Below are 57,592 nucleotides of genomic sequence, written 5' to 3' on the forward strand. Positions count from 1 at the left end.
CATTATACTGAAAAAGTACCGATTTATACGCGTGATGAAATTGGCGAACTCGGTTTAGCATTTAATAAAATGAGTAAAGATATCCGTACAAACATAGATGATGTTAAATCGAAAAATAATATACAAGAAAAACTTATTAATTCAATGATCGATGGTGTGCTAGGTATTAATGACAAGAATGAAATCATTATTTCTAACTCCAAAGCAGATACATTCTTAAAAGAAGTAAGAGAATTTGATCATGTTGATATATCTACACAAAGAAACGACACATTTAAAGAAAAGAATACGCAGTTTTTCGAATACGAATTGGGACATAAATATTATGTCGTTATATCAACGTATATCGATAGCATTCAAAATGATGGTTCATCAGGTATTGTTGTAATCATTCGTGATATGACCGATGAACACCATATGGACCAAATGAAAAAAGACTTTATCGCAAGTGTTTCACACGAATTAAGAACACCAATTTCTATGTTACAAGGTTATACTGAAGCAATTGTTGACGGTATTGTAACTGAGAAGAAAGACGTTGATGATTTCTTATATATTATTTTAGATGAGTCAAAGAGATTAAGTAGATTAATTAATGAATTATTAGAAGTTGCCAAAATGGACGCTGAAGGCATTAAAGTTCATTTAGATGACTTTAACATTTCTACATTAATGAACAAAATTGATACTAAATTCTTACCACAAGCGAGAGAAAATGCATTGAATTTATCCGTTAAACATATTGGGAGTCTTACGAATTGGTATGGTGATAGTGATCGAGTTGAGCAAATTTTAACGAATTTAATCGATAACGCGATAAGATACACACATCAAAATGATACTATTAATGTTGTCTTTGATGATACAAATGAAGAAGACTTTGTTATAACAGTTCAAGATAGTGGCGTAGGTATCGCTAAGGAACATTTAGATCAAATATTTGATCGTTTCTATAAAGTTGACGCTTCTCGCACAAGAGGTAAACACGGAACAGGACTTGGTCTCTTTATCGTTCAAAAAATTATAGATGCACATCATGGTACGATTAAAGTTGATAGTAAAGAGGGTGAAGGCACTCAATTTACAATAACTTTACCAAAAGTTTAAATTGTTGAGTTATTTAGATGAAAATACCTGACCAATGTGCTAATATATATTTTGTAATTAAAACTAAATAAAAAAATTCATCTTCGGGGTTTGGTGTAATTCCATACCGGCGGTTAAAGCCCGCGACCCAATATATGTATGTATATTGGCTGACTTAGTGAAATTCTAAGGCCGACAGTTAAAGTCTGGATGGGAGAAGATGGAGGAAAAAATCTAGTCTTGACTAGGTTTATTTTGCGATAATTTTTCCTCCTATTCTTACGAGATGAATAGGAGGAGTTTATATGTCTAACGATAACAAAACAAAACGCTTACTCACTGTAAGTATGCTCATCGCAATCAGCTTTATTTTAATGTTTTTGAAATTTCCATTGCCATTTTTACCACCATATTTAACAATGGATTTCAGTGATATTCCTGTACTTGTCGCAACATTTGCGTTCGGTCCAGTTTCAGGTATATTAGTCGCATTATTTAAAAACGTATTGAATTTCTTAATTGTGTCACACGAACCAATTGGAAATACGGCTAACTTTTTAGCGTCAATATGTCTCGTCATTCCAACTTATTATTTCTATCGCATGAAAAAATCAAAATTATTTATGGGATATGGATTAGCAGTTGGTACAATCTTAATGACAATTCTCATGAGTTTAATGAATTACTTTGTTCTATTACCTTTATACGGACAAATTATGAATCTTGCAGATATTGCAAATAATTTAAAATTAATCGTATCTGCCGGTATTATTCCATTTAATTTAATTAAAGGTATTGTCATTTCTGTCATATACATTTTAATATTTGATAAACTTAAGTCTATTATAAAATAAAGAAAGGCTAGGACCTCACGTCCTAGCCTTTCTCATATATATTATTCGAATTTAAGTGCGTCTCCGTCGAATGATTCATCTGCTATTTTAATTGAATCTGTCGGACAACCTTCGAAAGCATCTTCCATATCTTCTAATAATTCTTCTGGGACAGCTTCGATTCCCTTATTGTCGTCTAGTATTACGTAGGCGATTCCCTCATCATCATAATCGTATATATCAGGGGCAGCTGCTCCACATGCGCCACATGCTATACATGTATCCATATCTACTATTGTGTATTTAGCCAAAATTTTCGCCTCCTTTAAAAAACATGCTACACTTATTATACATACTTATTTTAGTGATAACACTTAGAGATTTCAACATTTTTATGTTATTTGAGGTGACTTATTTGAAACAGATTATACTGAAAACCCTTTCCATGAAGCATGACAACAAAACTGATAAAAGTATTTATAACATTTTAATCGGTAAAAAGACTCATCAAACATATTTTGATGCAACGATTGAACATTTGAAATTGTATTATGGTTGTTTGCCAAATTTAAAATTTGAACAATTCGAACAAATCATTAACGAATCAGTGGAACATATTAATGAACCTATCATAGGCGACTTTTTCTATAGTCAGGCCATTCAATCTGTTAATACAATCTTATTATTAACTCAGATGATAAGTCAAAAAAAGCATAACCATTTAACATATCAACCAATCATCAATGATAAAGAGATACAATTTAAAGCTAAAGAAATTTACGTACACATTAAAGAAGTAGGCGAAGATAAATTTATAGAAGAAATATATCAGCTATTTGAAGATATGAATACATACTTTCAAACAATATATATGCATTATTTATTAGCAGGTTTTCGAGAAACGCCTTATACAATTGAACAAATTTCAATGATTGAAGATATTGGTATAATGGATTTAAGAGAACATTTAGTAGAAGAATATCAATTTATCCAAGTTGCGATACAAAATAAAGAACGTTATCCAATATTATCTCAGATTAAATATCAACCTTTGTTAAACCAACAAACATTCACAACATATGAATTATTAAATCGTACTTATGATATGGATCAACTAGCGAATATTAAACGTGTTAAGACGCATACGATTCATGACCATATTATTGAAATGTATATTAAAGGTTATTTAAAGGATAAGAATTTATACGTTAGTGATGACCAATACGCAAGATTTGTAGAAGTGATTCAACAAACACCTAATCAAAATTTGAAATTTTATTATGAAGCGTTAAATGATTTTACGTATTTCGAAATCAAACTCATGTATGTTTGCTATGCAATGGAGGGATTAAATGCTACAACAAGAACTTAAAAAGTATTTTGGATATGATCATTTTAGAAGTGGGCAAGAGGAAACAGTCCAAAACATATTAGACGGCCATGATGTGTTGAGCATCCTTTCAACCGGCGCTGGAAAAAGTTTATGTTACCAATTGCCAGCATATATAACTGGTGGCAGAGTGCTCATAATTTCTCCACTTATTTCTTTAATGGATGATCAAGTTGTTCAGATGAAATTAAATGGCGAGAAGAATGCTGTTGCAATCCATTCTGCTATTGATCCAAATGAAAGGTCAGATATATTTAGAAATTTATCGAACTATCAATTTATATTTTGTAGCCCAGAATTTATATATGAAGAACATAATTTTAAACGCTTTAAATCTATTGGTTTTAAATATATTGTCTTAGATGAAGCACACTGTTTAAGTGAATGGGGATTTGATTTTAGACCGCATTATGCACTGATTTCAAAAGTCACACAATACTTTAAACAAGCACAAGTTATCGCACTGTCAGCAACATTGACAAATAAAATGATGGAAGATATAGAAGTGATTACAAAGCGCCATTTTAAAATACATAAAGAAGGACTCAATCGTTCAAATATTATGTATCATCATGTTAATTTTGATAGCGAAGAAGAAAAAGATCATTACCTATTAGACACCATAAAAGACTCAGGACCAACTATTATTTATGTGTCATCTAAGAAGAAATGTCATGAATTAGCAGAAATGATTTATAAAGAAGGCTTTTTAACAGGGATTTATCATGGGGATTTAAATTATCAAGAAAGAACAACTGTTCAAACACAGTTTATCAATAACGATATTAAAATCATTGTCGCTACAAGTGCTTTTGGAATGGGTATTAATAAACAAGATGTAAGAACAGTGATTCATTACCATTTACCTACGTCACCTTCTAAATATGTACAAGAAGTTGGCCGAGCAGGACGTGATGGTGAATCCTCTCAAGCAATTAGTTTATTTACTGCAAGTGATATTCATATTTTAAGCCATTTAGCTAATGAACATGGAATTGATATTGATATGCTTAATTTATTCGAACAAGGGTATCAACTAAATGAGGAGATATCTAAAAATATCCAGTATCTTCTTGAATTATATCCACTTAAACAATTAAAAGAGAAAATTCAAGCTGAGCAGAATCAAAAACAATATGCATTTAGTTTTATGAGAAATTATATTCAAATCGATACATGTAGACGTACGTATTTAATGAATTATTTTAATGAACATGTTACACAAGATAATCATTGTTGTGACAATTGTAAGAATGCAAATTTATTAAAATTACCAAATATAAAAGAAGTCAAATTCAAAACTTCTTATAAAAATAGATTAAATGCAATATTTTAATAGGATTGCTTTACTTGATAAGTTCAACAAGGATATAATAAAGTATAATTCAATATATACAAAAAGATAATGATGAGGTGAGTTTATTGTCTAAAGATAATTTTAAAGACGAATTCGAAAAAAGTCGTCAAAAGATAGAACGACCTGAAGACAAGACACAAGAAGTAGAAAACAACAACGAAGAGGTAAACGATAAAAGTCAGCCAAATCGAAAAGAAACAGACAACAAAAAAGAAGAAAAACAACAAAGTAAACAAGAACAACAATATCCACCAAGAGGCGCACTAAGAAGACAACGTAGAAAAGAAGAAGCTAATAAACAGAAAGCAAAAGAAGAACAACATAAACAAGAAACACCTAAAGCTTCAGAAACACCAAATAACGAGGATAAGTCTTCTAAAAAAGCTGGAGCAATTGGCGCTGCAGGTGCAGTTGGTGCCGGAGCTGCAGGTGCAAGTGCAGTTAACGCCAATAAAAACACTCAAAATAATAAACCAAAACAAAAAAGATCTTTAACAGACAAACCTGAAACTAAGGATCAACAACCTAAAGATCAAAATGATCATAAAAAAGCTACAGGTGCTGCCGCTGCTACTGGCGCAGGCGCTAGTGCCGCAAGTAATTCTGCAAATCAGAATAATGCTAAAGATCAAAACAAAAAAGACAAGTCAAAAGGTAAAAAAGGTGCAGCAGCCGCTGCCGGAGCTGGCGCAGTTGGTGCTGGTGTAGCAGCATCTGCTTCATCAAATAAAAACAATAAACAAGAATCGAACAACAAAGATAACAAAGACAACCAATCTAAAAACAAAAAAGGTGCAGCCGCAGCAGCGGGTGCCGGAGCAGTTGGCGCTGGCGCAGCAGGTGCTGCAGGAGGCGGTTCAGCCGGTGGAGGTACACCACCAAGTAATGGTAGCAGTGGACAAAACGGCGATGATGGCAACTCAAATAAATTCAAGAAAGCACTTGTTCCTATAATAGCTGCAATTCTTATACTTGGTGCACTTGCCTTATTCTTAGGTATGTACTTAAATGGCGCAAATAAAGATAATGGTAAAGAAATTGCTGAAAAAACAGAGCAAACAAATAGTGACGCTAAGAAAAAAGCTGATGAACAAGCTGAAAAAGATAGAGCTAAAAAAGAAGACGAAGATAAAGCAAATGACAAAGCTAAAGAATCAAATGAAGACTCTGACAAAAACAGCGACTCAAATAACGCTTCTGAAAATAGCTCAGACGAAAGTAATTCAGATTCAGACTCAAATGCAAATAGCAATGAAGATAGCCAAAGCAACCAAGATCAAAACAGTGACGATAGCGTAAATCAATATAGTGATAGCGCAAGTAATGAAGATGTACAAAATGCAGCTGATGATGCAGCTAACAACCAAACAAATCAAAATACACAAAGTAATCAAAACCAAAATCAGTCTCAAGAATCACATACTGTAACTGGTAAAGAAAACTTATACCGTATTGCGATTCAATATTATGGTAGTGGATCACCAGAAAATGTAGAAAAAATTAGACAAGCAAATGGTATTTCTGGCAATGAAATATCTCAAGGTCAGAATTTAGTAATACCATAGACATAAACAAAAGGGGATGGCTTTATGTATTTAACGAATATTATGATACCAAAGGAAAAATGTTATATCGCGAATCCGAAAGATACAATTCACTCAGCACTTGATAAATTAGAACATCATGGTATTGATGGGTTACCAGTAGTTGCTGATGGAAAGTATATTGGCATGATTACGAGATATAGTATTTTCAGACATTACTTCTTCAAAAAAGAAAATGTCTCAAGGGATGAATTTATTGAAAGTACTAAAATTGAAGAAATCTTAACGTTAGATTTACACTCATTAAATGCAAACCAAGTAGTAGAAGAATCACTACTTAACTTGCAAGACTTTCCAATATTAGCAGTTGTAAATAACGAAAAAGATTTTCTTGGTATCGTAACAAGATATGATGTAATGGAACAATTTAAATCAGCATTCGGCATGAAACAAAAAGGAATTCGTATTGCGATTACTTCTGTAGAAGCTGAAGGCCGAATTAAACGATTATCAAGTATCATTGCTAAATTCAAACTCAACACAATATCATTTGTAACATTTGATGAAACAGATAAAATGTATCGCAGAATGATCATCAAAGTTGAGAAAACAAACAACTTAGAAAAATTCATTAAGTATTTAGGCAAAAATGGATTCAAAGTACTTGATGTATCAGAAGAATAAATAAAGCAAGAACCTGAACATGTGATGTGTTCAGGTTCTTTTCATTTTAATGGTGTTGAATATGGTGAAGTGGCAGCTGTTATGAACACTTCTCACCAAAACTGCTAATAACGACCTCCTTATTTGCACTTCTAACCAAACTTGCTAATAACGCCTAGCCACGCTACAATCCCAATCTTTTCATATATTCAGTTTCATTTTATTTTACTAATCTCGCATTATTGATATAATGATTGAGGATATTATAAGGAGTGAAAGTACATGCAAGAATATGAAAGCTTAATAATCGGTGGTGGCCCTTGTGGATTGAGTGCAGCAATCGAACAGAAGAGAAAAGGTATTAATGCTGTCGTGATTGAAAAAGGTAATGTCGTAGATGCTATTTATCATTATCCTACTCATCAAACATTCTTTTCTTCTAGTGATAAACTTGGTATTGGTGATGTACCATTTATCGTTGAAGACTTAAAGCCTAAAAGAAATCAAGCACTCGTTTATTATAGAGAAGTCGTGAAACATCACCAACTTGATGTAAGAACTTTTGAAGAAGTATTAGCTGTTAAAAAGGTTGATAATAGATTTTTAGTATCAACAACTAAACAAACGTATAAAGTGAGATTCTTAACAATTGCTACTGGTTACTATGGTCAGCCAAACGAATTAGAAGTGCAAGGTCAAGAGTTAAGTAAAGTAATGCATTATTTCAAAGAAGCACATCCATACTTTAATCAAGACGTTGTGATTATTGGCGGGAAAAATTCAGCTGTCGATGCAGCAATTGAATTAGAAAAAGCTGGTGCAAATGTAACAGTATTATACCGTGGATCAGAATACTCTAAAAGTATTAAACCATGGATATTACCTAACTTTGAATCATTAGCAAAACACGAAAAAATCACGATGCATTTTAACAGTGAAGTAGAACGTATCGATGAAGACACACTTACATTTAATAAAGAAGGTAAGTCATATACAATTAAAAATGACTTCGTCTTTGCAATGATCGGTTATCACCCTGATTACAAATTCCTAGAATCTTGTGGTGTAGAAACAATTACAAATGAATTTGGAACTGCACCTTCATATAACAGAGATACAATGGAATCAAATGTTGAGAATTTATATATCGCTGGTGTTATAGCTGCTGGTAACGATGCTAACACGATATTTATCGAAAATGGTAAATTCCACGGTGGCACAATTGCACAAGATATTGAAAGAAAAAAGCAAACACCTTTAGAATCATAAAAACAACCATGTTATTGGACAATTAGCCAGTAACATGGTTATTTTTTTATGCGAAATATTCAACTAAATCTTCTTTAGATAAATGATTACTTAAACCAACAAGTAGTTTAAGACGTGCTTTTTGTCCATTTAATCCGTTTGATAAAATAATGCCCATTTGTTGAAGTTGGTATCCGCCACCTTCATATGCGTAAATACCGCCTACAATTCCATTGAATGAACGTGAAACCATTACAACTGGAATATCAGCATCGAGCAAGTTCTGAATTCCTTGTAATGCAGTTGGTGGCATGTTGCCTTGACCAAGGGCTTCTATAATTAGACCATCATATTGTTTTTCTACAAAGAAATCTAATAAATCGCTTGATAGATCCATATGAGCTTTTACAATACCTATTTTGATATTTGGATTGATGTTTGGATATTTTTTATATGGAAAAGGTTGATGATGGAATATGACATGCGTCTTTGTAACACTGCCAATTGGTCCGTAGTTTGGACTTTGGAAAGTACTTGTGTTTGACGTATGTGTTTTTGTTACATTTTTAGCTGTATGAATTTCATCATTAAATACAACCATAACCCCTTTATTTTGCGCATCATCTGTTGATGCTACTTTTAAAGCTGAAACATAATTGTATAGACCATCCGAACCTATTTCATTTGAAGATCTCATGGCACCTGTTAAAATAATAGGTAACTTCGTATCTATTGTTAAATCTAATAAATACGCCGTTTCTTCTAAAGTATCTGTTCCATGAGTAATCACAAACGCATCATATTCATCTTTATCAATTGATTCTGTAATAATATCTTTCAATTGATTAATATATTGATTATTCATATGTGGGGAAGGTACTTGGAATGGATTTATTTCTGTAATATCACCTAGAGATTGTATAAATGCTTGATGTCTATGCATCGGATGTTCAGTATTTGTTTCTACTTTACCTGTATCTTTATCTTCAGACATACTAATTGTTCCACCAGTATGTATAACTAATATTCTCTTCATTTCTTTCCTCCTATTCATATGATTATAATTTATGATAAAATATATAAGATTAAAGAACAAGAGAGGTTATACAAATGAAAAAAATAAATATAGCAATAGATGGTCCAGCAGCAGCTGGTAAAAGTACAATCGCTAAACTCGTAGCACAACATTTTAATATGATATATGTGGATACAGGCGCTATGTATAGAGCGATTACACTTTATTATATTGAGCAAGAATCAGAAGACTTTGACCATCTTGTTAAAGAAATTGATTTGAAAATCGTATTAGATAACGGGCAACGTGTTATTTTAAACGGTAAAGATGTTTCAGAAAGAATCAGAGAAAATGATGTAACCGAAAAAGTTTCATATGTGGCCTCTAAAGAACCTGTAAGAACATTTTTAGTAGAAGAACAACAAAGATTAGCAGATGAGAAAAATGTCGTAATGGATGGTAGAGATGTTGGTACAACAGTATTGCCTGATGCAGAATTAAAAGTTTACATGATAGCATCAGTTGAAGAACGTGCTATTAGAAGATTTAAAGATAATGAATTACGTGGCATCGAATCTGATATCGAATCATTAAAGATTGATATTGAACGTCGTGACCAATATGATATGAATCGTGAAATCTCACCTTTAGTGAAAGCAGAAGATGCTATTAGTATCGATACGACTGGATTGTCAATTGAAGAAGTGACAAATAAGATAGTCGAACTTGCAAAAAGTAAAATGGTCTAAATAGTTCGAATTTCTTGACAATTTAGCCGCTTTATAAGAAGTTATTATTATGATATTTATTTAAAGGAGGCAATTTTGATGACGGAAGAATTCAACGAATCCATGATAAATGAAGTGCAAGAAGGTGACAAAGTTAAGGGTACTGTACAACAAGTAGAAGATAAACACGTAGTTGTGCATATAGTGGGTGGTAAATTTGATGGCATCATTCCAATTAGCCAACTGTCAACTCAACACATCGAAACAGCTAACGAAGTCGTCAATATTGGTGATGAAATCGAAGCATTCGTAACTAAAATCGAACAAAATGATGAAAGTGGACATTATATATTATCGAAACGAAAATTAGATGAAAATCTTTCATACGAAAAGTTACAAAAGATTTTAGAAGATGACGCAACAATCGAAGCTGAAGTAACTGAAGTTGTGAAAGGCGGATTAGTTGTTGATGCTGGTATTAGAGGCTTTATTCCAGCTTCATTAATCTCTGTAAACTATATTGATGATTTCTCTGACTATTTAGGTAAAGTATTAACACTTAAAGTTGAAGAATTAGATCAAACAAATAACAGAGTCATTTTAAGTCACAAGAAAGTTGAACAAGAAGCATTAAGTTCTAAAAAAGAAGACTTACTCAATAATATTTCACAAGGTGATGTATTAGAAGGTACTGTCGCTAGAATTGCGAACTTTGGTGCATTCATTGACTTAGGTGGCGTAGATGGACTTGTACATGTATCTGAGTTATCTCATGATCATGTTAAATCACCTGACGAAGTTGTAAAAGTTGGCGATACGGTTAAAGTTAAAGTGCGTGCTGTTGATAGAGAAGCAGAAAGAATTTCTTTATCTATTAAAGACACGTTACCAAGCCCATTTGAACAAATCGATTCACAATTCACTGTTGGTGATATCGTACCAGGTAAAGTCGTGCGTTTAGCTCAATTCGGAGCATTTGTAGAAATCGCACCTGGCTTACAAGGTTTAGTTCATATTTCTCAAATTAGCCACGAGCACATCGGTAATCCTGACGAAGTATTAGAAAAAGGACAAGATGTACAAGTGAAAATTCTTGCTGTCGATAAAGACGAAGAAAGAATTTCTTTATCTATTAAAGATACAATCGAACAAGAAACTGATTTTGATGAATCATATTTAAACCAACAAGATACAGATGATGATAATCCTACTTTAGGAGATGTCTTCGGAGATAAATTAAAAGATTTTAAATTATAATATGTGTGTATATAAGAGACTGGAACATAATGAAATGTTTCAGTCTTTTTTAGTTTTTTAATTCGATAGGCTAAATAGTCATCATATGTTAAAATAGAAAGGATTATGAAAGAGAGGAAGTAGGTTTATGACGAAACCCATTATAGCAATTGTAGGTAAACCAAATGTAGGGAAATCTACAATTTTTAATAGAATTATAGGCGAGAGGGTATCTATCGTTGAAGATACACCTGGTATAACAAGAGATAGAATATATTCAAGTGGAGAATGGTTAACACATGACTTCAACTTAATAGATACAGGCGGAATAGATTTAGGTGATGAACCTTTCCAACAACAAATTAGAGCACAAGCAGAAGTTGCAATCGATGAAGCGGATGTTATCATCTTTATGGTTAATGGCCGTGAAGGTGTAACACAAGCTGATGAAATGGTCGCTAAAATATTATACAAATCAAATAAACCTGTCGTATTAGCAGTCAATAAAATTGATAATCCAGAAATGCGTAGTGAAATTTATGACTTTTATTCATTAGGATTTGGTGAACCATTCCCAATTTCAGGTTCACACGGTCTAGGTTTAGGTGACTTATTAGATGAAGCGGCTAAACATTTTCCTGAAGATGACGAACCAGATTATGATGATGAAACAATTAGACTTTCACTTATCGGTCGACCAAACGTAGGAAAATCAAGTTTAATCAACGCTATTCTTGGAGAAGAACGTGTTATTGTTTCACCAATTGCTGGTACAACAAGAGATGCGATTGATACAATATACACATATGATGATCAAGAATATGTATTAATTGATACTGCAGGTATGAGAAAGAAAGGTAAAGTATACGAAAGTACTGAAAAATATTCAGTATTACGTGCTTTAAAAGCTATCGAACGTTCTAATGTCGTACTTGTTGTGATTGATGCTGAAGAAGGCATTATTGAACAAGACAAAAAAGTTGCTGGATATGCGCATGAAGCTGGTAAAGCAATTGTTATTGTTGTTAATAAATGGGATACAGTTGAAAAAGATTCGAAAACAATGAAAAAGTTTGAAGAAAAAGTTAGAGATAACTTCCAATTCTTAGACTATGCACCAATTGCGTTCGTATCAGCTCTAGAAAAATCACGCTTAAAAACATTATTCCCATTAATTACAATGGCAGATGAAAACCACCGTAAACGTGTAAAAAGTTCTACACTTAATGAAGTTATTACAGATGCAGTAGCGATGAATCCAACGCCTACTGATAATGGTAGAAGGTTAAATATTTTCTATGCAACACAAGTAGCGATTCAACCACCAACATTTGTAATATTTGTTAACGATGTTGAATTAATGCATTTCTCATACAAACGTTTCTTAGAAAATCGTATAAGAGATGCATTCGGGTATGAAGGTACACCAGTTCATTTAATCTCAAGAAAAAGAAACTAATATTAAAGGATTGATAACTATGACAAATATAACTGTGTTTGGTACAGGTAGTTGGGGAACTGCTTTAGCAAATGTATTAGCAGACAACCAACATAATGTATTAATGTGGGGTAAGACTGAAACAACAATTAACGAAATCAACAAAGAACATAAGAATACAAAGTATTTAAATGAAAATATTTTAAATAAAAATATTAAAGCAACAACTGATTTAAAGGATGCTGTCCATCATGCATCTATCTTTATTATTGCTGTTCCTACAAAAGCCATTCGCGAAGTATGTGAAAATATTAATGAAATCGCTTATGGTAAAAAAGTATTCATCCATGTGTCTAAAGGTATCGAACCTGGCACTTTTAAACGTATTTCTGAAATGATTGATGAATCAATCGACAGCAAAATAAATGGCGGTATTGCTGTATTATCAGGACCAAGTCATGCAGAAGAAGTTGCGATAAAACATCCAACTACAGTTTCAGTATCATCAGAAAACGAAGAAGTTGCTCGTTTAGCTCAAGATTTATTTATGACGGATTACTTCCGTGTATATACGAACAATGATCTTGTCGGTATTGAAATAGGTGGCGCGTTAAAAAATATCATTGCACTTGCTGCAGGCATTACTGACGGAATTGGATATGGTGACAACGCTAAAGCAGCACTTATGACGAGAGGTTTAGCTGAAATTACACGTTTAGGTGTTAAAATGGGCGCTGACCCTATGACATTCTTAGGACTTGGTGGTATCGGTGATTTAATCGTTACTTGTACATCTGTACATTCACGAAACTGGAAATGCGGAAATATGCTTGGTAAAGGGGCTACATTAGACGAAGCATTAGAAGAAATGAATATGGTCGTCGAAGGTGTAAGAACAACAGAAGCTGCTTACAACTTAGCAAAAGAATATGATGTTGAAATGCCAATAACATCAGGTTTGTATAAAGTGTTATTCGAAGATTATCCAGTTTCTGAAGGTGTTAAAGATCTTATGGAACGTGACAAAAAGTCAGAGAATATTTAAGCAAGAGGGGTATTTAAATGTTTGATATATCAAGAATGGATTTAATGTGGGTGTCATTTTATTCTATTGGTTTTATGATTTTGGCAATTATACTCGTATATTTATCAAGATTTAAATTAAAAAATAAAATCATCAGTAGTATAACAATGTTTTTAGCAGTCATTTCTCTTATTATTGCTGGTATATTTATGATTGTTGTATTAGGTGGATCGAGCCATGCATAATTACAAAAAAATATCGATCTTATTAATATTGAGTACTTTAATTTTGTCAGCATGCGCTTTTCCTAATAAAGAGAAAGCAGAAAACCAAGTGCCAGCGAAAGACCAATTAAGTATGGTTCAAACAGCAGTAGATGAATATAAAAAGGCAAGTGGTGGATTATTACCTATCAAAGATAGAGATGATAGTTATTCATTATACTTAAAACACCCAGTTGACTTTAATAAATTAAAGCCGAAGTTCTTATCACAATTACCAGGTAATTCATTTGAGAACGGCGGTATTTATCAATATGTAATCATGGATGTCGACAAAGACCCTAAAGTGCATTTAATCGATTTAAGGACATCAGAAGTTTTAAAAGATATACGAATTCGAATAGATGCATCAGGTAAACCATTGCAATTAGGTAAAAAAGTTGCACCTAATGTATATGAACTTGAATACAAAAAGTATGGTTTCAAGAAACAGCCGACTGTTCCAAGTCCATATAGTAATGAAAGATTACCTGTCTATATGAATGGCGGAAATGATTTTGTTATTGATTATAGATTAGATTTAGCAAAAGCAATTAAAAAAGAAAAATCACTTCCTAAACCAGGTGAAGATATTCGATATTTATTATACAAAGATTCACCGATATTACCGGCATATTCGCCTGAATTTACAATAAATAGTAAAAATGAGCCTGTTTTTAAATCAAAAGTGAAAAAATATTAATAAAAATATAGAAATTATGCATTTATAGCTTGTAAATCGTTGCAGTGGCACTGGTTGTTGTGTTAAAGTCTTATCATAATGGTATTTATACATATCATTAGATAACCTTTTGGGAGGTGAAATTGAAATGAACAAAACAGAATTAATCAACTCAGTAAGTGAAAAAGCTAATTTAACTAAAAAAGAAGCTGGTCTTGCTGTAGATGCAGTGTTCGAATCAATTCAAAAATCTTTATCTGACGGTGAAAAAGTACAATTAATTGGTTTCGGTAACTTTGAAGTACGCGAAAGAGCTGCTCGTAAAGGACGTAACCCACAAACTGGTAAAGAAATTGATATCCCTGCAAGCAAAGTTCCAGCTTTTAAAGCAGGTAAAGCATTAAAAGATGCAGTTAAATAATTGATTGTATCAAAGCCCTTTTTAAGGGCTTTTTTTATTTGTCTTATTTCTTTATATGAAATGAATATATGCATTTTCAATTCATTTAACTTAGTGTTAAGATATATAGGTGATATTGTTGAGGTGATAAGATGGATAAAATTGAAAAAATTTATAAAAAAGATATTTCTAATTTGTTAAAAGGTGTAGAGAATAGTAATGTACCTGTAGTTAATCCAATCATAGCTGACGTATTAGATGAAATGAACATCGATACTAATGCTAAGTTAGCTACATTATCTATTGATGCCTCAATGCGCTTTTTAAATAGAATAGGTGAGCCAAATGTTTCTAATCAAGATATCTTAATAGGAGATCTTGTTAGTGCATATTTTTATAAATGTGCTACATTAAATAAAGACCTCGTATTTTTAGATATTATGACTCAAGCAATTAGTAAACAAAATGAATTAAAACAAACGTTGGCTCATGATAAAATAAATCAAGATACAGCTATTATAAAAGAAATAGAATCAATCTTTATTACAACAGTGATTGATTACTACAAAATTAATATGGATAAAGAAACTTTGAAAGATCAAATTTATGCATATTATTATTAATGAATAACTACATTTTTAAACTTAAAGGAATGAATAACTAGTGGATAATAAATCGAAATCAGAACACGTACATGAAGTTTTCCAAAATATATCAGGTAAATATGATACATTAAATAATATCATTAGCTTCGAGCAACATAAAAGATGGCGTAAATATACAATGAAACAAATGAATGTTAAACCAGGTTCTAAAGCTTTAGATGTTTGCTGTGGAACTGCAGATTGGACAATTCAATTAAGTCACGCTGTGGGACCATATGGTGAAGTAGTTGGTATCGACTTTAGTGAGAATATGCTAGAAGTCGGTAAGAAAAAGACAGATAACATGGCCAATATTCATTTAATTCATGGGGATGCTATGAACTTACCATTCGAAGATAATGAATTTGATTATGTAACAATCGGATTCGGCTTACGAAACGTACCCGATTATAAACATGTCTTAAGCGAACTTAAAAGAGTCGTTAAACCAGGCGGTATGGTTGTATGTTTAGAAACAAGTCAACCGACAATGCCAGTATTCAAACAATTATATAGATTCTATTTCAAAAATATCATGCCACTATTCGGTAAAATTTTTGCGAAATCTTTAAAAGAATACAACTGGTTACAAGAATCTGCCGGAAACTTCCCTGGCAAAAAAGAATTAGCAGAAATGTTTGCTGATGTTGGTTACGAAAGAATTAAAGTGAAAAGCTTCACTGGCGGCGTTTCAGCAATGCATTTAGCTTACAAACCTAAATAACAAGGTGATTACATGTATGACAAAACTAAAATTCATATAAATAAAGAAGTAAAAGAAATAGAAAAACAATTGAATAGTTATATAAATAGTGATCAAAACACTATCAACGAAGCTTGCCAATATTTATTAACTTCTGGTGGTAAACGTATACGACCATTATTCACTTTAATTGCAAGTCAATTTGGCGAGCATTATTCAAGAGATGTAATCACTGTAGCAACTACATTAGAACTTATACATATGGCCAGTTTAGTTCATGATGATGTCATTGATAAAAGTGACAAAAGAAGAGGTAAGCCAACTATAGCAAAGAAGTGGGATGTGCAAACTGCAGTTATTACGGGTAACTATTTATTATCACAATCTTTAAATGCAGTAAGCCAAATAGAACATCCTAAGCTTCATGAACAATTAGCAAATGGAATAATCGAAGTATGTCGTGGTGAACTATTCCAATTTGAAGATCAATTCGTTTCAAATCAATCGATAACAAATTATCTACGCAGAATTAAACGTAAGACCGCATTGCTTATTTCATTATCTACAGAATTAGGTGCGTACGCTTCACGTGCAGATGATGAAACTGTGAAGAAGTTAACTAAAATTGGATATTACATTGGTATGAGTTATCAAATAGTAGATGACATCTTAGATTTTACAAGTACTGAAAAGAAACTCGGTAAACCAGTTGGATCTGATTTAAGAAATGGACATTTAACTTTACCAGTCTTATTAAGAATGAAAAATTCTAAAGATTTTAAAGCAAGCATTAATGAACTACAACCAGATAGTCCTTCAGAGGTCTTTGACGGATTAGTTCAAGAAATTATCAAATCACCAGAATTACAAAAATCTAAAGAAGTGAGTAACCATTATTTACAAAAAGCAGAAAATTTAATTGATACATTAAATAATGAATCAGGGAAAAAAATGCTATTGGAAATAATTGTGAAAATAAGAGATAGAAACCATTAGAAAGCGCTTGCAAGTATGCGTAGTCAATGATAAACTTATCTTGGATTTACATAAAACAAAGGTAGGGATTACGCAATGGAAAGAACTTTTTTAATGATTAAACCTGATGCAGTACAAAGAAACTTAATCGGTGAAGTCGTTTCACGATTAGAAAGAAAAGGCTTAAAATTAGTTGCAGCTAAATTATTCCAAGCTAGTGAAGAATTAGCTAAAGAACATTATGCTGAACACGTTGAGAAACCTTTCTTCAACGATTTAGTAAGCTTTATTACATCAGGACCAGTATTTGCAATGGTAGTAGAAGGTAAGAATGTAGTAGAAGTAACAAGAACACTTGTTGGTGAAACAAACCCTACTAAAGCAGCGCCAGGTACGATAAGAGGGGATTATGGTATCGACTTAGGCAGAAACATTATTCATGGATCAGATTCAAACGAATCAGCAGAACGTGAAATTGGTCTCTGGTTTAATCAATCAGAACTAAATGATTATAAATTAAACAATGAAAATTGGGTTTACGAAAAATAAATACAATAGTGGAGTAGTTCAACAAGAAATTGTTGAACTACTTTTTTTGTTAAGAGGCGGAAGTGGGGTGACGCCGTGAGTGTTTACGGGTATTCTCGGGACATTGAGTGAAATTCGCGGGCGTTGTGAACACTTCTGGCTAAACTTGTTCATAACGAGGGCGTTAGTTACAAAACTTGGCCGAAGTGTTACTATAGACCTCCTTAATTACAAAACTCAGCCGAAGTGTTACTATGGATATCCTTAGTTACAAAACTCGGCCGAAGTGTTACTATGGACCACCTTAATTACAAAACTACTGAGAATTGTAATTACTGGTCTCCTTATTTGCACTTCTCACCAAATCTGCTAATAACGGCATCAGTATTTGCACTTCTCACCAAACTTGCTAATAACGCACCCAGTATTTGCACTTCTCACCAAACTTGCTAATAACGACACCAGTATTTGCACTTCTCACCAAACTTGCTAATAACGCACCCAGTATTTGCACTTCTCACCAAACTTGCTAATAACGAACCCAGTATTACCAACAAACTTATAACAACACCAGTATTTCCACCTCACAACCGACATGCTCTGAACAACATATAATTCACACTTATTTAAAATCAAAAAAATCTAAAACTTTGTTAAACTATTCGTCTGTTTTTGTTAATTTAACGCGCTAAATATGATATGATTAATTTTATATTTAATTAACAGTAGGGAGAGATAATATGCGTTACTTAACATCTGGTGAATCACATGGACCACAACTAACTGTCATTATAGAAGGTGTACCAGCAAACTTGAAAATTGACGTAAACGAGATTAATGAAGAAATGTTTAAACGTCAAGGTGGATATGGACGCGGTCGTCGTATGCAAATTGAAAAAGATTCTGTAGAAATCGTTTCAGGTGTGAGACATGGTTATACATTAGGTAGCCCTATTACACTCATCGTTAAGAATGATGATTTTAAACATTGGAGAAAAATTATGGGCGCTGACCCATTAACTGAAGAAGAATTAGAAAATATGAAAAGAGTTATCACTAAACCGAGACCTGGCCATGCCGATCTTGTTGGTGGTATGAAATATAATCATAGAGATTTAAGAAATGTACTTGAACGTTCTTCTGCACGTGAAACAGCTGCAAGAGTTGCTGTTGGTGCAGTTTCTAAAATTTTATTAAAATCTTTAGATATTGAAATTTATTCAAGAGTTATTGAAATCGGTGGCGTTAAAGACGATTATGAATACACACTTGAAGAAGTCAAACAAAATATTGACCATAATGATGTACGTTGTATTAATGATGACGTAGCTGAAAAAATGAGAAATCGTATTGATGAAGCTAAAAAAGATGGTGATTCAATCGGTGGTATCGTAGAAGTAGTCGTTGAAAATATGCCTGCTGGAATTGGAAGTTATGTTCATTATGACCGTAAACTTGATGGTCGTTTAGCACAAGCAGTCGTAAGTATTAACGCATTTAAAGGTGTTAGTTTCGGTGAAGGCTTTAAAGCTGCTGAAAAGCCAGGTAGTGAAATACAAGACGAGATTGCTTACGATAGCGAAATCGGCTACCATCGTTTATCAAATCACTTAGGTGGACTTGAAGGCGGTATGTCAAATGGCATGCCAATCGTCATCAATGGTGTTATGAAACCAATACCAACATTATATAAACCATTAAACTCTGTAGATATCGATTCTAAAGATAGCTTTAAGGCGACAATTGAAAGATCAGATAGTTGTGCTGTTCCTGCTGCAAGTGTTGTTTGTGAAAATGTTATCGCATTTGAAGTTGCAAAAGCTTTAACTGAAGAATACCAATCTAATCATATTGACCAATTACAAGAAGCTATTAAGAATCATCGTAATTGGAACTTAAACTTCTAGGTGATGAAATGATTTTTGAAACAACATATACTAACAACAACTATCCGATAATATTAAAGCAGAACGCACTAGCTGAACTTAATCAATATCTTAAAGCAGATGAACAAAATATTGTATTAATTGACCAAGATGTTTATAGATTTCATAAAGACTATATTAAGTCGCATCTTAAAGACCAAGATATTAAATTTTTAACAGTTATGAGTGGTGAAGCTTGTAAGCAAATGTCATATTTTGAATCGCTCAGCGAAAAGCTATTATCAATGAATATCACAAGACAATCTCAACTCATCGCTATCGGTGGCGGCGCAACTGGAGACTTTGTTGGTTTTCTAGCTGCAACTTTGTTACGTGGTATTGATTTTATACAAGTTCCTACAACACTTTTGGCACACGATTCAGCAATCGGTGGAAAAGTGGGCATTAATGCATCGGTCGGTAAAAATTTAATCGGTGCATTTCATAGACCACGCGCTGTTATATATGATATAAATTTCCTAGAAACATTGCCACATATTGAAATACGTAGTGGTTATGGCGAAATATTTAAACATGCCATATTAAATAGTGAAGCTGATACGCTTCATTTAATGGATGTTTATCCTTCTATAAAAGAATTAGCGCAATTGAAAAATATAGAAGATTATTTAAAAATGGGCATTGAAACTAAATTAAAAATTGTGATTGAAGATGAATTTGAAGGTGGCGTACGTAAACATTTAAATTTAGGACACACTTTTGGACACGGTCTAGAATACTTAACAAAAATTGCTCATGGTGAAGCTGTGATGGTCGGTATTCTTTTCCAGAAAGTGATAAATAAAAATAGAAATATGTACGATAACACATCAAGTGTGCATCTGTTCATTAATTATTTAAAAGAATTAGGCTACCCATTAAACGTCTTAAATCATGCTGATATTGAACAAATTTTTGAATATATGAAAAAAGACAAAAAGAATATTGGACAAACGATTCAAATGGTTTTACAAAATGGTGAAGCTTCATTTACAATTGAATCCGTTTCTAAAGAAGAAGTATTAGATGCATTTAAAGAACTTAAATCTCTAATAAATGAATAGAAGGAGTCCTTTAACATGGAAGATGTATATAAAGTAATTGACGATATTCACATGAAGAATATCGAACATTTAGATGAGAAAGTAAACAGAGTTCTACAATCTGACGACCACGACGCATTATTTATGTTAGGTGAAACATTGTATAAATACGGTATTGTCGATCAAGGCGTTAAAATATTCGAAGAACTTTATTTACTTTATCCTGATGAAAATGAATTGCTTGTTTATTATATAGAAGGGCTAATTGACCAAAACGACTTAGATAAAGCGCATGAAGTATTGTATAACAGCCCACATTCTACAGAGAAATTGATGCTTGAGGCTGATTTATACCAACAACAAGGCTTATTTGAAGTAGGTATAGAGAAATTACTTGAAGCAAAAGAAATGGAACCAGATGATATTGTGATTACATTCGCTTTAGCTGAAATGTACTATTACGATGGTCAATATTTAAAAGCGATTTCTAACTATGAAACAATCACGCAAACTGGTGAAGATATTATTAATGGTATTTCGATTTATGCACGAATGGCAGACGCAAGTTTACAAAGTGGTGCATACGAAGAAGCAATCAAATATTATGAAAATGTATCTGAAATGGATATGACAGCTGAAGATTATTTCAAACAAGCAATTAGTTACCAAAAAAATGACTTAACAAGAGAAGCAATTAAGCAACTTGAAAAGTTATTACAAAAAGACCCAGACTTTATGCAAGCTTACCATTACTTATTGCAAATTTATGAATCAGAAAAAGATTATGAAAAAGCAATTGAAATTGGTAAAGAAGGGCTTCGCTTAAACGCATATTATAAAGAACTTATGACAGATACTGCTAGACTGATGTTAACAACAAATGATGAGCATGGTGCAATTCTGTTACAAGATGCTTTAACAGTTGACCCTTCATATACAGAAGCTGCCATTATACTTGCTGATTATTATCGCGAAAAAGATAATATAACAGGTCTTATTAATTTATTAACGTATGTTGATCATGAAGATATAGACCCTGTAGTAGCTTGGCACGTTGCATATGCATTCGGTGAAGAAGAAAGAGATAAAGAAGCTCAACACTTCTATGAATTAGCATATCCAGATTTAACACAAAATATTGATTTCTTAAATGACTATTACCATTACTTAATTGAAATCGGTCATGTCGATAACGCTAAAAATATATTAGAATCTGTTCGCAAACTTGATCCTGAAAATCCATATTGGGACCAAGAATACGAAAGATTATTATAAGTAGGGTTAATTATGAATCATACATGGTTAAACTATGAAAAACAGCGATTTATTGAATATATTCTATATCAATACGATTTTAAAATTGCTGAAAGTGTATGGATATTAAATTTATTAAAAAGTAGCCCTAAATATTTATCTAACATTTCATTCGTCAATGAATTTTCAGATGAACGCATACTGTCCATTAGTACCGAGCAATCTAAACAACTGCCTTTACTTTATTGTAAAGATCGATTCTGTATAGAAGATGGTCGACAAATCTTCCACGATATACGTCTAGATAATACACATTTAAATGTACTTTTATATTTGAACAAAAATGATGATCGACTGAATAAGTTGCTGTTGTTACAAATGCTTGTTGATTATTATGGAGATGACAAAGATATTCGTGCTTTAAATAATAACAATACACACGGTCTAGGACATTGGCGTAAACTCATCACTAATGAAATAGATAAATCTTTAGATAATAATGATCAAGACATGTTTATAGAAATGTCTAAAATATTACAATTCATTAATGAGTTGGAGGAACATCGATAATGTTATTTAATCATGTTGACTTAAAAGAATTAAAAAACAACTTAGAATATATCGATACAGCCATCATTCCTGTATCAAATATTGATATGAATCATCAATTATTAACATCATGCGACCAAAATGAAACAGTTCAACTTGTTGGCATGTTAGCAGAAAAACAATTTAAAGGTAGATTACTACTTACACCAACATTTTTTACAAGTGGTAATCAATACGATCACGTCATATCTTTTATACAAAGTTTAAAAGAGTATGGCTTGAACAATATAATTATTTTAAGCAGTGATCAAGTAGAACTTAGTGTCGATCACGAATTGTATAAAGTAAACACGATTCCAATGGGCGACTTAGACGATGATATGAAACGCACACTCATCGAAGACGAAGTCAAACAATTTATGAAGTTTATCATTAGAACATGGAATAAATAGTAGGTAGATGCACTTTATCTTATAGTGTATTATCCCTATAGAGTAAGTATTTAAAAACTAAAACTCTATAGGGATATTTTTATGTATAAAGCTAGACTACCTGTCGAACTTAATCAAGGTATCTACAATAACTTTAAATAAATTTATTCAGAAGTAGGGGCTTAATAAATCATTTCACATCACGATACTTTAAAAAATTGAGTGATAAAGTATACTGTAAGAAAGGAAAATAAATCTTGTTTTCCATATCTGGAGGTAGACACTATGAATACTAGAAAAACATCTTTTGAAAAAAGAGTAGAAATAGCTAAATATTGTATTGAAAATAATAGAGCCTTTAATAAGACAGCTGAAAAGTACCAAGTTAGCTATTCACAAGTCTATAATTGGGTGAAAAAGTATGAAGAACATGGTGATATTGGTTTAGTAGATGGTAGAGGTAAAGGAAAACCAGTTGAAGCATTAACTATTGAAGAAGAACTCAAATTAAAAATAAAAGCACTTGAACAAAAAAATAAAATTCTTCAAATGGAGAATGAGGTATTAAAAAAGCAGGAAGAAATAGAGAGGCAGTTGATGAATCGAAAGTCCGACAAATAGTAGCATATCAGACAATTGAATCATTAATAGATAAATATCCGACGAATCAAATGTGTACCATTCTTGAAATATCAAGGGCAAGTTATTATAAATGGAAAAACAGAGAAGAATCAGAATCCGAGAGATTCAATAATGAATTAAAAGATTTGATATTCAAAATTTATCATGAACACGATGGGAAATATGGATCTAGAAGAATGCATAAGTATTTGAGGGAACATACTAAATTCCAGGTTAATCATAAACGTGTCTATAGAATAATGAAAAAATATGGATTAATTGCCTCAAACAATTTATGAAGTTTATCATTAGAACATGGAATAAATAGTAGGTAGATGAATATTATCTCAGAGTCTTCGTGCGATACGCCCTGATTTTGTACCTTAGCGCACGATATCTCGGAGTCTTCGTGCGATACACCTTGATTTTGTACCTTAGCGCACGATATCTCGGAGTCTTCGTGCGATACGCCCTGATTTTGTACCTTAGCGCACGATATCTCAAAGTCTTCGTGCGTTACACCCTGATTTTATACCTTAGCGCACGATATCTCAAAGTCTTCGTGCGATAATAACCAACTTCTAGATAACTTCACATCATAACAACCGCAGCCAATCTTATTGGGTTAAGATTTGTTGCGGTTTTTTTATTTCCAAAATACAATTGTCCTTTCTATGTGGAAAATAGGGTTATTTTCACAGTTTTTTATCAATATTTTCGCCTTTATAATAAAGCCTTTTCATTTTTTTTAAAATTCCTAGATAAAAGGTTAATAAATAAACATTTAAATTGTGACAAAGCGTTGACCGTCTTGAAATAATAGGCTAAAATTAAGTTGTCCTAGTTATAAAAGAACGATTAATAGAGGGGGGAATCTAAATGAGCCAACGTGTCACACGACGCCAATTTTTAAACTATTCATTGATGGGTGTTGGGTCATTTATGGCTGCTGGTATGATTTTACCTATGGGTAGATTTGCGCTTGATCCTGTATTCAAAGCTGATGCACAAGGCGATATGATTGCTACAGGCGTAAAGGAGTCAGAACTTGGTAAAGAGCCTATTAAAGTGGACTTTAAATTCGAGCAAGAAGATGCTTGGTACACAAGTGAAGTTACAGAATTTGCTTGGGTGTACAAAGATGGAAATGAAATCGTAGCATTATCACCGGTCTGTAAACATTTAGGATGTACAGTACAGTGGAATGGCGATAAATCAAATCCTAATCAATTCTATTGTCCATGTCATAACGGTCGTTATGAAAAGAACGGTAAGAATATTCCAGGTACGCCGCCATTAGCACCACTTGATCAATACGAAGTAAAAGTTAAAGGTGGCATTATTCAAATCGGTAAAAAGCACGAGAACGAATTAGCTAAATAAGGAGGGATTAACAATGATAGATAAAATCTATGATTGGGTCGATGACAGACTTGATATTACACCAATTTGGCGAGATATTGCTGATCATGAGGTGCCAGAGCATGTTAACCCTGCTTATCACTTTTCAGCTTTCGTTTATTGTTTTGGTGGTCTAACGTTTTTCATTACAGTAATACAAGTTTTATCAGGTATGTTTTTAACGATGTACTATGTTCCAGATATCGTTAATGCATGGAAATCAGTTTACTATCTACAACACGATGTAGCTGCTGGTGTTATCGTACGTGGTATGCACCATTGGGGAGCAAGTTTAGTAGTAGTAATGATGTTTTTACATACACTTCGTGTATTCTTTACAGGATCTTATAAACAACCTAGAGAATTAAACTGGGTTGTCGGTGTATTAATATTCTTCGTAATGCTTGGATTAAGTTTTACTGGTTATTTATTACCATGGGATATGAAAGCACTATTCGCAACAAAAGTAGGTTTACAAATTGCAGAATCTGTTCCTATCATTGGGCCGTGGGTTAAGACATTACTAGCAGGGGATGCAGAGATAGTTGGTGCACAAACTCTAACTCGTTTCTTTGCGATACATGTATTCTTCCTACCAGCTGCACTATTCGCGTTATTAGCAGCACACTTTATAATGATCAGAAAACAAGGTATTTCAGGTCCACTATAAAATTAACGTGAATAAATGAAAAAGGAGGTCATGCGACATGCATCGCGGTAAAGGGATGAAGTTTGTTGGTGATTCAAGAATAAAGTCATACGACAAACCGAAATTAAATCGAGATTATTCAGAATTTCCAGGTCGTACAGAAAGTTTCTGGCCTGACTTTCTACTAAAAGAATGGATGACTGGTGCGGTATTCTTAATCGCGTACTTATGTTTAACAGTCGCTCATCCATCGCCACTTGAACGTGTGGCAGATCCATCTGATACTGGTTATACACCATTACCAGACTGGTATTTCTTATTCTTATATCAAATACTTAAATATTCATTCGCATCTGGTCCTTATAACACATTCGGAGCAATTATCTTACCAGGTATCGCATTCGGTGCTTTATTATTAGCACCTTGGTTAGATAGAGGCCCTGAACGTAAATGGACAAAGAGACCATTTGCTTCTGGATTTATGCTAATCGCAATTGCAATCTTATTCTATACAACATGGGAATCAAGTTATTACCATGATTGGAAGCAACAAGCTAAACAAGGTGAAATCGTCTTCTCTAACTTAGACAAGTCAGACCCAGTTTATACTGACATCATCAAGTCAAACTGTACAAGTTGTCACGGTGGTGAGTTAACGGGTGGACAAGGTCCAAACTTAGTTGAATCTAAATTACCTAAAGAGGGCGTTAAAGGATTCGTAGAAAATGGTGCAGGTAAAATGCCTAGCTTCAAAGACACACTTTCTAAAGATGAAATTGACAAAGTTGCTAAATACGTTGCAGATTTACATGAAACAGATGCAAACGGTAAAGAATTGAAAAAATAATTAAATTTGAGCCTGGGGCATATGCGTGCCCTGGGCTCTTTTCAAAGGAGTAATAAAATGGAATTTTGGAGATATGTAATGGGGCAGAAATCTATTCTCATTACGCTATTTATCGCAAATCTTCTCGGCACCATTTATGGATACATATGGTATGGCAGTCAATTACTTGATAGCAAATGGTATTTTTGGCCATTTATACCTGACAGTCCAACAGCAACATTATTCTTAGTGATTGCCATAGCAGCAATCTATTTCAATAAACATTTAGGATTGTTTGAATGTTTAGCATTTATTACATTAATTAAATATGGTGTATGGGCGGTTGTTATGAATATATTTGTAATGATTCATTACGATCAACTTGTTCCAATGGCAATTATGCTGATGACTTCACATGGCATTATGGCTATTCAAGCATTGATGTTCTATCCTTTATTCAATATTAAAAAGTGGCATATTGTTGTAACAATGATTTGGGTATTTCACAATGATGTTATTGATTATGTGTATCATCAATATCCCGTATATAGTATGTTAAGTCAGTATGAGTCACATATAGGATACTTTGCTTTTTGGCTAAGTGTTATCGCTTTTCTGTTATTACTATATTTCCAAAAAAACATCAAATTACGTTCAAAATATTTGACGTAAGAGTCGTCACTCCGTAATATAATAAATAACAGGGATAAAAAGGAGGAAGTTATTTGTTTTCATATATCATATATTTTATTATCATTATGATTGTCCCTATGTACTTCCAATTTAGAGTAAAATCAACATACAATAAATACTCAAGAGTACGTTCAACAAGTGGGAAGACGGGTAAACAAGTTGCAGAAGAAATTTTAGCTGCAAATGGAATTCATGATGTAGAAGTGTTACAAGGTGAAGGATTCTTATCAGATCATTTTGATCCAACTAAGAAACGTGTTGTATTATCACCGGCAAACTATCAACAACCAAGTGTTGCGGGTACAGCAATTGCAGCACATGAAGTAGGACATGCTATTCAACATGCTCAAGGATATGGATTCCTTAAATTTAGATCAGCGCTTTTACCGCTTGCTAATTTAGGAAGTTCGTTATCATACATTATCATTTTAGCTGGTATCGTATTAACAGCAATGAGTAGTACATTCGGTACAACATTATTATGGGTTGGTATCGTATTTATGTCATTCGCTGTATTATTCTCAATCATTACATTACCAGTTGAATTCGATGCAAGTAAACGGGCAATGCGACAAATTGAAAAATTAAATATCGTTAACCAACAAGAATATAGACATGCTAAAAAAGTATTATCTGCAGCTGCTATGACATACGTTGCAGCAACAGCTGTAGCCGTAGCTGAATTAGCAAGATTTATTCTAATGGCACGTAATAATTAATGAAATCATTTTAATACCAATAAAGTCTTTTGACTTTGTTGGTATTTTTTATTTTATAAATATTTATGAGGTTTGTAGATATAAGCTTATTACGTTGTCATTATGCATGATTATCATATATAATTTTATTATGTGAGTTCTTTTATATAGAGATATAAAAGATATGTAGGGAGGAAATTTTATGGACATGAAAGAGATGCAACATGAAGTTGATCAATATATTTCTCAGTTTAAAGCAGGTTATTTTTCGCCTTTAGCAAATTTAGCGAGATTAACAGAAGAAGTTGGAGAACTAGCTAGAGAAATTAATCATAGTCATGGTGAAAAGAAAAAGAAACCAACTGAAGAAGACAATACTATTGAAGCTGAATTGGGCGATAATTTATTCGTCTTAATTTGTTTAGCAAATTCTTTAGACATAGATTTAAATAAAAGTTTCCAAGATACAATGAATAAATTCAATGTAAGAGATAAAGATAGATTCGAACGTAAATAAGTCATAATGGAGGATTAATATGAAAATCGGTATAACTTGTTATCCATCAATGGGGGGCTCAGGTATTGTTGCAACTGAGCTTGGTTTGGAAATGGCGAAAAGAGGTCATGAAATTCACTTTATTACTTCTAATATGCCTTTTAGAATGAGAGAGCCTGTTCCAAACGTAACTTTTCATCAAGTTGACGTAAATCAATATTCTGTATTCCAATATCCACCATATGATATTACATTAAGTGCTAAAATTGCAGATGTCATTAACGATTACGACTTGGATATATTACATATGCACTATGCAGTACCACATGCAATTTGTGGTATTTTAGCGCGTCAAATATCCGGAAAAGATGTCAAAATTATGACGACTTTGCATGGAACAGATATTACAGTATTAGGTTATGATACGTCATTACAAAGTGCCATTCGGTTTGGAATTGAAAAGAGTGACGTTGTAACTAGTGTCAGTGATAGTCTTAAACAAGAAACATATGACATTATAGAACCTGATAAAGAAATCAAAACAATATACAATTTTGTACAAGAAGAAAGTTTCCCACAAATTTATAATACAGATTTAAGAAGCCGTTATGGCATAGAAGAAGATGAAAAAGTCATCACGTTTGTATCAAATTTTAGAAAAGTCAAGCGCGTGCCTGATGTCGTCGATACATTCTACAAAATTAATAAACAAATTAAATCTAAATTATTACTCATTGGTGATGGTCCAGAATTACAAGTGGCCAGAGAACAAATTAAACAACTTAATATAGAAGACCAAGTTCTATTTTTAGGTAAACAAGATGAAGTGAATATCTTCTATCAAATGTCTGATTTAACGTTGTTACTAAGTGAAAAAGAAAGCTTTGGACTTGTATTACTTGAAGCTATGCTTACAGGTGTCGTGCCGATTGGTACAAATGCAGGTGGCATAAAAGAAGTCATCAAAAACGGTGAAACGGGTTATACGGTTGATGTCGGTGATACAGTTAAAGCGAGTGAATATGCGGTTAAATTACTAACAGATTCAGAACTTTATCGCAAAATGCAAAACGCTATGATTCAAGATGTACATGAAAGATTCTCATCTAAAGTGATTGCTGATCAGTACGAATCTTGCTACAACGATATGTTAGGAGAATAATATGCGTGAATATCAAGTATTTGAAGATGCGAAATGGATAATTGAAACACTTGAACGTAATGGGCATCAAGCATATTTTGTAGGTGGTTCAGTAAGAGACTATTTAATGGGTAAAGAAATTTCAGACGTTGATATCACAACAAGTGCTTTACCTGATGAAGTTGAACAATTATTTGATAAGACTTTACCAATAGGCAAAGAGCACGGCACGATGATTGTAATGGGTGAAAATCAACAATTTGAAGTCACTACATTTAGAAAAGATGGGGATTATGTTGATCATAGAAGACCTACATCTGTTCAGTTTGTAACGGATTTATATGAAGATGTAGCAAGAAGAGATTTCACAATGAATGCTATCGCTATGGATAAGTCGTATCAACTCCATGATTATTTCAATGGGTTAAACGATATACAATCCAAAATTATCAAAGCTGTTGGAACACCAATTGATCGAATGGAAGAAGACGCATTACGTATTATGAGAGGTGTAAGATTCCAATCACAAACAGGCTTTGCACTTGATCATGATACTAAAGACGCCATGTATCAAACAGCACATTCTTTAAATGCCATCGCAATTGAAAGAATTGTTGTTGAACTAAAAAAAATGATTCAAGGTAAATATATTCATGATACAAAAACGACCGCTCATGAACTAGAAATATTTAAATATATTCCATTTTTCAAAGAAATCAACCAAGGAAGTATCTTCATGCCAGAACATGCCCATTTCAATTTATGGGTGGCTGCATTATGTTATTTAAACGAATTAGATTTAACAAGCTTGAACAGTTTGAAAATCAGTAATCAAGAAAAGCGTGATATCTCATCATACGTTCAATTATTGATATCACTTTCTGATAATAAAATTTCAAAGCAAGATATGATTCATCTCGTATATACGTATCATCGTGATAAAATGAAAGAAATCATTCACTTTATTTCTGAGCATAATGCACAACTGAATATCTCTATCCATCCTACAATTATGAATGACCGTGTAATTGATGAAATATATGATAAACTACCTATATATGATAAATCAGAATTACAAATTAACGGTCAAATATTGATGTCTACATTTAATAAAAAAGGTGGACCATGGATCAAAGATATTTTAAATAAAGTTGAACAAGCTGTCATTAACCATAAAGTGGATAATACAGAAAATGATTTAATAGAATGGGTGCGAGAGAATGTCAAAATATAAACGTGAAATTATTAAATATTTATATCAAAATAATGAATATTTGTCAGGACAACATATTGCTGAAACGTTAAATTGTTCACGTGTAACAGTTAAAAAAGTCATCGATCAATTGAGAAAAGAAGGCTTTGAAATTGAGTCTATTTCTAATAAGGGATATAAAATCTTAGAAATCCCTACAACTTGGCAAGAAGACATTGTGAATATTACACTTCAAGATCAAAGAATATTGAATCACGCAATTGTTCAAACACAAGTAGATTCAACACAATTGTTAGCTAAATCTCGTGTTAATGACATTGAACATGACTTTATTGTTTTGAGTGATGAACAAACAAATGGGAGAGGGCGTTTCCAAAGAGAATGGTCATCTCTAAAAAGTAAAGGGCTTTGGATGTCAGTTGTATTACGTCCAGATATTCCAATTCAAAGAATGTCGACATTTAATCTATTTATAAGCCTTGCCATTCAAGAAGTGATTGAACAGCATTATGGCATTCAAAGTAAAATTAAATGGCCAAATGATATTTATATAGGCGATAAAAAAGTTTGTGGCTTTTTAACAGAAATGATTGCAGATACTGATGGCGTTAATGCGATTATTTGTGGTATTGGTATAAATTTAAACCAAACACAAGAAGATTTCGATCAAGCTGGTCAATATCGTGCGACAAGTTTAAAAATAGAAAATGAACAATCTATAGAACCTTATCGATTTTTGAAATTATTAATAGAAGCTATTGAACTGAGATATGATCAATTTTTAGAATTACCATTCAGTGACATTAAAGATTTATATAAAAGTAAAAGTATGATTTGGGACAAAAAATTAACTTATACAGAAGGTAAAAAGCAAGTATTTGGTCGAGCAATTGATATACAAGATAATGGGTTCTTAACCGTGATATCTGATGATGGTCAATTACACCAATTTATGAGTGCAGATATCGAAATATAGGAGAGATAATATGGCGCAAAGATACGCTGTTGTAGATTTAGAAACAACCGGAAACCAAATTCAATATGATGAAATCATTCAAATTGGGATAACATTTATAGAAAATAACCAAATTACCGATACATATCATTCATATGTCAAAACGGATTTGGAAATTCCATCTTTCATTCAAGCATTAACCAATATTAATGAATTAGACTTAGAAGAAGCTCCATACTTCGAAGAGATCAGTCAATCATTGTTTAACTTGTTGAAAGATTGTGTATTTGTCGCGCATAATGTTCTATTTGATTTAAACTTTCTCAAATCCCATTTCGAAAAGCATCAAATACAATTTGAACCTAAATTAACAATTGATACGATGGAATTGTTTAAAATCGCATTTCCAAACGAAGAAAGTTATCAGTTAAGTGAATTGAGTCAATCGTTACAAGTTGATTTAAACCAAGCGCATAGTGCTTATGAAGATGCTAAAGCAACTGCACTATTATTTATCAAAGCCATTCAGAAAATAAATGGTCTTCCGATTGATACCATTAAACAACTTTATTATTTATCTAAATCTTTAAAACATGATTTAAAAGACGTTCTATTTGAAATTGTAAGAACACATCAAGGTGCCGAAACGCATAATCGCAATATTAAAAAGTACCAGAACATCCATTATTTAAAACAAATGCCTATACGTCATTCAAGTGACCGTACATCAATTACACTAGATGAAGCTTATGATAGAATACTTAAAACCTTTAACTTCGATTATCGTAAAGAACAATATCAACTCGTTCAACAATTATTTGATTCTTTAATGCATAACGAGAATGCTTTAATTGAAGCTCCGCTTGGTAGTGGGAAATCGATGAGCTTTGTGCTCGCTGCATTATTGTATTATTTAGAAACTGGTGAACATATTCTCGTTTCAACACATACGAAGTTACTTCAAAATCAACTGCTGGAACAAGAATTTAATAAAGTCTTAAATGCATTAGATTTAGATTTAAAAGCGATGATTATTAAAAGTAAAGATCATTATATTTCGCTTGGTTTAATCTTAAATATATTACAAGATGATACAGACAACTATGAAGCGACTATTTTAAAAATGCAGTTGCTTGTATGGATTCTTGAAACGGAAACAGGTGACATTGAAGAACTCCATCTTAAAGGTGGTCAAAAAGTCTTCTTTGAACAAAAACGCACGACTTATGTACCGTTTAAAAATGATATACATTACTATCAATTTATTAAAGAGAGTGCGCAACATGTAGAGATTGGTATAACAAATCACGCTCACTTGTTACAACATAGTACAGAAGACACGGTATATCAATTGTTCAAACATATCATTGTTGATGAAGCACATCGTATTCAAGATTACGCACTTAATCAAGTGACAGATGATTTAAGTTACCAACATATTAAATATCATCTCGGTTTATTAGGTAAAAATGAGCAAGAAAAATTATTTAAGCGATTAGATAAATTAGAAAACAGAAGAGTCATTGAGCAATATCCAATCGAACCAATTGATATATATCAACTGAAACGTGATATTGATTTACTTCACGAACAAAACGAACAATTATTTGATGATTTAATGGCTCAAATTTCAGATAAGCATCAAGAATCTCATGAAGATGACAAACAAATTCATTACTTCTATGATATTGATGTCGCGAATATATCTGAAATATTTAAACGACAAATTAGTACAATCAATCAAATATTATCTAGATTTAAATCATACTCACACGCACATGTTAAAGCGTTCAAGAAAGAGTTAATTTATATTTATCATCAATATACTAAAATTTATAACATGATTAAGTCTGGTCAAGTGCCATTCGTTTCCATTAAGAAAATTTCTCAGAAATCTACACTTTCACTTTTTGTTAAAAAAGCAGAAGTAAAAGATTTACTGAATGAAGTGTTTATAGAGCAATTCAATAGCAATATTTTCATTTCAGGGACATTAACCGTTAATCATTCATTTACATCATTTAAATCTATGTTTCCTGAAGACATTCAATTTAACACTTATTATTTAAATGATATTTACGACTTGAAAAATCAAGCAACATGTTTTGTACCGCAAAATATGCCGACTTATCAATATCATCAACAAGATGACTATATAGAAACGATTGTTAGTTATTTATCAACATTTGTGAGTGAAACAAATCAAAAATGTTTAGTACTGTTTACGAATTATGCGATGTTATATCAAGCATACCGATACATGGAAGAACTTGAAATCTTTGATGATTATGTCGTATTAATGCAGCAACAACATTCACACGTATACAAACTCGTACAACAGTTTAACCAATTTGATAAAACGATTTTACTTGGTACTTTATCATTCTTTGAAGGATTTGATTATCAATCTTCAGGTATTAAATGTGTCATGATGACGAAGTTACCGTTTATACATCAAGATGATCCACGATACCATTTAATGAAAGATGAATTTGACAATCCATTTAAAGACTTTGTCTTACCAGACGCTGTAACTAAATTCAGACAAGGCATTGGTCGATTAATTCGAAACAAACATGACCAAGGTTTATTAATTTGTTTTGATAGAAGAATATTAGACAGTAATTACAGTAAATACTTTATTAATGCATTAGGTGAAATACCTGTTATCGAAGGCGATTTAAATAAATTCCAAGATAAACTAAGAAAATATCCAAACAGATAGCAGTTGTATGCATAATTTGATAAAATAACTATAGGTAATTTATTTGAATAGGAGAAATAATAATGAATATTACGATTAAACAAGCTAAAGATTATGTCAATCAAGAAGTGACAATCGGTGCTTGGATTGCAAACAAGCGATCAAGTGGAAAAATAGCATTTTTACAATTAAGAGATGGAACAGGATTTATGCAAGGTGTCGTTGTGAAAGCTGAAGTATCAGAAGACATCTTCCAATTAGCTAAATCATTAACACAAGAAACATCTGTTTATGTTACGGGTACAATTACAGAAGATGACCGTTCTAAATTTGGCTATGAAATGCAAGTAAGTGGTGTAGAAGTCATTTCAGAATCACATGATTATCCAATCACACCAAAAAATCATGGTACAGAATTCTTAATGGATCACAGACATTTATGGTTACGTTCTAAACGTCAACATGCCGTTATGAAAATTAGAAACGAAATTATTCGTGCAACATATGAATTCTTTAACGAAAGTGGATTCACTAAAATTGATCCACCAATTTTAACAGGTAGTGCACCTGAAGGTACAAGTGAATTGTTCCATACGAAATATTTCGATGAAGATGCATTCTTATCTCAAAGTGGTCAATTATACTTAGAAGCTGCAGCTATGGCGCATAATAGAGTATTTAGTTTCGGTCCAACGTTTAGAGCTGAAAAATCAAAAACAAGAAGACACTTAATTGAATTCTGGATGATCGAAGGCGAAATGGCATTTATGAAACATGACCAAAGCTTAGAAGTTCAAGAAAATTACGTACATCACATCGTTAAAGCTGTGTTGGCAAATTGTCAATTAGAATTAGAACTTCTTGAAAGAGATACTTCTAAGTTAGAACAAGTATCAACACCATTCCCAAGAATCACTTACGATGATGCCATTAAATTCTTACATCAAGAAGGATTCGATGATATTGAATGGGGCGACGATTTCGGTTCTCCTCATGAAACTGCAATTGCAAACCATTATGATAAACCAGTATTTATCATTAATTATCCAACAAAAATTAAACCATTCTATATGGAACCAAACCCTGAAAATCCAGACACTGTATTATGTGCAGATTTAATCGCACCAGAAGGTTACGGAGAAATCATTGGTGGTTCTGAAAGAATTAGTGATTTAGATTTAATTAATCAAAGAATTAATGAACATGGTTTAGATCCTGAAGCATATAGTTACTACACTGACTTAAGAAAATATGGAAGTGTACCACATAGTGGATTTGGCTTAGGACTTGAAAGAACAGTAGCATGGTTAAGTGGCGTAGAACACGTTAGAGAAACTGCACCATTCCCACGTTTATTAAATCGATTATATCCATAATAATATGCGAGTCTGGGAGCTGAATAGTGATCCCAGACTCTATATTTTTATAAAGAAGTAGGTGAAAAAATGTATACAAGTGATATGTTAAAAGAAAAGCCAGTCGTTGTTCAAAGAGCTTTGTTTGATCATTATGCCAATTTAGGATTAAATGAAAAACAATTCGTTATCCTTATTAAATTGCTGGATCAAGAGAATGATCGAAACTTACAGCCTCCATTAGAAGATATCCAACGTGGCACGACATTATCTATACAAGAAGTAAGTCATATCATCAATCAACTTTCTCAATTAAAAATTATAGACATTAAAATTGAAAAAGATGATCAACATAAATATAATGAATTCATATCATTTGATCCTATGTATGAACAACTCGCATTAATTAAAAATGAAGCAATGCAACAAGGTACAGTAGAAGATCAAAACTTACAATTCAAGAAATTATTCCAAGAATTCGAATCCACTTTCGGTCGACCATTAACACCATTAGAAGTACAAACATTAAACCATTGGATTGATACTGATAAACATTCAAACGAACTCATTATGAGCGCGCTTAACGAAGCACACAGTTTAGACAAACTCAGCATCAAATATATCGACCGCATTTTATTAAACTGGAAGAAGAAGAACATCACGACTGTGAAATCTTCCAAAGAAGAAAGTGAAAAGTTTAATCAAACTAAAAAAGTAAAACAAAATGTTAATTTAATCCCGACTTTTGATTGGGTAAATGGGGAGAATCCTTATGATAAGTAAAAAGAAAGCATTAGAAATGATGGATGTTATTGACGAAATGTTTCCAGATGCTGAATGTGAACTCGTTCATGATAATCCATTTGAACTAACAATCGCAGTATTACTTTCTGCACAGTGTACAGACGTACTTGTCAACAAAGTGACGAAATCGCTTTTTGAAAAGTATAAAACTCCTGAAGATTATTTAAATGTAAGTTTAGAAGAACTTCAAAATGACATTCGCTCAATCGGTTTATACCGTAATAAAGCTAAAAATATTCAAAAACTTTGTCAATCGCTGTTAGATAATTTTAACGGTGTCGTACCAAGTACACATCAAGAATTAGAATCACTAGCTGGTGTAGGGCGTAAAACAGCGAATGTTGTAATGAGTGTAGCATTTGGGGAACCATCTTTAGCAGTAGACACACATGTAGAGCGCGTATCTAAACGTCTTGCAATATGTAGAATTAAAGACAATGTGCGCCAAGTTGAAGATCGTTTATGTAGCATCATTCCAAGAGAAAGATGGACAAAAAGTCACCATCAGCTTATATTCTTTGGGCGCTATCACTGTGTAGCACGTAAACCGAAATGCGAAGTATGTCCATTATTTGCAGATTGTAGAGAAGGGCAAAAACGATTAAAAGCTGGGTTAGTAAAGGTTGAGGGCGCATGATACAAAAAAATGATTTCATAGAACTTGAACTACAAATAGAGCCACTTGTTAAAAATAAAAAACTTAAATCAAGTGAAGCGCGCCAATTATTAGATCAATATTATAGTTTGATCATTGCTTATATAGAACAAATCAATCAAATAGAAACGTTTGATATATCGCATATCGAAGAATATCCAGTTATACCAATGAATTTCGAAGAACGCTACCACTATATAAACGAGAGAATATATCATTTTATGGGATATAGACAAATGGTAACACTGAAAGAAGAATTAATTAGAATGAATGCGAGATATCAGATTCAACTTAAAAGAGCCGCACAATGTGAAAGCGGAGAATAGAAATATTGGCCGTATCGCACGATATCTTTAAGTCTTCGTGCGATACGGCCTGTTTTTGTACCTTTGCGCACGATATCTTTGAGTCTTCGTGCGATACACCCTGTTTTTATACCTTTGCGCACGATATCTTCGAGTCTTAGTGCGCTATACTTAACACTATTATATAAATCAAAAAAGCATCACATCCTTTGCGGGATGTGATGCTTTTTCTATATCTTAGTCATCTTTCTCTTCTTTGGCAGCTTGTTTTGCTGCATCTGAGGTTGAACTACTATTGTCAGAGTCTGAATCTGATTCTTCTGTTGTTGGTGTTTCTGTCGTTTGTTCTTCAGTTGTTACGTTTTGATTTGTAGATGACTGTTGTTGTGTATTGTTTTGTTGCGTTCTAGATGTATTTGAATTTGTCTGTGGTTCGTTTGTTGTTACATTATTATTATTGTTTGAGAAGTTATAATTATTTTGCTGATTACGACTATTACCAGAGCTAGGTGCTGAGCTTGATGTTGTATTATTGTCTTCGTTACCTGCAACACTTAAGCTTTTACCGCTTCCTGTTACTGAATCAGGTCTTTCGAAGTCTGCACCGTCATAATTAGAGATTTCTGACATAACTTCATTGAATAATATTTGTGGTTTAATTTGTTCATCATGTCCTAAGAATGAGTTCTCACCGTATTCTTTAACTTTGTTGAAGCCCATCCATACTGACATAGTGTATTGTGGTGTATAACCTGTAATCCAAACGTCTTTCGCTGCATTTTCAGGTAATTGATATTCACTATATACTTCATCACCATAAGTACCAGTACCCGTTTTAGCTGCTACGTTCACACCGTTAATGCCATATCCATAAGCTGAACCGTATGCTTGGAATGTTCCTTTCAGCATTTCAGTTAACATGTATGCTGTGTAGTCTTCCATTGCTTTATGGCTTTCGCTTGAGAATTTGATTGTTTCATCATCTTGAGTGACAACTTTTCTAATTGATTTTGCTTCGTTATATGTTCCGCCATTACCCATAGTCGCAAATGCTGATGCTAATTGAGTAGGGGAGAATTCTGATTGTGAACCACCAAGTACTTCTGAAGGTCCAATTTCATCTTTATAATTTAAATTCACTTTAGAAGCAAAGTCTTTAACTGCTTTTTCGCCAGCGTTTTGGTTTGTTTCTTGCCAAGATTTCAATGCTGGAATGTTATATGATCTCGCTAATGCATCAGCCATTGTAACTGAACCGTGACCTTGACCATCATAGTTCTTGAAAATACTACCATTGATATTATATTGACTTTCATCCTGGAACTTATGGTTTGTCGCATATTGCATATTCTCAATTGCTGGTCCATAAGCTAATATCGGTTTAAGTGATGAACCTGTAGGATGAACGTCTGTTGCTTGGTTTCTATCAACTACATCTTTGTAATCTTTACCACCACTGATACCGACTAATTTACCAGTCTTCGTATCTACTATAGATGAACCAGTAATTTGGTCTTTATTCTTGTAGAATGTACCGTTATCAACTGACTCTTGTAATGTTTTTTGAACATCTTTATCCATGTTTGTGTAGATTTTAAGACCGCTTGTCATAATATCATTTAATGATTGACCTTTGAACGCTTTGTTCTGAGTAATTTCTTGTTTAACGTAGTTAATATAAGAAGCGTACTCATTGTCTGGTGTATCAGTCATTGCGTCATTTCTTTCTTCAACTGTACGTTTAACTAAGTTCTTATCGATAGGTGTATCTTGTGCTTCTTTCATTTCTTTCTTAGTGATTCTACCGTGTCTTTCCATTAAATAAAGAACTGTGTCTTTACGTTTTTCAGCCGCTTCAGGATTATCATAAATGTTATATTGGTTTGGCACTTGTGGTAAACCTGCTAAGTAAGCTGTTTCAGCTAAGTTTAAATCTTTTAATTTCTTATTGAAGTAATATTTAGCTGCTGTTTGAGAACCGTAAATACCATCTGAGTAATAGATTTTGTTTAAGTACATTTCAAAGATTTCATCTTTAGAATATTCTTGTTCTAATCTATATGAAAGGTAAGCTTCTTGAGCTTTTCTTTCGATGGATTTCTTATCTGTTAAGAATGAACGTTTTACAACTTGTTGTGTTAATGTAGATGCACCTTGTGAACCAAAGCCACCTGTAAAGTTCTTCATAACTGCTCCAGATAAACGTTTGTAGTCTAATGCACCATGATCGTAGAAGCGATTATCTTCAGTTGCGAGTACAGCATCTTTCATCTGATCTGGAACATCGTCAAATTTAACATGTTCTCTCTTTTGTCCCATATAGAGGGTCGTGACAAGTTTATTATTTTTGTCATAAATTTTAGTTGGTAATTGGTCTTTAAGCGCACTTTCATTGAAAGCAGGAGCTTTCCAAGCATAATATGCAAATACGAGAACACCTATGATTACCATTGCTAAGAATGCTAGCACGAGAATACCGAACACCTTAATTATCGTCCTTTTGATATTCCTCTTCTTCTTAGGTTGTTCTTTACCATTTTTACTATTAGAAGCTTTTGATTGACTCATTTGAGCGCCTCACTTTCTGTTTTTATCAATTGATCAACTATTGTTATGTAGTTAATTCTTGGTTTAAATTGGATTGGTAATAAGTAACCATCAGTTTCAATCTCTTTAAGCGTGATGGACTTCTTGCCTCCAGATTTATATCTGTCCCAATATACCATAAACTTCCTAAAAGGCAATAAAAATACGCTATCATGATAGCTAAATTTTATCAACAAAAAACATATACCTTTTTGGTTTAATACTTGTTCCATATGTGATACTTGGTGATCGTGGATATTATTTAAAGGGAAACTTGTTTTATTTTTCGTTTCCTTAGCTTCAAAATCAATATAGTATCCATTATAAACACCGTTATAATCTGTTGTTGAAGGCTTTCTAAAATACGCTTCTTTAATGACAGCTTTTTGTCTTTTAGGGTAGTCAACATCAACGATTTGAATAGGTGTCGGTTTCTTATGAATAACTGCTATATTTTCTAATCTGAAGTATTCATTGGATTTATCAATTTCCTCCTCTAATCTCATACCCCGTTTACCATATTGTATTCTACTATATTTAGGATCATCTTGGATTGAGACTTTAGAAGTATTTTTTGTAACTTTTTTTCCGTTTGGATAATTCAAATTCATCACCTAGCTTCATATCATAAAACTCTAAATATTATACCTTATTTCATTATAAGTTACAAAAGTTTTTTATGATACATAAATATTCTAGAACTTTTCTAGTTATGTTATCATTTTATCGTGAGCACATTTAAAATACAAACTTCATTAATAGTAGGTGTAGCGATGATACAAGAACTTTTAAATAAATTAAATAACATGTTAGATATATTTCAATACGCGAAAGACAATCATGAATACGACTTTTATAAAGATGTCGTACCATTTGTAGAACAAGTCGATGTTCTGCTAGACAAACTTGCTGTTCATCAAGATGCCGTATTGAAATTACAATATATGAATGAACAGAAATTCCAACTCTTAATTAGTAACTATAAAGAGTTGTCTGTAGAATGCCATTATAAACGTACAAGTAAGAAACTCTTCTTTGAAAAGCATAAAGCCGTACAACATGATTTAAATTATATTTATACCCATATAGGTGATTTATCATGACGTCTGTATATTTTACGGGATACAAACCGTTTGAACTGAATATTTTTAAAAATGATCAACCAGAAGTGAAAGTCATCAAAGCATATCTTAAAGAAATCATTGAGCAAGAAATAGAAGAAGGTATGGAGTGGGTCATTATTTCAGGACAATTAGGATTTGAACTTTGGGTAGCAGAAGTAACAATTGAAATGAAAAATAAATTCCCTCAATTGAAACTTGCGATATTGACACCATTTTTAAATCACTATAATAAATGGAACGAAACAAACCAGCAAGCTTATCAAAATATTGTTGCACAAGCAGACTATGTTAATGCGATTCATCAAAGTGAGTATCAAGGTGGGTTCCAATTTCAACAAGCCAATGAATTTATACTCGATAATACCGATAAGACAATATTATTTTATGATGATGAACAAGAAGCATCACCTAAATACTTCAAAAGTAAGTTAGTTGATTTTGCTGAAAAGACAAACTATACTTATAATGTTATTACATTCATGGATTTACAAGACTTTATGGAATTTAATTATAATAATGACAACGAATCATATTAAATGAGGTGTAAAAATGGCTGATGTAGCATTAAAGCTATCTGCAAAAGATATTTATGAAAAAGAATTCGAAAGAGGTTTAAGAGGTTTCAAAACTGAAGAAGTAGATGCTTTTTTAGATGACATTATTTCAGACTATCAAAAAATGGCTGATTTAAATAATGAAGTCATCAAATTGACAGAAGAAAATTCTAAACTTAAAAAAGAAATCGAACAGTTAAGAATCCGTGTCGCGTCAGGCAGACCACAAGGCTCTCAACAATACAATTCTAATAATGTAGATATCTTGAAACGAATTTCTAATCTTGAAAAAGCAGTATTTGGCGAATAAATGATAGTTATTTAACGCTGTTTATGCTATAATTCTTTGTTGAGTGGTATTTCGGATAATCGCTACGTTAAGTAGAGGAAAGTCCATGCTCACACATTCTGAGATGAATGTAGTGTTCGTGCTTGGCGAAACAATAAGCCAGGGCAATTAATTGACGGCAATGAAATAACCTAAGTTAGTAATAATATGGTTAAAGTAGTTTGAAAGTGCCACAGTGACGTAGCTTTTACAGAAATGTAAAAGGTGGAACGCGGTAAACCCCTCGAGTGAGCAATCCAAAATTGGTAGGAGCACTTCTTTGACGGAAATGAACGGAATAAGAAGGTATGTAATCATACAGACAGATGATTATCACTGGCGTACGAGTGTAACTAGTACACGTTAGCAGTACTAAAGGACAAAACATGGCTTACAGATTTATCACTTACTAGTGTCGCTCTCCCAAGTAGGAGAGCTTTTTATTTGTAAATAATGATAATTTAAATATAAAGGAGTATATGCATGTATCAATTACTCGCTACTAGTCCAATGGGATTAGAATCAATTGTTGCTAAAGAAGTTCAAGAATTAGGATATGAAACAAAAGTAGAAAACGGTCGTGTACTTTTCGAAGGTGATGAAACAGCAATCGTTAAATCAAATTTATGGTTAAGAACTGCTGACAGAGTCAAAATCGTAGTAGGACGATTCCATGCAACAACTTTTGATGAATTATTCGAAAAGACGAAATCATTACCATGGGAAGATGTAATTGGCGCTCAAGGTATGTTCCCAGTTCAAGGTAAAAGTGTTAAATCTAAATTATTCAGCGTATCCGACTGTCAAGCAATCGTTAAAAAAGCGATAGTTGAGAGATTGAAACATGCGTATCAAATTAAAGGTTGGATTGACGAAACAGGTAGTAAATACCAAGTTGAAGTATCATTGCTGAAAGACGAAGCTTTATTAACAATCGACACTTCAGGTTCAGGACTTCATAAAAGAGGTTACCGTTTAGCACAAGGTGACGCACCAATGAAAGAAACATTAGCTGCAGCACTTGTTAGATTAACAAACTGGAGCGGTGAAACACCATTTATCGATCCATTCTGTGGTTCAGGTACACTTGCAATAGAAGCAGCACTCATCGCTCAAAATATTGCACCAGGATTTAACCGTGAGTTTGCGAGTGAAGATTGGGATATCATACCAGAAGGGTTGTATGATCAATTAAGACAAGAAGCAGATGAAGCGGCATTATATGATAAAGAAATTAATATCATAGCAAGTGATATCGATCCTAAAATGGTTGAAATTGCGAAAGACAACGCAACAGAAGTTGGGTTAGGGGACATCATTCAATTTAAAGTCCAAGATGTTCATAACCTAGAAGTACCAGATGGACCCGTTTCAATAATCGGGAACCCACCATATGGCGAACGTATCGGTGAACGAAGTGAAGTAGAAGCAATGTACAAACACTTAGGCGAAATCATGAAACAAAATGACCAAGCATCATTATATATGCTTACAAGCTATAAAGAATTTGAACCATTAGTAGGTAAAAAAGCCACAAAAAGAAGAAAACTCTTTAATGGCTATATTGAATGTACGTACTATCAATATTGGGGCAAACGAAATAAATAGTAGGAAAGTGGAAACCACCTGCAGAGCAGGTGGTTTTTTGGTTTGGAGAATAGTGGTGATGTATGGTTTGGACTAGATTTAATATCTCTTGGCTTAAGTTGGGCGTTAAGCCATGACTTGAGTGATCTCTTGGCTTAAGTTGGGCGTTAAGCCATGACTTGAGTGATCTCTTGGCTTAATTTGGACATTAAGCCATGACATCGGCTATCTCTTGGCTTAAGTAGGACGTTAAGCCATGACATCGGCTATCTCTTGGCTTAAGTAGATCGTTAAGCCATGACTTTGCTGATCTCTTGGCTTAATTAGAGCGTTAAGCCATGACTTTGCTGATCTCTTGGCTTAATTAGAGCGTTAAGCCATGACTTGAGCTATCTCTTGGCTTAAGTAGGACGTTAAGCCATGACTTTGCTGATCTCTTGGCTTAAGTAGGTCGTTAAGCCATGACTTGTACTATTTCTCGACTATTCACCATAGTTATCCAACATATTAGACTAGAGATATTCATTACAAGCACCACCCAACCCCCACAAAAAAACTGGCAACGCATCTTCTAAAGATTTGTTGCCAGTCTTCTTATTATTCATCATTGTATGAAGGTTCTTAGTTAAATATATTAATTTAGTATTACCAAAGTTTGCCTTCTCCTAATCCTTTGGCTCCTGGTGCTGGATCTGTGAACATTTGTCCGATAGGGACTGTATATGCGATTAAGATAAGCAATACTGTCACGATGATTAAGAATCTCCAGTTCTCAACAAATTTAATGACTGGTTGTTCTTCGTCCAATGCTTCTGATACTGGATATTCTTCTTCGCCTTTAGGTGATAAGAAGGCTAAGTGTATAAACACCATTACGACTAATATTATAGAAATAAATAAAATTGTTCCCCCAACTGCTTGTAGTACTTGATATGGTATCCATTCAGCAGCTTGTTTAGCACCGCCATATTCTGAATATGTTGATCTTCTTGGTGCACCTTTTACTAATCCAACATAGTGCATTGCGCCACTCATAATTGTCATACCGATCGCCCAAGTATAACCTTGCATAAGTGCTAATTTATTTGTGAATTTAGTTAGTTTTCTACCTGTACAATGAGGTATTAACCAGTACATAATTCCAAAGAATGTCATGATGACCGCTGAAGCGATTGTTAAATGGAAGTGTCCAGTTACCCAAATTGTATTGTGAATTAATCCGTTCATTTGTGCAGATGCGTTTACTAATCCACCTGCGCCACCTGGGATAAAGGCTAACATACCTAAGAATGGTAATACGAATCTTGCGTCATTCCATGGTAAAGATTTAAACCATGTAAACAATCCTTTATAGCCTTTAGAACGACCGTAATTTTCAAATGTTGCAAACAAACTAAATGCTGTCATCAATGAAGGAATGACAACCATAAACGTTAATACAACTTGTAAGTATTTCCATGTATCATCAATACCTGGTTCAACTAATTGGTGATGTATCCCAACAGGAATACTGAAGAATAAGAATAGCATAAATGACATTCTTGCTAAATTGTCTGAGAATGCTTTTGCACCAATAATTTTCGGGATAATTGCATACCAACACATATAAGCTGGTAATAACCAAAAATAAACAAGTGCATGACCAAAATACCAAAATAATGTTCTACTTAATGTTACGTCTACTCTTTCAACTAAACCTAATGACCAAGGAATTAATTGAAGAAGTACTGTTGCAGCAACACCTAATGAACATACAATCCACATTACCCCGTTAATTGCTACCATGTAGCTCAGTAGGGGAGATTTCTTACCTGGATTCTTCTTCTTAAACTCTACATATTTTAAAATTTGTCCAACTGTAGAAATCCAGCTACCTACAACAACAAGCGCCATACCAATATAGAAAATAGCATGTGCTTTTAATGGTGCATAAAAAGTATATAAAACAGTGGCTTTGTTTAATAGAACCATTGTTGCTGCCATGAGCGTACCAATAATCATTACCCAAAATCCAACCCAACCGAACTTTCTTTGTACAGACGTTAAATGTCCAGATGTCTTAGCTACTGCAGAAAATTGAAAGCCTAAGATAAAGAAAGTTGTCAGTACCAATGCTAATACGATACCGTGCACTGTTAAGATTTGATAATAAGAAATTTGTTTAGGTAATTGTAAATATCCTGATCTTACTAATGTTTGTAACAAACCTGCTAATCCCCCAAGGACTAAACAACCAATAGCTACATACATATGCGCCATTACAAGTCTGCTATCATTCTTATTTAATCGTGTTATCATTTTTTATCCACAACCTTTATCATCGACTTCATATCTGCATGTCCGATACCACAATATTCATTACAGATGATTAAATATTCGCGTTTCTCATTGAATGTCTTGTAATATTCACTAATATGTCCAGGTTCTAACATCATGTTGACGTTTGTGCCTGGTAAACTAAATCCATGCAAAGTATCTTTACTTGTCGCAATGATTTTTACTTTTGAACCTTTAGGAATTTCGACTTTACCCGGCTGATAATTGAAAGCTGAAGCAAGAATAACTAATTCATAGTCATAATCTTTGCCGCTAACTTTGTGTAAACCTGGTTTGTTGAAAGGTTCGATTTGATCGACTTTATCAGGATTAACATAGTCTCTACCAGAAGCGGCTGGCGTATGTCCATTATGCAAACCTGTAATCATCAAAATTGTTAAGAAAATGACTAATGAGCTAATGCCGACTTTTAGCCATAACTTTTCGTATTTATGCACAGATTTCACCCCTTAAATTCTTACTAAAAATAAAATAAAACAAATTACCCATAATACTGCAAAGATGCCTCCCAATGTGAAGACTGAATACAGTGTGCCTCTTAAATCCAGATCATCATGAGAGTGGTCATCAGTCTTCTTGTTTAGGTCATTATTTTGGACTGTCATTTTATTCATCCTTTCTTATATTCTCTTCATTATTTATAATAGAATAGAGATTAAAAAATTAATGTGATGTAAATCACACTATTTAAATTATTTGTGTAAAAATAAAGGGGAATTAAAATGGATCGTAATCAAGCATCATTAGATTTACTTTATAAATTAAAAAAAGAAATCGAAAAGTCATCTAACCAACCATTAATTAAACAAATCAATGAAATGATTAAAAAAATATATAACGAACAATATACAGTGAGTTTTGTCGGACATTTTTCAGCAGGGAAATCTACATTAATTAACAATGTTATCGGACAAAATATATTACCAAGTTCTCCTGTTCCTACAACCAGTAACACAGCGCAACTGATTTCTTCAGACAAAAACAGCATTTCCGTTAATTTAAACAACAATCAATATACAGTCGTAGATAATCAAGAAGATGTTAAAAGGCTTAATACTGAAGATAGAGAAGTGGAATCTATTGAAATTGAATTTACATCAGATAAATTCAATAAAGGCTTTACTTTCCAAGATACACCTGGTGTCGATTCAATGAGTGACAACCATAGAGAAAGTGCTTTTCAATATTTGCTGACATCTAATTATGTATTTTATACAGTCGACTATAACCATGTGCAGTCGGATATGAATTTTAATTTTATTAAATCCTTAAACAAATTAGATATTCCGGTGATATTGGTAGTCAACCAAGTCGACAAACATGACGAAGATGAAATCTCGTTTGATACTTATAAAAATCGTGTCAACAAAGCCGTTACAGATTGGAAACTGAATTTAGAGAAGATATTTTATGTTTCTAAATATGATACGCCGAACAATGAGAAGCAGTCATTTAATCAATATATCCATCAGCTTGATCAACAACGTACGGAACACCAAGTATTTATAGACCGTGTAACGAATTACATTAAACAAGAACAGCTGAAATATATTAATCAACATATGGAAACGATTCTTTCTGATATTGATTCTACTGAAGAAACATTCGATGATGATTATCAAGCTTATAAAGAAAAATTCAACGTCCAAAGTGAACAATCATTAATTCAAGATAAAGATCAATTCACTTCAAATTTAAAGGAAAAGCGCAAAGAGATTTTAGATAACGCTTATTTGATGCCTTATGAAATGCGAGAAACGATTCGACATTATTTAGAAACAACTGCTAAAGACTATAAAGTGAAAGGGCTATTTAATAAAGATAAGAAGAAAGCGATGATTCAAGATGAAACGCTTGAACAAGTGAAAGAAGCTTTAGACATCAAAATTCATGATGAAATTACGAAAGTTTGGATTAAATCATTAGAGAACTTAAACAAATACATTCAAGATGCGGACTTATTCGAGAAAATCATCAACCAGCAGTATACGATTAGTAAAGAAGAATTAAGTGGTCATGTACAAGAGCAAACATCGATTACAAATGATTACGTGTTAATTTATTCTAAAGGCATTACAGAAATGATTAATCGAAAAATACGCAATGAAACAAATCAATTAATAGAGGAAATCGTTAATTCGAGTGAAGTGCATAACGAGTCTAATGAAGAAACAAATCAATTAAATGAATATGAAACATATGTTGAATTTAAGAATTTAAAAACATCACTTATCACAAACAATTATCAACATTATTATATTCATCTTGATGAATCTATCGATAAACTAATAGATAGACATTTTATTCATATAAATGACCTTGACCTAGAAGATAAGAAAGAAACGAAACAACAATTCAAAGAAGTTCAAACGGAACATCAAGAAAATAATCTGCAACAACTTAAAGAACAAATCAATCATTTAAAGAAACTACCTTTATTTGAAGGTGAAGTTCATAATATTGAAAGCCAAGTCGAAAGAATAGAGCATAACATCACAAAGATTGCTGTATTCGGAACATTTAGTGCAGGTAAGAGTAGTTTAATTAATGCTATCTTGCAAAAGCCCGTGCTACTAAGTTCACCGAATCCAACGACAGCAAGTATTACTGAAATTAGTTACGGTACTGAACAAGAAGTGACGTTTAAGACTTATGAGCAATTATTAGAAGAAATTAATCATATAACAGAGTTCGCCAATAAACAGTACTCAACAATTGAATCGTTTATTGAAGATAAAGATATTAAACAACATCCTTCATTATCTAGTAATCATTTAGCATTCTTTGAAGCAATTGAGACGAACTTTAATCATTACAAAGATATCTTAAAAGAAGGCAAATCTGTCACCTTCGATATAGAAGAATTAGAAAAGTTAACAGCAGATGATACACATGCTGCATTTGTACACAAAATTAATTTAAGACTTGAAGAAGCATGGTTAAAAGACAAGATTATAATCGATTCACCAGGACTTAATTCAAATAACCAAAGACATACGAGAGAGACTGAACAAATTATTGCATCAAGTGACTTAATTATTTATGTAAGTTATTATAATCACGCCTTTACTGATAAAGACGGTGAGTTCTTAACTTACATGCGTGATATGAATAATTTACAACAATCACAAGGTTTGAAATTTGTTATTAACGCCATTGATTTAGCAGAATCTGAAGAAGATAAACAAGCTGTTATATCTTATGTAGAATCATCATTAGATGCATTGAACATTAAGCCAGAGTGTTATCCAGTTTCAAGTAAACAAGCACTAAAATCACATGATGACGAGTTCAAACGACTTATGGACGCGTTAGACCACTTTGTTAAAGTTGAAAGTAAGCAAGTTCTAAAGTCGCAAGTAGAATCTAGAATTAAACAACTGACGAATGAATTAGAACAAATGGTGCATACGTATAGACAAGATAAAGCACAACTTGAAAAGAGAAAATCAACTTTACTCAGTTATAAAGATAAACAGAACTTCACTAATCAAATTGTGATTAAATCACATCATCAACTTGAAAAAGAAATTCACGATCAACTGTATTACTTGAAAGACAGATTGAATATTCAACTTAATGATATCGTCAAAAAACATTTCAATACATCAACTGTAACGGATCAATTTAAACAATCTCTTCAAATGAGTACGAAATATTATGTAGATGATTTAAATCAGAAATTAAGTCTAGAAAGCTCGCTTATCGTAGAAAGATTGAAGAATTTTTATGCGAGAACATTTGATGATTTATTAACACCAACAATTGTTGAATTAAATGATGCTTCTATTTTAATCTCTAAGTTTAAACATGACTTTGAAAATGAAATCAATCCAGAACCGATTAGCATTCAAGTTCAAGATATTGCGAAACAAACGATTAGTTCAGTGAGTAAGAAAGATTTAATTAAGACATCTAAAGTAAAAGAAACGCAAAATGCAATTTTAAATGATACAATGAAGCTTATCGACCATCCAATCGTGACGTTTAATGAAGCGTTAACTAAAAATTTGGCACATTATGATACAATAGGTGAGTCGTACATCGATCAATATAATCAAGAGACGATTCAACTCATCGAAGATTACTTATCTGTAAATATCGATAATGATGTTATAGAAAAAATCGAAAACGTCTTAAAAGAGATATAAAGGAGCACAATATGAGTAACAAAATATTATTAATAGATGGTATGGCTTTATTATTTAGACATTTTTATGCAACGAGCATTCATAAACAATTTATGAGAGATTCTAAAGGGATTCCTACGAATGCTGTACAAGGATTTATTAGACATTCTTATACAGTGATCAATGACATTAAACCAACACACGTTGCCGTATGTTGGGATATGGGATCTAAGACTTTCAGAAATGATATGTTTGAAGCATATAAATCAAATAGAGTTGCACCACCTGAAGAAATGATTCCACAATTTGATAGAGCGAAAGAAATCGCTGAGAAATTAGGACTACTCAATTTAGGTATTACGAATTATGAAGCGGATGATGTTATCGGGACAATTAGTAAACGCGCTCAAGAAAAAGGACACGAAACATATGTTGTGAGTGGTGATCGTGACTTATTACAATGTATTAATACAGATGTGAATATATGGCTGACGAAAAAAGGATTCAATATTTACAATAAATATGATATTCATAAATTTAGAGAAGAATATGGTTTAGAGCCTCATCAATTAGTTGATGTTAAAGCATTTATGGGTGACACAGCTGATGGTTATCCAGGTGTTAAAGGTATCGGTGAGAAAACGGCGATTAAATTGATACAACAATATCAATCTGTTGAAAATGTTCTTGAAAACATTAATGAATTAACAGCAAGTCAACAAAAGAAAATCATCACATATCGAGATGACTTAGCTATGTCGAAACAACTTGCACAAATTCATACAGATGTACCATTAGCAACTGAAGATTTACTGAATCAAATGACATATCATCATGAAATCGAACAATCAATCGAAATCTGTAATGAACACGAATTATTCGTATCAAGTAAATATTTAACAACAAACTTCTTATAATTAAACGCAAAAAGCATATCACGCCCCGTCGTGATATGCTTTTTATTTATGTTTTAATTGTTTTCTTAAGGCAGTTTGTGCCAATTGATTCGCTTCTTTATTTTGAGCTCGTGGAATCCACTTTACAAATATTAAATCAAATTGACGTTCTAATTCTTTAAATAGCTCGAAGTAGGGTTTGAACGTAGGATTTTTGACATAATCTTTATCAATACTATCAGCTATTAATTTCGAATCTGTATAAATCAATGCATTACCAACTTCTAATTCAATTGCATGTTGAATAGAGAAGATTAATGCTTCCCATTCAGCACGATGATTATCCATTTCACCTAGATAAGATGTGAAATGATGTCTCGCATCATCCGTAATAATGACGCATGCACAACAACTTTCTCCAGGATTGCCTTTAGAAGCGGCGTCAAAATATATTTGCGGCATTTCAATCAACTCTTTCAAATTATTTACCTTCTCATCTAATTTACACGAACGATAAACAGACTTCAATAAATGGTTATAATACTTTTCATTCCGACTTAATAATTCTCCATCAAAATTGTACATAATATTGTAAGTTGTAAAAATTGTATATAAAAATTATAGAGTTTATTATAAATAGTATTTGAAACTGATATTAAAAGTGATATACTATTTCAGAACGAAATTTAATTTTGTTCATATCTTATGTGTGAATAATTATAACGAAAGGAGAGTTAATTACGCACGACCATTCACATATTAATAGTGTGCACTTCACTCATATATCTGAGATTCATTAATAGAATATATACTGAACACATTACTAATGAGATAGAGACAAAATAGTAACGGGGGAACTCAGCCATGAGTAAAGTTGCCTTTTATGAAATTTTATAGTAAAGGGGCTTGCTAATGGATAAGCAACGGAAATTACAGAAATTTAGTATCCGTAAGTACACAGTAGGAACGTGTTCGATACTAATCGGTACGCTTATATTCTTAGGCTTACCAACTCATGATGCATTTGCATCGGAAAATGTAATTCAAAAACATGCACAAGAAGAAAAAGCAGAAGACAATTCAACAGATCCAGTTGATGAAGCATCTGCAATAGAAGAATCATCAAATGTAGAAGGAACTAAAGAAATCGGTACAGCTGAAACACCAGCAGAACAACCAAAAGAAGAAGCAATTACCGAAGCACCTACAGTTGATGAAACAACACAAGATACAACAACTAACGAAGAAACAACAACAGAAGATAAATCAACTACAGAAACAGCATCAACAGAAGAAGCAACTCAAGTTGATACAGTAGCACCAGAAGCTGCTAAAGTTGAAACTGTAGAAAAAGCAGAACAACCAAAAGCTGAATCAATCGAAGTAGCTAAAGAAGAAACAAGTATTGAAGAAACAGCAGAAACTACAGCTCCAACAAGTAATACCGAAGATGTAGTACAACCATCAAGTGTTGAAGAAACACCTGCAGTAGATACACCAACAGTTGAAGCAACAGTTACAAATACAATTTCTGATGTAGATGCAAACAGCGTATCATCCAAATCACTTGAAGATATCGTTAACAACCAAAACAAAGACAAAGTTGAAGCAACAACATTAGAACAACCTTCAAGACAAGCACCTAGAACAGGTGAAAATTACAGCAGCGTATTTAGAGCAGCAGTGTTACAAACGCGAAATGTTAGTAATTATAACCAATTATTAGCTGCACTCAACGATAGAAATGTAGGGAAAATTGTATTTAATAATGATATTACTATGCCTAACCCAACTAAAAATATTTTCGGCGTAAAAAATGATTCTCAAAAACTTAATCTAAATGCTGCTAGAGCAGTTACTATCGATTTAAATAAGCATTTATTTGATACTGCCAAGAATTATTTTGAAATGGATACGAATGGTAAAAACCAACCAGGTTGGAATATCACATTTAGTAATGGCCATATTAATACACAAGATAATCGACCAGGTAGTGGTAGAAGACCAAGAGGACTTATTCAATACGGTTCAAATAGTCATAACCAAATTATTAATTTTAGAGATATAAGTCATACTGGCGTCACATTAGTAAACGATGAAAATCTAAAAGTTAATATTTCCGGTGAATTTACAAGTCATCAGACAGGGAAATTAGGTGCTAATGAAAATTTAACTATTGCAGCCAATGAAATAAGAATTAGTAACGGTAGTACTATTAACATGACTATGACAGGTGAAGGTAAAGTCTTCAAACTTTATACAACTCGTGAAGGCAACGAAAGAGATAAGCTGAAAGGTATACTTGCTTTTGGAGATAATACTAAAGTTAATATAGAAGCTTACGATCCTAAGTTCTATGACTACGGTAATAATTCACAAGATATCTTTTATGTTGAAGGCAAAGGTTCACGTATAACTTTTGGTGATAATAATAAAATCACTTTAAAAGGACAAGATATTTTTAATTTTGATTCCGAATACGCTATGGTTTCCTTTGGAGAAAATAACACTGTAAATGTTGATCAAAGAGGTAATGGTCAAATTATAAATATGCATGATAATTCGGATTTTGAATTAGGAAGAGGAACTCAATTTTTAGCTACTTCAAACGGTAAGATTAATCAAGGACGTCCAAGTCCTCGTGACAATACTTTAGTTAGATTCAAAGCAATTAGCCGCCTAATAATTAAAGAAGATGCTACTTTTAAATTAGATGCAATTAACCATTTAAGAAATGCAAATACTGGTAAGGTTCATAGTCATAATGCGCTTTTCGTAATGGAAGGATGGAGAGGCGCAGCATCTGAAATTATACTTAAAAATAACGCTACTTTTGATTTACGTACTGATAATACTGATTTTGACCACTCTGAAGTATTAGTTTTACCAAATTTATCTTCTAATGATACAAGTTTAAAAATCGAAGGTACTGCAAAATACGTGAATATTCAACGTACTGCTACAACACGTCATCCAAATAAAAATACTGCAATGATTTATGGTGATGGTAAGGCTATTATTACATGGAAAGGTGACCACCGTGTAATGACGTGGAATACTAACCACTTAAGTGATAAAAACAAAACTTATGAAAACTTAGTTAATGGCGATACTTCAAACCCTGATCATGTATGGAACAATATTAATAATTTTACAGCAAGATTATATAATCATGAACTTACTGTAGAATCACTAAGTGATCCTAAAAACCCAGATGCAAGTAGTAGAAATACACCTTTAAGTAATATCGATCGTAATACTTCAAATCATAAAAATATTTCAAGCATGAATGCTGGTGATATTACTAGATTTGTTTTAATTGGGCATGATGTAGAATTAACTTCAATTGAAGAGAGAAACACAGTATTTACAGCAATACAAGATGAATCTAAGCAAAAAGGCGAACATAATACTACTCAAGAAGGACGTGACGGACTTCGTACAAAATATACTACAAGATTAAAAAACAACGAGGGTAATGGTTATGTTACTTCTTCATATATCAGAGATAAAAATGGAAATCCTATTACACCTATTGAAAAACATGTAGAAGTAAATACACTTGAAGTAACAGAAGAAGATATAGAATTCAAGACAATTTATGAAGCTGATACTATAAAATTGACTACAGAGCCAAATGAAACAATCCAAGAAGGCATAAATGGTAAAAAGAAAGTTTCTACTGTATATAAATTGAATGAGGAAACTGGTGAGTTAATTGAAACTGTTGAAACAGCTGAAGATGGTACTCAAACAAATCCTGTTGTAACTGAAGAAACTCTTTTAGAAAAGCAAGATAAAATTATTAAAGTAGGGGCTAAAGAGGTAACAACAGAAGATATTCAGCCTACAGTTGAATATGAAGATGATCCAAATTTACCTAGTGGCATTGAAGAAGTCGCTGATGAAGGTATTCCTGGTAAGAAAACTGTTACGACTATTTATAATATTGATCCTGAAACAGGTAATAGAACTACAGTAGCAAGTACTAACGAAGAAATATCAAAAGAGCCAACTAGAAAAATTGTTAAGCGTGGTATTGGAACAAATGCTGACCTAAATACTCCTGGATACAGTGACACACCAAGAGAAACTAAACCTGGTAAGGCTGTTGATGTACCACAAAATGATGATACAGAGTTACCTGCTGGTACTAAATTCAGTATTCCTAGTGACCGCGTACCAGCTGGTTGGACGGCTACTATTAACCCAGATAATGGTAATGTAACAGCAACACCTCCAGCTGATGCAGCATCAGGTACTACTGCTGATATTCCAGTTGAAGTGACTTATCCTGATGGTACTAAAGATACTGCTACTGCTAAAGTTACAGTAGTTCCGAACGAAGCTCAGGGTAATAATCCAAACTACGGTAATGAGCCGGTTCCTACAAAACCTGGTGTAGCTAAAAATGTGCCTCAAACTGGTGATAATACTTTGCCTCCTGGTACAACTTATGAAATTCCTGAAGGTGCTAAAATTCCTGACGGTTGGACTGCTACAGTTGATCCTAATACTGGTGTTGTGACTGTTACACCTCCTGATAACTCAAGTAATGGAGATTCAGCTAATATTCCTGTAAAAGTTAAGTATCCAGATGGTTCTTCTGACGATACAACTGTTCCAATTAAAGTAGTTACAAATCAAGCTGAAGATCATACTCCAGGATACGAAGATCAAACTACTATTCCTGGTAAAACTCTTGAGGTATCACAATCTGGAGATAAAAAGTTACCATCTGGTACTAAGTTTGAAATTCCTGAAGATAGTGTTCCTGATGGTTGGATTGCTACAGTTGATCCTATTACTGGTGTAGCGACTGTTACCCCTCCTGCTAATTCTAATGGAGATGAATCAGAAAGAATTACTGTTTTAGTTAAATATCCAGATGGTACTTCTGAAGAAACTGAATTTATAGTTGAATTATCAATACCTAACAGTACAGCTTACCAGCCAACTTATGGAAAAGAACCAATTCCAGTCAAACGCGGTACAGCTACTGAGGTTTCTCTAAAAGATAATGATGCGCCAAAAGGTAGTGTATTTGAAATAGATGAAAAGAGTGTAACTAATGGTTGGACTGCTACAATTAATCCTGAAACAGGTGCTATAACTGTTACATCTCCAACAAATATACCAGGTGGAACCGTACAAGATTTTGGAGTTTTAGTTAAGTATCCAGATAGTACTTCTGAATTAATACCTGTGAAGGTGATAGTAGACGACAGCAATAGCAGCTCTGATGATAACGGAGGTTCTGATGCGAACCCTGATTCGAACAATGGTTCTGACTCTGCTGCAGACAGCAACTCAGATTCTAACTCAAACAGTGGCTCTGATATGAACTCTGATTCTAACAACGATTCTGGTTCTAACACTAACAGTAGTTCTGATTCAGACTCAAATAATTCAGGTTCTAATACAGACAGCGGCTCAGACTCTTATTCAAATAGCGGTTCTGATTCTGCTACTGATAGTTCTTCTGATTTAGACGCTAATAATTCAGGTTCTAATACAGATAGCAGCTCTGATAAAGATTCTAACTCTGCTAATGACAGCAACTCGGACTCTAACTCAAACAGTGGTTCTGATTCTGCTACTGATAGCTCTTCCGATTCAGATCCTAACAACAACTCAGGTTCTAACACTGATAGCAGCTCGGACTCTAAATCTAATAGTGGATCTGACATGAACTCTGATTCTAATAACGATTCTGGTTCAAACACTAACAGCAGTTCTGATTCTAACTCTAATAGTGGCTCTGATATGAACTCTGGTTCTAATACAGACAGCAGCTCTGATAGTCAATCTGATAAAGATTCTAACTCTGCTAATGACAGCAACTCTGATTCTAACTCTAACAGCGGTTCTGACTCTGCTACAGACAGTAACTCAGCTACTGATAGCTCTTCTGATTCAGATGCTAACAATGACTCTGGTTCTAACATTGATAGTTCTTCTGATTCAGACGCTAATAATTCAGGTTCTAACACAGACAGCAGTTCTGACAGTCAATCTGATAAAGATTCTAACTCAGCTAATGACAGCAACTCAGACTCTAACTCTAACAGTGGTTCTGACATGAACTCTGATTCTAACAACAACTCAGGTTCTGATGCAAATCCTGATTCGAACAATGGTTCTGACTCTGCTGCAGACAGTAATTCAGCTAATGATAGTTCTTCTGATTCTGAAGCTAATGGCGGTTCTGATTCTAGCTCAACTTCAGATGCTAACAGTAATTCTGATTCAGACTCTAATTCAAACAGTGGTTCTGACACAAGCTCTGACGCTAACAATAATTCAAATTCTAACACTGATAGCAGTTCTGAAAACCATTCTAACAAAAATTCTAACTCTGCTAATGACAGCAGTTCGGACTCTAATGACAACACTGGATCTGATGCAAATCCTGATTTAAATAATGGTTCTAGTTCTGCTACAGATAGCAACTCAGATAGTAACACTAACAGCGGTTCTGATAGTCAATCCGATAAAGATTCTAACTCTGATACTGACAGTAACTCAGCTACTGATAGTAGTTCTGACTCTAACAATGACTCAGGTTCTAACACTGA

The 57,592-nt window shown here is 33.0% G+C and carries 53 protein-coding genes, 1 other RNA gene and 1 riboswitch (1 of these 55 only partly in view); of the genes, 47 read left to right on the plus strand and 7 right to left on the minus strand.

All coding sequences use genetic code 11. From position 1 onward, the window contains the following. Window positions 1–1,107 carry the 3' portion of an ATP-binding protein gene (locus LQ622_RS05350; RefSeq protein ID WP_239774737.1) on the plus strand. Its footprint begins 636 nt before the window's first position, so the window shows 1,107 of its 1,743 coding nt (coding positions 637–1,743); its start codon lies beyond the left edge, outside the window; it ends in the stop codon at window positions 1,105–1,107. A gap of 75 nt (window positions 1,108–1,182) precedes the next feature. Beyond that, a riboswitch (FMN riboswitch) is annotated at window positions 1,183–1,312 on the plus strand. A gap of 79 nt (window positions 1,313–1,391) precedes the next feature. Continuing rightward, window positions 1,392–1,940: an ECF transporter S component gene (locus LQ622_RS05355; protein WP_025907065.1), complete on the plus strand. Its 549-nt coding sequence runs from the start codon at window positions 1,392–1,394 to the stop codon at window positions 1,938–1,940. 41 nt (window positions 1,941–1,981) lie between these two features. On the opposite strand, the gene LQ622_RS05360 is transcribed toward LQ622_RS05355, so the two are convergent. Then, the gene (locus LQ622_RS05360; RefSeq protein WP_016913182.1) at window positions 1,982–2,230 is read right to left on the minus strand and encodes a ferredoxin; all 249 of its coding nucleotides are present in this window, start codon (window positions 2,228–2,230) and stop codon (window positions 1,982–1,984) included. 104 nt (window positions 2,231–2,334) lie between these two features. On the opposite strand from LQ622_RS05360, the gene LQ622_RS05365 reads away from it, so the two are divergent. The 5 genes from LQ622_RS05365 to LQ622_RS05385 all read left to right on the plus strand — a co-directional run bounded on the left by LQ622_RS05365 (window position 2,335) and on the right by LQ622_RS05385 (window position 8,142). Continuing rightward, entirely contained in the window at window positions 2,335–3,291 is a 957-nt protein-coding gene (locus tag LQ622_RS05365; RefSeq protein ID WP_126477481.1) for a helix-turn-helix domain-containing protein, read from the plus strand. Continuing rightward, window positions 3,272–4,645 (plus strand): RecQ family ATP-dependent DNA helicase, encoded by a 1,374-nt coding sequence (locus LQ622_RS05370; RefSeq protein ID WP_126477480.1) that lies wholly within the window; start codon window positions 3,272–3,274, stop codon window positions 4,643–4,645. Before LQ622_RS05365 ends, LQ622_RS05370 begins: the two co-directional genes overlap by 20 nt. Before the next feature lie 86 nt (window positions 4,646–4,731). Beyond that, a complete protein-coding gene (locus tag LQ622_RS05375; protein ID WP_275589869.1) occupies window positions 4,732–6,231 on the plus strand; it encodes a LysM peptidoglycan-binding domain-containing protein in 1,500 nt (499 codons plus the stop codon). Between the two features lie 24 nt (window positions 6,232–6,255). Beyond that, a complete protein-coding gene (locus LQ622_RS05380; RefSeq protein ID WP_239774738.1) occupies window positions 6,256–6,894 on the plus strand; it encodes a CBS domain-containing protein in 639 nt (212 codons plus the stop codon). Between the two features lie 261 nt (window positions 6,895–7,155). Continuing rightward, complete coding sequence (locus LQ622_RS05385; RefSeq protein ID WP_025907077.1) at window positions 7,156–8,142, plus strand: YpdA family putative bacillithiol disulfide reductase; 987 nt, start codon at window positions 7,156–7,158, stop codon at window positions 8,140–8,142. 46 nt (window positions 8,143–8,188) lie between these two features. On the opposite strand, the gene LQ622_RS05390 is transcribed toward LQ622_RS05385, so the two are convergent. Beyond that, on the minus strand, window positions 8,189–9,157 hold the full coding sequence (locus tag LQ622_RS05390; protein ID WP_119594078.1) for an asparaginase: 969 nt from the start codon (window positions 9,155–9,157) through the stop codon (window positions 8,189–8,191). A gap of 74 nt (window positions 9,158–9,231) precedes the next feature. On the opposite strand from LQ622_RS05390, the gene cmk reads away from it, so the two are divergent. The 32 genes from cmk (at window position 9,232) to LQ622_RS05545 (ending at window position 37,493) form a co-directional block, all read left to right on the plus strand. After that, window positions 9,232–9,885: a (d)CMP kinase gene (cmk, locus tag LQ622_RS05395; RefSeq protein ID WP_058611250.1), complete on the plus strand. Its 654-nt coding sequence runs from the start codon at window positions 9,232–9,234 to the stop codon at window positions 9,883–9,885. A gap of 78 nt (window positions 9,886–9,963) precedes the next feature. Beyond that, on the plus strand, window positions 9,964–11,121 hold the full coding sequence (gene rpsA, locus LQ622_RS05400; RefSeq protein ID WP_037588164.1) for a 30S ribosomal protein S1: 1,158 nt from the start codon (window positions 9,964–9,966) through the stop codon (window positions 11,119–11,121). A gap of 127 nt (window positions 11,122–11,248) precedes the next feature. Then, on the plus strand, window positions 11,249–12,559 hold the full coding sequence (gene der / locus LQ622_RS05405) for a ribosome biogenesis GTPase Der (protein WP_239761943.1): 1,311 nt from the start codon (window positions 11,249–11,251) through the stop codon (window positions 12,557–12,559). Window positions 12,560–12,578: 19 nt separating this feature from the next. Continuing rightward, on the plus strand, window positions 12,579–13,583 hold the full coding sequence (locus LQ622_RS05410; RefSeq protein WP_126477478.1) for an NAD(P)H-dependent glycerol-3-phosphate dehydrogenase: 1,005 nt from the start codon (window positions 12,579–12,581) through the stop codon (window positions 13,581–13,583). A gap of 17 nt (window positions 13,584–13,600) precedes the next feature. Next, complete coding sequence (locus tag LQ622_RS05415) at window positions 13,601–13,807, plus strand: DUF2768 domain-containing protein (protein WP_025907089.1); 207 nt, start codon at window positions 13,601–13,603, stop codon at window positions 13,805–13,807. Further along, entirely contained in the window at window positions 13,800–14,525 is a 726-nt protein-coding gene (locus LQ622_RS05420) for a hypothetical protein (RefSeq protein ID WP_037588161.1), read from the plus strand. Before LQ622_RS05415 ends, LQ622_RS05420 begins: the two co-directional genes overlap by 8 nt. Before the next feature lie 127 nt (window positions 14,526–14,652). Beyond that, window positions 14,653–14,925: an HU family DNA-binding protein gene (locus LQ622_RS05425; protein ID WP_016912122.1), complete on the plus strand. Its 273-nt coding sequence runs from the start codon at window positions 14,653–14,655 to the stop codon at window positions 14,923–14,925. A gap of 131 nt (window positions 14,926–15,056) precedes the next feature. Then, window positions 15,057–15,527, plus strand: coding sequence for a hypothetical protein (locus tag LQ622_RS05430; RefSeq protein WP_025907097.1), 471 nt, complete (start codon window positions 15,057–15,059; stop codon window positions 15,525–15,527). 40 nt (window positions 15,528–15,567) lie between these two features. Further along, entirely contained in the window at window positions 15,568–16,272 is a 705-nt protein-coding gene (locus tag LQ622_RS05435) for a demethylmenaquinone methyltransferase (RefSeq protein WP_191835592.1), read from the plus strand. Window positions 16,273–16,284: 12 nt separating this feature from the next. Continuing rightward, entirely contained in the window at window positions 16,285–17,247 is a 963-nt protein-coding gene (locus LQ622_RS05440) for a polyprenyl synthetase family protein (RefSeq protein ID WP_239761942.1), read from the plus strand. A 75-nt stretch (window positions 17,248–17,322) separates the two neighbouring features. Next, complete coding sequence (gene ndk, locus LQ622_RS05445) at window positions 17,323–17,775, plus strand: nucleoside-diphosphate kinase (protein WP_037588159.1); 453 nt, start codon at window positions 17,323–17,325, stop codon at window positions 17,773–17,775. 719 nt (window positions 17,776–18,494) lie between these two features. Next, the gene (aroC, locus tag LQ622_RS05450) at window positions 18,495–19,661 is read left to right on the plus strand and encodes a chorismate synthase (protein ID WP_239761941.1); all 1,167 of its coding nucleotides are present in this window, start codon (window positions 18,495–18,497) and stop codon (window positions 19,659–19,661) included. Between the two features lie 8 nt (window positions 19,662–19,669). After that, window positions 19,670–20,743 (plus strand): 3-dehydroquinate synthase, encoded by a 1,074-nt coding sequence (gene aroB, locus LQ622_RS05455; RefSeq protein WP_481817264.1) that lies wholly within the window; start codon window positions 19,670–19,672, stop codon window positions 20,741–20,743. 15 nt (window positions 20,744–20,758) lie between these two features. Beyond that, window positions 20,759–21,997 (plus strand): tetratricopeptide repeat protein, encoded by a 1,239-nt coding sequence (locus LQ622_RS05460; protein WP_037588157.1) that lies wholly within the window; start codon window positions 20,759–20,761, stop codon window positions 21,995–21,997. Window positions 21,998–22,009: 12 nt separating this feature from the next. Further along, window positions 22,010–22,546: a YpiB family protein gene (locus LQ622_RS05465; RefSeq protein WP_204258507.1), complete on the plus strand. Its 537-nt coding sequence runs from the start codon at window positions 22,010–22,012 to the stop codon at window positions 22,544–22,546. Beyond that, window positions 22,546–22,977, plus strand: a complete 432-nt coding sequence (locus LQ622_RS05470) for a DUF2487 family protein (RefSeq protein WP_204258506.1) — start codon at window positions 22,546–22,548, stop codon at window positions 22,975–22,977. Before LQ622_RS05465 ends, LQ622_RS05470 begins: the two co-directional genes overlap by 1 nt. Window positions 22,978–23,241: 264 nt before the next feature. Continuing rightward, window positions 23,242–23,577, plus strand: coding sequence for a helix-turn-helix domain-containing protein (locus LQ622_RS05475; protein WP_239774740.1), 336 nt, complete (start codon window positions 23,242–23,244; stop codon window positions 23,575–23,577). 50 nt (window positions 23,578–23,627) lie between these two features. Next, window positions 23,628–23,876 carry an IS3 family transposase gene (locus tag LQ622_RS15210; protein WP_191835586.1) on the plus strand — a complete coding sequence of 83 codons (249 nt, stop codon included), beginning with the start codon at window positions 23,628–23,630 and terminating at the stop codon, window positions 23,874–23,876. 580 nt (window positions 23,877–24,456) lie between these two features. After that, entirely contained in the window at window positions 24,457–24,960 is a 504-nt protein-coding gene (locus LQ622_RS05480; protein ID WP_107577812.1) for a Rieske (2Fe-2S) protein, read from the plus strand. A gap of 13 nt (window positions 24,961–24,973) precedes the next feature. Continuing rightward, the gene (gene qcrB, locus LQ622_RS05485) at window positions 24,974–25,648 is read left to right on the plus strand and encodes a menaquinol-cytochrome c reductase cytochrome b subunit (RefSeq protein WP_016912349.1); all 675 of its coding nucleotides are present in this window, start codon (window positions 24,974–24,976) and stop codon (window positions 25,646–25,648) included. Window positions 25,649–25,685: 37 nt separating this feature from the next. Then, window positions 25,686–26,474 (plus strand): menaquinol-cytochrome c reductase cytochrome b/c subunit, encoded by a 789-nt coding sequence (locus LQ622_RS05490; protein WP_037588151.1) that lies wholly within the window; start codon window positions 25,686–25,688, stop codon window positions 26,472–26,474. A gap of 57 nt (window positions 26,475–26,531) precedes the next feature. Continuing rightward, window positions 26,532–27,125, plus strand: a complete 594-nt coding sequence (locus LQ622_RS05495; protein WP_037588149.1) for a DUF1405 domain-containing protein — start codon at window positions 26,532–26,534, stop codon at window positions 27,123–27,125. Between the two features lie 53 nt (window positions 27,126–27,178). After that, on the plus strand, window positions 27,179–27,865 hold the full coding sequence (locus LQ622_RS05500) for a zinc metallopeptidase (protein ID WP_037588148.1): 687 nt from the start codon (window positions 27,179–27,181) through the stop codon (window positions 27,863–27,865). A gap of 181 nt (window positions 27,866–28,046) precedes the next feature. After that, window positions 28,047–28,361 (plus strand): nucleotide pyrophosphohydrolase, encoded by a 315-nt coding sequence (locus LQ622_RS05505; RefSeq protein WP_025905482.1) that lies wholly within the window; start codon window positions 28,047–28,049, stop codon window positions 28,359–28,361. A gap of 19 nt (window positions 28,362–28,380) precedes the next feature. Next, on the plus strand, window positions 28,381–29,502 hold the full coding sequence (gene bshA, locus LQ622_RS05510) for an N-acetyl-alpha-D-glucosaminyl L-malate synthase BshA (RefSeq protein WP_037588147.1): 1,122 nt from the start codon (window positions 28,381–28,383) through the stop codon (window positions 29,500–29,502). A 1-nt stretch (window position 29,503) separates the two neighbouring features. Continuing rightward, a complete protein-coding gene (locus LQ622_RS05515) occupies window positions 29,504–30,715 on the plus strand; it encodes a CCA tRNA nucleotidyltransferase (RefSeq protein ID WP_239774741.1) in 1,212 nt (403 codons plus the stop codon). Next, window positions 30,702–31,670, plus strand: coding sequence for a biotin--[acetyl-CoA-carboxylase] ligase (locus LQ622_RS05520; RefSeq protein ID WP_037588144.1), 969 nt, complete (start codon window positions 30,702–30,704; stop codon window positions 31,668–31,670). Before LQ622_RS05515 ends, LQ622_RS05520 begins: the two co-directional genes overlap by 14 nt. Window positions 31,671–31,680: 10 nt before the next feature. Beyond that, window positions 31,681–34,374, plus strand: a complete 2,694-nt coding sequence (locus tag LQ622_RS05525) for a helicase C-terminal domain-containing protein (RefSeq protein WP_037588143.1) — start codon at window positions 31,681–31,683, stop codon at window positions 34,372–34,374. A 62-nt stretch (window positions 34,375–34,436) separates the two neighbouring features. Beyond that, complete coding sequence (gene asnS, locus LQ622_RS05530) at window positions 34,437–35,729, plus strand: asparagine--tRNA ligase (RefSeq protein WP_159315648.1); 1,293 nt, start codon at window positions 34,437–34,439, stop codon at window positions 35,727–35,729. A gap of 69 nt (window positions 35,730–35,798) precedes the next feature. Next, complete coding sequence (locus LQ622_RS05535) at window positions 35,799–36,491, plus strand: DnaD domain-containing protein (RefSeq protein WP_204252640.1); 693 nt, start codon at window positions 35,799–35,801, stop codon at window positions 36,489–36,491. After that, window positions 36,481–37,149: an endonuclease III gene (nth, locus tag LQ622_RS05540; RefSeq protein ID WP_025905489.1), complete on the plus strand. Its 669-nt coding sequence runs from the start codon at window positions 36,481–36,483 to the stop codon at window positions 37,147–37,149. Before LQ622_RS05535 ends, nth begins: the two co-directional genes overlap by 11 nt. Then, a complete protein-coding gene (locus LQ622_RS05545) occupies window positions 37,146–37,493 on the plus strand; it encodes a YpoC family protein (protein WP_204252641.1) in 348 nt (115 codons plus the stop codon). The genes nth and LQ622_RS05545 overlap by 4 nt, the downstream gene beginning before the upstream one ends. Before the next feature lie 216 nt (window positions 37,494–37,709). Here the strand turns inward: LQ622_RS05545 and LQ622_RS05550 are convergent, their stop codons facing one another. Together LQ622_RS05550 and recU are read right to left on the minus strand one after the other, a co-directional pair. Beyond that, a complete protein-coding gene (locus tag LQ622_RS05550; RefSeq protein WP_037588136.1) occupies window positions 37,710–40,040 on the minus strand; it encodes a transglycosylase domain-containing protein in 2,331 nt (776 codons plus the stop codon). After that, window positions 40,037–40,663, minus strand: a complete 627-nt coding sequence (recU, locus tag LQ622_RS05555) for a Holliday junction resolvase RecU (protein WP_239774745.1) — start codon at window positions 40,661–40,663, stop codon at window positions 40,037–40,039. The genes LQ622_RS05550 and recU overlap by 4 nt, the downstream gene beginning before the upstream one ends. Window positions 40,664–40,831: 168 nt before the next feature. Here recU and LQ622_RS05560 point away from each other — a divergent pair, with 168 nt between their 5' ends. From LQ622_RS05560 to LQ622_RS05580, 5 genes are all read left to right on the plus strand, one after another. Continuing rightward, window positions 40,832–41,161 (plus strand): DUF1798 family protein, encoded by a 330-nt coding sequence (locus LQ622_RS05560; protein WP_239774742.1) that lies wholly within the window; start codon window positions 40,832–40,834, stop codon window positions 41,159–41,161. Further along, the gene (locus LQ622_RS05565; protein ID WP_037588131.1) at window positions 41,155–41,718 is read left to right on the plus strand and encodes an SLOG family protein; all 564 of its coding nucleotides are present in this window, start codon (window positions 41,155–41,157) and stop codon (window positions 41,716–41,718) included. The genes LQ622_RS05560 and LQ622_RS05565 overlap by 7 nt, the downstream gene beginning before the upstream one ends. Before the next feature lie 13 nt (window positions 41,719–41,731). Next, complete coding sequence (gpsB, locus tag LQ622_RS05570) at window positions 41,732–42,046, plus strand: cell division regulator GpsB (protein ID WP_037588130.1); 315 nt, start codon at window positions 41,732–41,734, stop codon at window positions 42,044–42,046. A 47-nt stretch (window positions 42,047–42,093) separates the two neighbouring features. Then, an RNA gene (gene rnpB / locus LQ622_RS05575) (RNase P RNA component class B) lies at window positions 42,094–42,463 on the plus strand. 84 nt (window positions 42,464–42,547) lie between these two features. Then, a complete protein-coding gene (locus tag LQ622_RS05580; RefSeq protein ID WP_239774743.1) occupies window positions 42,548–43,672 on the plus strand; it encodes a THUMP domain-containing class I SAM-dependent RNA methyltransferase in 1,125 nt (374 codons plus the stop codon). Window positions 43,673–44,296: 624 nt separating this feature from the next. Here LQ622_RS05580 and LQ622_RS05585 read toward each other — a convergent pair. Next, window positions 44,297–45,949, minus strand: a complete 1,653-nt coding sequence (locus tag LQ622_RS05585) for a b(o/a)3-type cytochrome-c oxidase subunit 1 (protein WP_126477460.1) — start codon at window positions 45,947–45,949, stop codon at window positions 44,297–44,299. Then, the gene (locus LQ622_RS05590; protein WP_025905838.1) at window positions 45,946–46,425 is read right to left on the minus strand and encodes a cytochrome c oxidase subunit II; all 480 of its coding nucleotides are present in this window, start codon (window positions 46,423–46,425) and stop codon (window positions 45,946–45,948) included. Before LQ622_RS05590 ends, LQ622_RS05585 begins: the two co-directional genes overlap by 4 nt. Before the next feature lie 285 nt (window positions 46,426–46,710). On the opposite strand from LQ622_RS05590, the gene LQ622_RS05595 reads away from it, so the two are divergent. Further along, window positions 46,711–50,139 carry a dynamin family protein gene (locus tag LQ622_RS05595; protein ID WP_126477459.1) on the plus strand — a complete coding sequence of 1,143 codons (3,429 nt, stop codon included), beginning with the start codon at window positions 46,711–46,713 and terminating at the stop codon, window positions 50,137–50,139. Window positions 50,140–50,150: 11 nt separating this feature from the next. Then, complete coding sequence (locus LQ622_RS05600; protein ID WP_037588125.1) at window positions 50,151–51,035, plus strand: 5'-3' exonuclease; 885 nt, start codon at window positions 50,151–50,153, stop codon at window positions 51,033–51,035. 42 nt (window positions 51,036–51,077) lie between these two features. Here the strand turns inward: LQ622_RS05600 and LQ622_RS05605 are convergent, their stop codons facing one another. Next, entirely contained in the window at window positions 51,078–51,476 is a 399-nt protein-coding gene (locus tag LQ622_RS05605; protein WP_037588660.1) for a ribonuclease HI family protein, read from the minus strand. 450 nt (window positions 51,477–51,926) lie between these two features. On the opposite strand from LQ622_RS05605, the gene LQ622_RS05610 reads away from it, so the two are divergent. Further along, a partial coding sequence (locus LQ622_RS05610; protein WP_239774744.1) for a Rib/alpha-like domain-containing protein occupies window positions 51,927–57,592 on the plus strand: 5,666 nt, incomplete at its 3' end.

It is taken from the genome of Mammaliicoccus sp. N-M50 (assembly GCF_022386995.1).
Lineage (GTDB): Bacteria > Bacillota > Bacilli > Staphylococcales > Staphylococcaceae > Mammaliicoccus > Mammaliicoccus sciuri_A.

Excerpts from the sequence above, each read along its gene's own strand:
- LQ622_RS05460 (WP_037588157.1), top strand. The coding sequence starts at position 20,759 with ATGGAAGATGTATATAAAGTAATTGACGATATTCACATGAAGAATATC.
- LQ622_RS05585 (WP_126477460.1), bottom strand. The coding sequence starts at position 45,949 with ATGATAACACGATTAAATAAGAATGATAGCAGACTTGTAATGGCGCAT.
- LQ622_RS05430 (WP_025907097.1), top strand. The coding sequence starts at position 15,057 with ATGGATAAAATTGAAAAAATTTATAAAAAAGATATTTCTAATTTGTTA.
- gpsB (WP_037588130.1), top strand. The coding sequence starts at position 41,732 with ATGGCTGATGTAGCATTAAAGCTATCTGCAAAAGATATTTATGAAAAA.
- LQ622_RS05545 (WP_204252641.1), top strand. The coding sequence starts at position 37,146 with ATGATACAAAAAAATGATTTCATAGAACTTGAACTACAAATAGAGCCA.
- LQ622_RS05410 (WP_126477478.1), top strand. The coding sequence starts at position 12,579 with ATGACAAATATAACTGTGTTTGGTACAGGTAGTTGGGGAACTGCTTTA.
- LQ622_RS05425 (WP_016912122.1), top strand. The coding sequence starts at position 14,653 with ATGAACAAAACAGAATTAATCAACTCAGTAAGTGAAAAAGCTAATTTA.
- LQ622_RS05355 (WP_025907065.1), top strand. The coding sequence starts at position 1,392 with ATGTCTAACGATAACAAAACAAAACGCTTACTCACTGTAAGTATGCTC.
- LQ622_RS05495 (WP_037588149.1), top strand. The coding sequence starts at position 26,532 with ATGGAATTTTGGAGATATGTAATGGGGCAGAAATCTATTCTCATTACG.
- LQ622_RS05385 (WP_025907077.1), top strand. The coding sequence starts at position 7,156 with ATGCAAGAATATGAAAGCTTAATAATCGGTGGTGGCCCTTGTGGATTG.
- LQ622_RS05520 (WP_037588144.1), top strand. The coding sequence starts at position 30,702 with ATGTCAAAATATAAACGTGAAATTATTAAATATTTATATCAAAATAAT.
- qcrB (WP_016912349.1), top strand. The coding sequence starts at position 24,974 with ATGATAGATAAAATCTATGATTGGGTCGATGACAGACTTGATATTACA.
- LQ622_RS05525 (WP_037588143.1), top strand. The coding sequence starts at position 31,681 with ATGGCGCAAAGATACGCTGTTGTAGATTTAGAAACAACCGGAAACCAA.
- asnS (WP_159315648.1), top strand. The coding sequence starts at position 34,437 with ATGAATATTACGATTAAACAAGCTAAAGATTATGTCAATCAAGAAGTG.
- LQ622_RS05550 (WP_037588136.1), bottom strand. The coding sequence starts at position 40,040 with ATGAGTCAATCAAAAGCTTCTAATAGTAAAAATGGTAAAGAACAACCT.
- LQ622_RS05580 (WP_239774743.1), top strand. The coding sequence starts at position 42,548 with ATGTATCAATTACTCGCTACTAGTCCAATGGGATTAGAATCAATTGTT.
- LQ622_RS05465 (WP_204258507.1), top strand. The coding sequence starts at position 22,010 with ATGAATCATACATGGTTAAACTATGAAAAACAGCGATTTATTGAATAT.
- LQ622_RS05600 (WP_037588125.1), top strand. The coding sequence starts at position 50,151 with ATGAGTAACAAAATATTATTAATAGATGGTATGGCTTTATTATTTAGA.
- LQ622_RS05475 (WP_239774740.1), top strand. The coding sequence starts at position 23,242 with ATGAATACTAGAAAAACATCTTTTGAAAAAAGAGTAGAAATAGCTAAA.
- LQ622_RS05535 (WP_204252640.1), top strand. The coding sequence starts at position 35,799 with ATGTATACAAGTGATATGTTAAAAGAAAAGCCAGTCGTTGTTCAAAGA.
- LQ622_RS05560 (WP_239774742.1), top strand. The coding sequence starts at position 40,832 with ATGATACAAGAACTTTTAAATAAATTAAATAACATGTTAGATATATTT.
- der (WP_239761943.1), top strand. The coding sequence starts at position 11,249 with ATGACGAAACCCATTATAGCAATTGTAGGTAAACCAAATGTAGGGAAA.
- LQ622_RS05470 (WP_204258506.1), top strand. The coding sequence starts at position 22,546 with ATGTTATTTAATCATGTTGACTTAAAAGAATTAAAAAACAACTTAGAA.
- nth (WP_025905489.1), top strand. The coding sequence starts at position 36,481 with ATGATAAGTAAAAAGAAAGCATTAGAAATGATGGATGTTATTGACGAA.
- LQ622_RS05440 (WP_239761942.1), top strand. The coding sequence starts at position 16,285 with ATGTATGACAAAACTAAAATTCATATAAATAAAGAAGTAAAAGAAATA.
- LQ622_RS05505 (WP_025905482.1), top strand. The coding sequence starts at position 28,047 with ATGGACATGAAAGAGATGCAACATGAAGTTGATCAATATATTTCTCAG.
- LQ622_RS05420 (WP_037588161.1), top strand. The coding sequence starts at position 13,800 with ATGCATAATTACAAAAAAATATCGATCTTATTAATATTGAGTACTTTA.
- LQ622_RS05595 (WP_126477459.1), top strand. The coding sequence starts at position 46,711 with ATGGATCGTAATCAAGCATCATTAGATTTACTTTATAAATTAAAAAAA.
- ndk (WP_037588159.1), top strand. The coding sequence starts at position 17,323 with ATGGAAAGAACTTTTTTAATGATTAAACCTGATGCAGTACAAAGAAAC.
- LQ622_RS05480 (WP_107577812.1), top strand. The coding sequence starts at position 24,457 with ATGAGCCAACGTGTCACACGACGCCAATTTTTAAACTATTCATTGATG.
- LQ622_RS05490 (WP_037588151.1), top strand. The coding sequence starts at position 25,686 with ATGCATCGCGGTAAAGGGATGAAGTTTGTTGGTGATTCAAGAATAAAG.
- LQ622_RS05605 (WP_037588660.1), bottom strand. The coding sequence starts at position 51,476 with ATGCCGCAAATATATTTTGACGCCGCTTCTAAAGGCAATCCTGGAGAA.
- cmk (WP_058611250.1), top strand. The coding sequence starts at position 9,232 with ATGAAAAAAATAAATATAGCAATAGATGGTCCAGCAGCAGCTGGTAAA.
- LQ622_RS05380 (WP_239774738.1), top strand. The coding sequence starts at position 6,256 with ATGTATTTAACGAATATTATGATACCAAAGGAAAAATGTTATATCGCG.
- LQ622_RS15210 (WP_191835586.1), top strand. The coding sequence starts at position 23,628 with ATGTGTACCATTCTTGAAATATCAAGGGCAAGTTATTATAAATGGAAA.
- bshA (WP_037588147.1), top strand. The coding sequence starts at position 28,381 with ATGAAAATCGGTATAACTTGTTATCCATCAATGGGGGGCTCAGGTATT.
- LQ622_RS05515 (WP_239774741.1), top strand. The coding sequence starts at position 29,504 with ATGCGTGAATATCAAGTATTTGAAGATGCGAAATGGATAATTGAAACA.
- aroB (WP_481817264.1), top strand. The coding sequence starts at position 19,670 with ATGATTTTTGAAACAACATATACTAACAACAACTATCCGATAATATTA.
- LQ622_RS05370 (WP_126477480.1), top strand. The coding sequence starts at position 3,272 with ATGCTACAACAAGAACTTAAAAAGTATTTTGGATATGATCATTTTAGA.
- rpsA (WP_037588164.1), top strand. The coding sequence starts at position 9,964 with ATGACGGAAGAATTCAACGAATCCATGATAAATGAAGTGCAAGAAGGT.
- LQ622_RS05390 (WP_119594078.1), bottom strand. The coding sequence starts at position 9,157 with ATGAAGAGAATATTAGTTATACATACTGGTGGAACAATTAGTATGTCT.
- LQ622_RS05415 (WP_025907089.1), top strand. The coding sequence starts at position 13,601 with ATGTTTGATATATCAAGAATGGATTTAATGTGGGTGTCATTTTATTCT.
- aroC (WP_239761941.1), top strand. The coding sequence starts at position 18,495 with ATGCGTTACTTAACATCTGGTGAATCACATGGACCACAACTAACTGTC.